The organism is Mesorhizobium sp. M0119 (assembly GCF_040322615.1).
Classification (GTDB): Bacteria; Pseudomonadota; Alphaproteobacteria; order Rhizobiales; family Rhizobiaceae; genus Mesorhizobium.
In genome coordinates this window covers 54,798-108,957 of the sequence record NZ_JAMYTU010000015.1, presented here as the reverse complement: position 1 = coordinate 108,957, position 54,160 = coordinate 54,798, and the positions used below count along the sequence as shown (strand labels likewise).

The following is a 54,160-nucleotide window of genomic DNA, read 5'->3' as shown; positions in this document are numbered from 1 at the left end:
GGCGCTGGAGGCCGATCTGGGCACGTCGCTATTCGACAGGTCACGGCGTGGCTTGAAGCTGACCGCGGCGGGACAACGCCTGCTGGACTACGCAAACGATCTCCTCGACCTCGCCGACGAAGCCCGTTCCGCTGTCGCCGACGCGAGCGGCACGGTTGCCGGTCGCCTGACGGTCGGCGGCCTGGAGACGCTTTGCTCGACACGCTTGCCAGCTTTGCTGGGGGAATTCCATCGGCGCTATCCCGATGTGGAACTGAACCTCAAGGCGGACGATAGCAGCGGGTTGCGTGCCGGCGTGACAAGCGGGACGCTGGACGTATCTTTCCATTTCGGAGCCGTCCCGGCGGCGGCGCCGGAGCTGCGAAGCGATCAAGTGGCAGAAGAAGAGCTCGTCATCATAATGCCGGCAAATCACCGGTTGGCCGGATATTCTGCCATAACGCCCGACGATCTGGCTGATGAGGCCTTCCTCGTCACTCAGCCCGGTTGCGTCTATCGGCGGATGTTTGACGAAACGTTTGCCGCAACGTTGCCTGACCGTCCAAAACTCGTCGGCGAGTTCGCCAGCATGGGTGCGATACGGGGCCTTGTCGCAGCCGGTCTTGGATGCGCGCTGGTTCCGCGTCTCGTGGCTTCCGCGGCTGACGCCAATATCGTCGTGTTGCCTTGGGTCGCAAGCAGCCCGGTGACGCCGGTCACCATGGTATGGCGCCACCGGCGCGTTCAAGCGCCGGTGCTGCGGCTGTTCCTCGCAATGGTTCGCGAAATTTGGCCATCGCTAGACCAGCCGCTGGCCACCATCGACATGAAGCACGGTTCCGGTGATGAAGCCGTTATGCATCAGGGACGTGATGGCTTGGGCAATGTCGGCTGCCTGGCCGATCCGGCCGACGAGCAGACGCTTTGCCATGGCGTCCAGCGCGACGGTCTTTCCGCTGCCGACGACGGCATCCCAAATCGGCGTGTCGACCCAGCCCGGTGAGACGACGTTGACGCGGATCGGCGCCAGTTCGACGGCAAGCGCGTAGGCGAGTGAGCCAAGTGCCCCATTAACGGCCGCCACCACCGAGCCTTTCGCCGCCGGACGATAGGCGGCGATGCCCGAGGTCAGCGTGATCGATCCCCTGGGCGTCAGACGAGGCGCGCCATGCTTGGCAAGAAGCAGCGGCCCGACGACTTTGGAATCCATCACTTTCCGCGCCACCGAGATGTCCATTTCGGGAAGCAACACATAGACGCCGGTAACGTCGGCGGCGGTCGAGACGATGTGGTCGAGCGTACCGACGTCCTGGAACAGGCGCTGGACCTCGTCCTCGCTAGTGACGTCGGCTGCGATCGTCCTCAGCCTTTCCGGGTGAGGCAAGCGCTGCCGTGCGGCCGACAACCGGTCCTCGGAGCGGCCGACGATCGTAACCTCGGCGCCGGCGGCAAGCCGCTGTTCGGCCAGCGACAGCCCCATGCCGGAACTGCCGCCAACGATCAGGATGCGTTCGTGTTTTGGTGTGGTTTCCTGGTTCATCTTATCTCCATCAGGTAGCTCGCCGGGCATGAGCACACGCGGCGAGAAACTGAGGCCTTGTCCCGCAAAGGCATGAGAGAAGGGAAACGGGAAGATACGAATGCTGCCATCGGAGGTTCCGATGATGGGAAGCCCTTGGGCGTTCGCCTCAGCCTGAGACGCCTCAGCCTGAGACGTTGACGATGCGCGATTTTCTGTGTAGCAGCGATCATCATGAAGATCGCAATGGTTCTTGCAGTGGTAGGAAAGCGCATGGGCAGGATGGTGTAACCATCCGGCGACAGCCACCCGTGCGCGACAAACAGGCTCCCGACGGGGCCTTTTTTTATGCCCGAAATTCTTCTTACGCCCGATTTCGGCGATGCCCCGTCAACCCATCCTCATCACGCTACGGGACAGAACCATGACAAGCGATAATTCCATTCAGGATACGAGCAACCGCATGACAGGAGCGGAGATCGTTCTCCGCGCACTCAAAGACAATGGTGTGGAGCATATTTTCGGCTATCCCGGCGCGGCCATATTGCCGATCTATGACGAGATATTCCAGCAGGACGACATCAAGCATATCCTCGTGCGCCACGAACAGGGCGCCGGCCATGCCGCCGAGGGTTATGCCCGGTCCACGGGCAAGGTCGGCGTGATGCTGGTCACGTCAGGCCCAGGCACGACAAATGCCGTGACGCCCCTGCAGGACGCGCTGATGGATTCAGTGCCGATTGTCTGTCTGTCCGGACAAGTGCCGACAACATTGATCGGCTCCGATGCCTTTCAGGAATGTGACACGATTGGCATCACGCGATCCTGCACCAAGCACAACTCTTTGGTCAAAGACGTCAATGACCTGGCGTCAGCGATCCATCGGGCATTCCATATCGCCCGGTCGGGGCGACCGGGGCCTGTTCTCGTCGACATGCCAAAGGACGTCCTGTTTGCGTCTGGGATGTACACGCCGCCTTCGGGTGTTGCTGCGCTGAAAAATTATCAACCGAAGCTGCAGGGCGATATCGGCAAGATCGGCCAGGCGCTAGAATTGATGGCCAATGCCAGCCGTCCCGTTATTCATGCCGGCGGCGGCATCGTCAATTCCGGCCCGGAAGCATCGACATTGCTCCGGGAACTGGTTCAACTGACCGACTTTCCGGTCACCTCGACGCTTATGGGCCTTGGAGCTTACCCCGCCTCCGGCAAGAACTGGCTCAAGATGGTCGGTCTGCATGGTTCCTATGAGGCGAACATGGCGATGCACGATTGCGACGTCATGATCTGTATTGGCGCGCGCTTCGATGACCGCGTGACCTCGCGTGTGGATGCTTTTTCGCCGAACTCCAGGAAGATCCATATCGATATAGATCCGTCCTCGATCAACAAGAACGTCCACGTCGATATCGGCATACAAGGCGATGTCGGCAATGTTCTGGGTGACATGGTTCGTCTATGGCGCGCATTGCCTCGCAAGCCGGATGAAGGCCGCCTCCAGGACTGGTGGAGAAGGATCGCCGGCTGGCGCGCGCGCAATTCATTCTCCTATGAGATGAACACAGACGTGATCATGCCGCAATATGCGGTGGAACGTCTCTACGCGCTGACGAAGGATCGCGACACCTTCATCACCACTGAAGTCGGCCAGCATCAGATGTGGGCGGCCCAATTCTACGGCTTCGAAAGGCCGAACCGCTGGATGAGTTCCGGCGGCCTCGGGACGATGGGCTACGGCCTGCCCGCGGCGCTGGGCGTGCAGATTGCGCATCCGGACAGCCTCGTTATCGATATCGCCGGCGATGCTTCGGTTCAGATGACCATGAAAGAGATGTCGACGGCAGTCCAGTACGACGCGCCGATCAAGATCTTCATCCTGAGCAACGGATATATGGGCATGGTTCGCCAGTGGCAGCAAATTCTTCACGGCAACCGCCTCGCGCATTCCTATTCCGAGGCCTTGCCCGATTTTGTCAAATTGGCCGAGGCGTTCGGGGCGGTCGGCCTGCGCTGCGACAAACCAGCCGACCTTGACGATGCGATACAGGAAATGATCGATGTGGACCGGCCCGTGCTCCTTGACTGTCGTGTTGCCAAGCTCGCCAATTGTTTTCCGATGATCCGGACGGGCAGGGGGCACAACGAGATGCTGTTGCCCGAAGAGGCCACAGGTGAAATATTCGCCGGTGCGATCGATGCGATCAGCCACGGGCTGGTATGAACGCCGTGGCATCTTGGGCCTATCAGGGCGCATGAAAAGCCCGCCGGCGAGCCTGCAGCTGCACATATCAAAAAGGGGAGAAATGGAGGTTTCTGTTGCCAGGTACCTCCGAACCCCGCCTAGAAGTGCGAACCACTAGGGCTTGAATTGAAGCTATCGCACCGCTTACGCGGCGAGACGTGCTTCCGCATAGTTGTCGTTGGCAACTATAAGTTTAGCCCGATAACGGTGGTACAATGCCGGGCAAAAGTACGATCTTTACACCTTCGTCGATCCTATTTCGCCCCCAGCAAAAGCCGCTCCCGAGCAGCGGTTTTTGGTGGAGGCGCCGGGTACCGCCCCCGGGTCCGAACGGCTTATTTCATCGCCTGTTTATCGCCATAGTCGGTCGAGCCGACGAAGCGAATATAGGGACTGGCGGTGGAAAATGAAAGGCCGGAATGCCACTTTCGCCCGTGTCAAAGTGGATCATCAAGGGTTGACTTGCGGCCGGTCTCAACCGAAGCTTTGTGGCGGTGAGGAGACGCAGCGCATAGTTGCGGCAGCGCGCCACAATCCTCATCGACCGGATCCCGTGGCGCCGACGAGGGGAAATTCGATGGCCGATTATCTCGCAGACGTAAAGAAATATGATGCGGCGGCGGATGCCGACGCGGTCGCCAAGATCGTCAAGCATCTGGGCATCGCGCTCAGGAACCGCGATTCCTCGCTGGTGTCCTGCACCGACCCGGAGGAACTGAAGCGCGTCAGGAACAGCTGGGTCGCTGGCAAGCTCGGCGTCACCGACGGCGCCAAGGCGGATGCGGCAATCAAAAAGACCTGCAAGGCGATGGCGGCGGACAACAGCAAGAGCAGGGTGACGTTTTACTACCTCGTCGCCAAGGATCTGGGCATGCTCGGCTCGCTCTGAACAACCTCGCCGCCGGTGTCGGTGGGCTCCGGTGGAATCGTCTCGCTTTGCTGTGTTCGGCGGACGGTCATTCGGCTATGATGGCTGACAACCCGAATCGGACCGGAGCCGATGCGCCAGTATCTCGACCTTCTGAAGCATGTGCTGGAAAACGGCGCCGATCGCGGCGACCGTACCGGCACCGGAACACGCTCGGTATTCGGCTACCAGATGCGCTTCGACCTCGCCCGCGGCTTTCCGGTCACCACCACCAAGAAGCTGCACCTGAAGTCGATCATCCACGAGCTTTTGTGGTTCCTGGCCGGCGACACCAACATCAAATATCTCAACGATCACGGCGTCTCGATCTGGGATGAGTGGGCCGACGAGAATGGCGATCTCGGCCCGGTCTATGGCAAACAGTGGCGGTCGTGGCCGGACGGCCATGGCGGCGCCATCGACCAGATTGCGAATCTTCTGAAGGAGATACGCAAAAATCCTAATTCGCGGCGGCTGATCGTTTCGGCGTGGAACCCGGCCGAGGTGGAGGCCATGGCGTTGCCGCCCTGCCACTGCCTGTTCCAGTTCTATGTTTCGGAAGGCAAGCTTTCCTGCCAGCTCTACCAGCGTTCGGGCGATATCTTTCTCGGTGTGCCGTTCAACATCGCGTCCTATGCGTTGCTGACGCTGATGGTGGCGCAGGTGACCGGACTGAAACCCGGCGATTTCATCCACACGCTCGGTGACGCACATCTTTACTCGAACCATTTCGAGCAGGCGCGCGAGCAATTGCGGCGCACGCCCAAGGCGTTGCCGACGCTATGGATAAATCCCGAGGTGAAGGATCTCTTTGCCTTCCGCTTCGAGGATTTCCGGCTCGAGAACTATTTCGCCGACGCGACGATCAAGGCGCCGATCGCGGTCTAGGACCTACCTGACTGTCCATATCGAAATTGCCTACTGCGGCTGCGCCCTCGTTTGCCCGTGCCGCGGGTACTGATTTCATGTGATATTTCCTTTGGCCTCGATACCGCTGTATCCAGCGGAGGTTATCGCACGCCGAGAAACCTGAGCTCAGAATGCCGTCGCCGGTAAAGAGCCTTTCCTTGTTATGTTCACATGGATATATCGATGGACGGCTTCGGGCGTTCCGAGACGAGGAGAGTTTCATGCTGGCGCGCAAAGGTTCGACGACGATTGCCATCGCGGGTCTCGCAGCCATCCTGATGGCCGCGGTGCCGGCGGCCCATGCCGATGACAAGGTGGTCGTGTTTGCTGCGGCGAGCCTGAAGGACGGGCTCGATGCCGTCAACAAGGCCTGCGAGGCCGATGTCGGCGAGGCGGCAACCATTTCCTACGCGGCGAGCTCGGCGCTGGCCAGGCAGATTGAAAGCGGCGCGCCGGCAGACGTGTTCATCTCGGCCGATCTCGACTGGATGAAATATCTTTCCGACAGGAAGCTGACCAAGCCCGAAACCGAAGTGAAACTGCTCGGTAACCAGATCGTGCTGATTGCGCCGCAGGATTCCAAGGTCGAGACCAGGATCGAAAAGGGGTTCGATCTAGCCGGGCTCGTCGGTGACGGCAAACTTGCCATGGGCGATGTCAAGGCGGTGCCGGCAGGCAAATACGGCAAGGCAGCCCTTGAATCGCTCGGTGTCTGGTCTTCGGTCGAAGGCAAGGTGGCGCAGGCCGAGAATGTGCGCGCCGCCCTAAAGCTGGTGTCGACCGGCGAGGCAGCACTCGGCATCGTCTATGCCACGGATGCGCATGCGGAGCCCGGCGTGAAGGTGATCGGCACTTTCCCCGACAATACACATCCGCCGATCATCTATCCGGTTGCCCAGCTTGCGGATTCGAAGGGCAAGGATACCCCGGCGTTCCTGAAATGCCTGCAATCCGCCAAGGCTGGCGAACTCTTCAAGGCGCAAGGTTTTACCATGCTTGCGCCGAGCAACTGACGAACGGCACCGCACATGAACTGGCTGCTGGATCTCGCTCCCGACGAATGGAATGCGGTCCGGCTGTCGATCAAGGTGGCGACCGTGGCGATGATTGCCAGCCTGCCGCCAGGCGTGGCGATCGCCCTTGTGCTCGCCCGCGGCCAGTTCTGGGGCAAGACACTGCTCAACGGGCTGGTGCATCTGCCGCTGATCATGCCGCCGGTGGTGACCGGCTATTTATTGCTTCTGACTTTCGGCAAGCGTGGTCCGGCCGGGGCCTTCCTGGCCGAGCATTTCGGCATCGTTTTTTCCTTTCGCTGGACGGGCGCCGCGCTCGCCTGCGGCGTGATGGGTTTTCCGTTGATGGTGCGGGCGATCCGGCTGTCGATCGAAGCGGTCGACCGCAAAATCGAGGCGGCCGCCGGCACGCTCGGCGCCAATCCGCTATGGGTGTTCGGCACGATCACGCTGCCGCTGATCCTGCCCGGCCTGATCGCCGGCGCGATCCTCTCCTTCGCCAAGGCGATGGGCGAATTCGGCGCGACGATCACCTTCGTCTCCAATATCCCGAACGAGACGCAGACGCTGCCGTCGGCGATCTACACTTTCACGCAGGTTCCCGGCGGCGACCCCGGCGCGCTCAGGCTGACGCTGATCTCGATCGTCATCTCGATGGCTGCACTCGTGGCCTCGGAAGTGCTGGCGCGGCGCGTCGGCCGGCGGATGGACATCGAATGACGGTTCAGGTCGACATCAGCCACCGGCTTGGCGATTTCGCCGTCAATGCCCGCTTCGAGAGCGCCGGGCGGCTGACCGCGCTGTTCGGGCCGTCCGGCTCCGGAAAGACGACGCTTATCAATTTGATTGCCGGGCTGATCCGCCCCGACAAAGGCCGCATCGCGGCCGAGGGCCGCGTGCTGGTCGATAGCGATGCCGGCCTGTTCGTGCCGAAGCACAAACGGCGGATCGGCATGGTGTTCCAGGATGCGCGGCTGTTTCCGCATATGAGCGTGGCGAGCAATCTGCGCTATGGCCGTTGGTTCACGCCGGCTGCCGAGCGCTACGCGGATATCAATGGCGTGGTCGAATTGCTCGGGATCGGCCATTTGCTCGACCGGCGGCCGGCAAAACTCTCCGGTGGCGAGAAGCAGCGCGTGGCAATCGGCAGGGCGCTGCTTGCCAGTCCGAAATTGCTGCTGATGGACGAGCCGCTGGCATCGCTCGACGAGGCGCGCAAGGCCGAGATCTTGCCTTATATCGAGCGGCTGCGCGACGAGACGAAAATACCGATCGTCTATGTCAGCCACTCGATCGCCGAAGTGGCGCGGCTGGCGAGCGACGTCGTGGTGCTTATGCAAGGCAAGGTCGCTGCTTCCGGTCCGACCGGAGCGATCATGCAGCGTCTGGATCTATTGCCGGCCGAAGAGCGCGGCGAGGGCGGTGCCGTGCTGGATGCCGCGGTTCTGCGCCACGACGAAGCCTTTGGCATGACGGTGCTAGGCTCATTGGCGGGCGAGATCCGGGTGCCGCTTCTGGCAACACCGGTCGGTGCGCCGGTGCGCGTCCGCATCCGTGCCCGCGACGTGATGATCGCCACCGAGCAGCCGGTTGGCCTCAGCGCGCTCAACATACTGCCGGGCACGATTGTGGCGATAGAGCCGGGCGAAGGGCCTACGGTCGAGATTGGCCTCGACTGCAATGGCGCAACCGTGCTTGCCCGCATCACCGAACAGTCGCGGCAGACGCTGCGGCTTCGGCCTGGTCGAAAGGTCTTCGCGGTGGTCAAGACAGTGAGCTTCGACCGGGCGAATACCGGCGCCGGCTTGCCGGCCGAGGCGGATGGGTGAACGGCCGATGATTCGCTATATCGTTTTGGAATAGCGGTATTGCTGGCGAACTTGTAGAATAGCGTGACCGCGGAGGAGAAAATGCCGTCGCTGAGTTTGCGGATAAATCTCGATCCAGATGGCCGCCTCGGGCCGGGCAAGATCGAGCTTCTGGAACAGATCGCCGCCTTCGGTTCGATTTCGGCCGCGGCGCGCGGTATGGAGATGTCTTACAAGCACGCCTGGGATCTGGTCGAGGACATGAACCGTGTGTTCGGCAAGCCGCTGGTTGCGGCACAGACGGGCGGCAAGAAAGGCGGTGGCGCCCAGTTGACGTCGGTCGGGCTTGCGGTGGTCAGCCGCTTCCGCGCCATCGAGCGGGCTGCTTCTTCAGCAGCGGCGGCACATATGGAGGCGCTGCAGGCCGAGATCGACGCTGCGTGAACTCGGCGGAATTCATGCCGCGCTCGATCTCTGCTACTCCTCAGGCTCGCCCGGCTTGCGCAGCAGATAGGTGTCCATGATCCAGCCTTTTTTCCGACGGGCCTCCTCACGGGTGCTCACGATCTCGTCGCCGACGTCGCCAATCCGGCCCGAGATGACGATCTCGTCGGGCGTCCCGAGATAGGCGCCCCAGTGGACGGTGACGTCCTTGTCGTCCAGCGTGTTGAAGGCGCATTTTCCGTCCAGCATGACGATGGTGCTGCCGACGTTTTCGGGCAGACCTTCCTCGGCGAGCCGGCGGCCGGTGGTAATCAAAATGGTGTCGCCGATGCGGTTCAATGCCATTTTGTGGCTGGCTGCGAGTGCCTGGATAGCGGTGATGCCGGGGATGACATCCAGCTCGAACGCGACATTGCCTCTGAGGCGCACGCGCTCCAGGATGCGCAGCGCGCTGTCGTAGAGCGAAGGATCGCCCCAGATCAGGAAGGCGCCGCAGCCATCTTCGGGGAGTTCATCGCGGATCAGGCCTTCGTAGATCGCGGCGATCGCCTCGTGCCAGTCGTCGACGGTCGAGCGGTAGGAAGGCGCCGGCTCGGCGCGCACCGGCACCTCGAATTCGACACGGCGCGAGTTCGGATTAATGACGAAGCGGTCGCAGATCTGGCGGCGCAATTCGGCGAGATCGTTCTTCTTGGCGCCCTTGTCGGGAATGAACAGCACGTCGGCCCGATTGAGGCCGTTAATGGCCTGGACCGTCATGTGCTCCGGATTGCCGGTGCCGATGCCGATGACGAGAAGCTTGCGCATGGGCGAACTCCTGCCCGATCGGGACCGACGTGTCTAGACCGACACGACATGCCGGCAGGCGCCGGGGCATTTGCCGAAAGGCTTTGAAACGCCACATTGAACAGCTAGTGTCATGTTGGCATTCTCGCCGGGGGAGTTTCCATGTTCCGTTACGTCCTGACCGCAGCCTTGGCGCTCTCGGCTACGCCTGCGCTCGCCAATGATTCGGTCGCCGAACTCGGCACTGGTGGGCTGATCCTTTCGCGCAGCGATGCGGTGGCGATGGAAAGCGAGGATCTCTACATCTCGCCGGAAAAAGTGACGGTCGATTACGTCTTCCGCAATAACACCGACAATGATGTCGATGCGATCGTCGCCTTTCCGATGCCCGACATCGAAGGCGACCCCGAAGAAATACCGGCAATTCCGGAGGCGCAGAGCGACAATTTCCTTGGCTTCGAAGTGACGATCGACGGGTTGCCGGCAAAGCCGCAGCTCGAGCAGAAGGTGTTCGCACTCGGCATCGATATCGGTGCTGACCTGAAGGCGCAGGGGGTGCCGTTCTATCCGTTCGGCGATGCGGCCAAGGCAGCACTGGCAAAGCTGCCGCAAGCGGTCGCCGACGACTGGGTCAACCGGGGCATCATCATCGAGGACACCGCCGACGACGGTTCGGGCATGAAGACCGCCTATACACCGTTCTGGCAATTGCGCTCGACCTATTGGTGGCGCTCGACCTTTCCGGCCAACAAGGCGGTCCACGTCTCGCATCGCTACAAGCCGAGCGTCGGTGGCACCTCCTCGGTCAGCTTCTTCTATGACGGCCAGTTCCAGGGTCAGTATGCCGCCTACAAGACCCGCTACTGCATGGATGGCACGTTCGAGAATGCGGTGCGTAAGGCAGCCAAGGACGATCCCGACGGCTACCCCAAATATTTCGAGAACCGCATCGCCTATATCCTGACCACAGGCGGCAACTGGGCGTCGGGAAACATCGGCACGTTCAAGCTGACCGTCGACAAGGGCGATCCGAAGAACCTGGTCTCGTTTTGCGGCGAAAACGTCAGGAAGGTCGGACCGACGACATTCGAGATGAAGGCGCAGAACTTCTACCCCGAGCACGACATCGACATATTGCTGCTGGAGCCATCCGATGGCGGGAACGGCGGCTGATGGACCTCGCGATTTATGTCGCCATCGCCGAGAACGGTGTGATCGGGCGCGAGGGTGGGTTGCCGTGGCGGCTTTCCACCGATCTCAAGCGGTTCAAGGCCGATACAATGGGCAAGCCCATCATCATGGGCCGCAAGACCTATGAAGGCATCGGCCGGCCATTGCCGGGCAGGCTCAACATCGTGGTGACGCGAGACAGGGCATGGCGCGCCGAGGGCGTCGAAGTCGCGCATTCGATCGAGGACGCGATCGCGCTGGCGAGGGTGCGCGGGCGCTGCATGGCCGGCGCTGACGAGATCTGCGTCATCGGCGGCGGCGAGATCTACGCTCAGGCGCTGCCGTTGGCCGATCGGCTGCACGTGACCCATGTGCTGGCCGCGGTCGACGGCGACGCCCATTTCCCGCCGATCGACCCGGCGCTATGGCGGATAGTCCGCTCACAGGAGGTGGAGGCCGGTGAGAAGGACAGCCATGCGACACGCTATTCGGTTTACGAGCGGCGCCGCGACGTGAATTGAAGACGACAAAGCGTCGCGACAGGTCTAAATGGACCCAAAGGCGGACTGTTACGGCAGCCGATCGCGTTGAAAGCGTGCCGTTGCATCCCTATAGAATAATAATATTGGATTTGCGCCGGCGAGCCGGCGCTTGAGGGAATTCCAAGCGAAAGGACATTCATGCCCTGGAACGACAAGAGCGGCGGCGGCGGCCCGTGGGGCGGCGGCAACAATCAGGGACCTTGGGGACAGGGGCCCAAGGGACCCAGTGGCCCGCAGGGCTCGCCTCCCGATCTCGAGGATATCATCCGGCGTGGGCAGGATAGGTTGCGGCGCGCGCTGCCGGGCGGCGGTGGCGCGAGCCCGGCCGTGTTCGGGCTGATTGCTGCGGCGCTGGTGGTGCTATGGGCGTTCAAGGCGGTCTACACCGTGCAGCCCGACGAAGTTGCGGTGGAGCTCAGGTTCGGCAAGCCGAAGGCGGAGCTTTCGCAGCCTGGCCTGCATTTCCATTGGTGGCCCATTGAAACGGTCGAGACCGCCAACATCGCCGAGCAGCTTGTCAGCATCGGTGGCGGCAGCACCAGCGGCAATGGCCTGATGCTTTCCGGTGACCAGAACATCGTCAACGTGCAATTCTCGGTTGCCTATCAGGTTTCCGACCCGAAGGCCTATCTGTTCGACGTGTCCGACCCGGGCGGCATGCTGCAGCAGGTCGCCGAAAGCGCGATGCGTGAAGCGGTCGGCCGGCGTCCGGCGCAGGACATTTTCCGCGACGACCGGCAAGGCATTGCGGCGTCGGTGCGTGAGATCATCCAGACGACGCTGGACGGCTACAAGGCCGGCCTCAACGTCAATGCCATTTCGATCGAGGACGCCGCGCCGCCGCGCGAGGTGGCAGACGCGTTCGACGAGGTGCAGCGGGCCGAACAGGACGAGGACAAGTTCGTCGAGCAGGCCAATCAGTATTCCAACCAGAAGCTCGGCCAGGCGCGCGGTGCGGCCGCGCAGATCCGCGAAGACGCCGCCGCCTACAAGAACCGGGTCGTGCAGGAGGCCGAAGGCGAGGCGCAGCGCTTCATCTCGGTCTATGACGAATATGCCAAGGCGCCGGAAGTGACGCGCAAGCGGCTTTACCTGGAAACGATGGAGAGGGTGCTGAAGGATTCGAGCAAGGTCATTGTCGAGCAAGGCAACGGGCAAGGGGTGGTTCCCTACCTGCCGCTGCCGGCATTGCAGCAGAAGGCGCCGGCACCGGCCACCGGAGGAAACCAGTGATGGCCAACCGTCTTCCCGTCATTGCGGTCATCGCCGCGGTCATCCTGTTCCTGCTCTATTCGTCGGTCTTCGTCGTCAATGCGCGCCAGCAGGCGCTGGTGCTCAGGTTCGGCGAAATCGTCGACGTCAAGAACCAGCCGGGCATCTATTTCAAGGCGCCATTCTCCTTTTTCGATGCCGACACCGTTCAGCTGATCGAAAACAGGGTCCTGCGCTTCGACCTCGACAACATCCGCGTCCAGGTTTCGGGCGGCAAGTTCTATGAGGTCGATGCCTTTATCGCCTATCGTATCTCGGATCCACGTGTGTTCCGCGCCGCGGTCTCCGGCCAGATCGAACTGGCCGAGGCCCGGCTTAGGACGCGTCTCGACGCCGCCTTGCGCCGCGTCTACGGCCTGCGCGACTTCGAGGCGGCACTGTCGGAAGAGCGCGCCGTGATGATGCGCGAGGTGCGCGATCAGCTGAGGCCCGATGCCACCTCGCTTGGCCTGCAGATCGAGGATGTCCGCATCCGCCGCACCGATCTCACGGCCGAAGTCTCGCAGCAGACCTTCGACCGCATGAAGGCCGAACGTCTCGCCGAAGCCGAGCGGCTGAGGGCGCGAGGCAATGAGGCAGCGCAGCGGATCAGGGCTCGCGCCGACCGCGAAGTGGTCGAAATCGTCGCGGAAGCGCAGAAAGAGTCTGAAATCCTGCGCGGTGAAGGTGAAGCCCAGCGCAGTGCCACGTTTGCCGGGGCCTATCAGCGCGATCCGGCCTTCTTCGATTTCTATCGCTCGATGAATGCCTATGGCACTGCGCTGAACAGCAGCGGAACGACGATGGTGCTGTCGCCGAATTCCGAGTTCTTCCGCTTTTTCCGCGACCCGGACAGCAAGGAAACGCCCGCGGCACCGCCGGCACCAGCGCCGGCCGCTCCCGTCGCGCCAGCGGCACAGCCAGGCACCGGCCAGTAGGGCCGGTGCAGGGGAAGCCGGCGTAACGGAGGATTTATCCTCTGGCGGTAGCCGTAGCCGCAAACGTGCCTTATTTCTTGCCAACATGACGCGACGCGGCGTTTTTGCCGAAGCGCTTTTTTAGAACACCCGGAGGCCTTTCGATGACATCCACCACCCTTCTGCGTGCAGCGAGGCGGACGTTCATTGCCGGGGCCGCTGCGCTTCTGGTCGGCGCCGTTGCCGTTCCGTCTTTCGTGACGCCGACAGTGGCAGCCGACGGGCCGCCCTCGGTTGCCGATCTCGCCGCCGGCCTGCTCGGCGCGGTGGTCAACATCTCGACGTCGCAGACGGTGAAGGGCACTGAGGGACCGGGCGCGGTGCCGATGCCGCAGCTTCCAGAAGGCTCACCCTTCCAGGACTTCTTCGACGATTTCTTCAAGAACCGTGGCGGCGACAAGGGCGGCGGCGGACAAAAGGTTCAGTCGCTGGGCTCCGGCTTTGTGGTCGACGCCGAGCAGGGCATCGTGGTGACCAACAACCACGTCATAGCCGATGCCGACGACATCGAGGTGAATTTCTCCGACGGGGTGACGCTCAAGGCGACGCTGGTCGGCACCGATACCAAGACCGACGTCGCGGTGCTGAAGGTCGATCCGAAAGGGCACAAGCTGACGGCCGTGAAGTTCGGCGATTCCAACACGATGCGTGTCGGCGACTGGGTGATGGCGATCGGCAATCCGTTCGGTCTCGGCGGCACGGTGACGGTCGGCATCGTCTCGGCGCGCAATCGCGACATCAATTCCGGCCCGTATGACGACTTCATCCAGACCGATGCCGCGATCAACCGCGGCAATTCCGGTGGACCGCTGTTCAACAGCAGCGGCGAGGTCATCGGCATCAACACGGCAATCATCTCGCCGTCGGGCGGCTCGATCGGCATCGGCTTCTCGATCCCGTCGCAGCTTGCATCGGGCGTCGTCGACCAGCTTCGCCAGTTCGGCGAGACGCGGCGCGGCTGGCTCGGCGTGCGCATCCAGCCGGTGACCGACGACATTGCTGAAAGCCTGGGCATGGCGACCGCCAAGGGCGCGCTGGTTGCCGGCGTCATCAAGGGCGGGCCGGTCGACAACGGCACAATCCAGGCCGGCGACGTGATCACCAAGTTCGACGGCAAGGACATCCACGAAATGCGCGACCTGCCACGCGTCGTGGCGGAGAGCCCGGTCGGCAAGGCGGTCGACGTGATCATCGTGCGCAAGGGCGTCGAGCAGACGGTCAAGGTGACGCTCGGCCGGCTCGAGGACGGCGAAAAGCTTGCCAGCGGCGGTGAAAACGGCAACACCGACCAGGACGATGCCGACAAGGCGCCTGCCGTTTCGACGGCTGCCGTGCTTGGCATGACGATCGGCGAGCTCAACGACGAGACGCGCACGAAATTCGGCATCGCCGCCGACATCTCCGGCGTCGTCGTGACCGACGTCTCAAAGGATTCGGCGGCGGCCGAACGCGGCATCCAGCCGGGCGAGGTGATCACCGAGATCGCGCAGGAATCGGTCGCGACGCCCAAGGACGTCATGGACCGGATCGGCGCGCTGAAGGAGCAAGGGCGCAAGAACGCGCTTTTGATGCTGGCGTCGAAGACCGGCGAGCTGAGGTTTGTGACAATCCGGATGGATTGAGTCCGGAAGAGCCTGCAACACTCTGATCTTGAAAAGAAAAGCGCGGCTAGCGGGCCGCCCTTTTTCTTGCATGCCAGTCCGTGCGTGACAGCCTGTAGAAGACATGTCGCCTGAGTGCGGTGTGGCTGTCCGGAACGCCGGGATGGTCGAAGTCGGAGGCAGGGTCGGCGGTCATGCCGATACGCTCCATAACGGCGATGGACCGGCGATTGCCCTCGACAGCGAAGGATACGATCTCCTTGAGGCCGAGCGCTTCGAAGCCATGGGCGAGCCAGGCCTCGGCCGCCTCGGTGACATAGGCTTTGCCCCAGAATTCGGGTGCCAACCGCCAGCCAATCTCGATCGTGCCGGGCGGCAGGAATGGCAAATGATCAGTTCCGGTTATGCCGACGAAGCCAATGCATTCACCGGTGGCGGCGATCTCGGCGGCTGCGAAGCCGAAGCCATTACCGTCTATGGCGTTCCGCAATTCATCCATCTTGGCGTCCGACTGGGCGCGGTCGCGGCGAAACGGAAAGAATTCCATGACGCGCTCGTCGGAATTGATGCGATGGAAGAGCTCGCGGTCACGATCTTCCCAGTTGCGCAGGATCAGGCGCTCGGTGCGGATCGGCGTCATTCGACAAATTCTTCCCAGCGATAACCCTGCAGATAGAGCAAGGCGGTGAGGTCGCCGTGGTCGATGCGGATCTTTGCCTCAGCCGCCACGGCCGGCTTGGCGTGCAAGGCGACGCCGATGCCGGCAAGACGGATCATGTCGAGATCGTTGGCGCCGTCACCGACGGCAATGGCATCGGCAGGCGTCAGGCCGAGGCGGGCGGAAATCTCGATAAGGGCTTCGGCCTTGGCGGCGCGGCCGAGGATCGGCTCGGCGACCAAGCCGGTGAAGCGGCGATCCTGCTCGATCAGCCGGTTGGCGCGATTTTCGTGAAAACCGAGCAATGCTGCGATGCGGGTAGTGAAGATGTCGAAACCACCGGAGATCAGCGCCGTCCAGGCGCCGTTGGCCGCCATTGTCCGGACGAGCGTGCGACCGCCGGAGGCAAGCGTCAGGCGATTGTCGATGATACGGTCGATGATTGCGGCATCGAGACCTTTGAGCAGCGCCACGCGCTCGCGCAAGGCCGGCTCGAATGCGATCTCACCGTTCATCGATCGCGCCGTGATGGCGGCGACGCGATCCTTGACGCCGATCTCGTCGGCAAGCTCGTCGATGCATTCCTGGTCGATCATCGTCGAATCCATGTCGGCGATCAGGACCTTCTTGCGCCTGTTCTCAGCCGGTTGGACGGCCACGTCGATGGGTTCGGAAGCAAGCGCGGCATGCAGGCGCGCCGCCATTTCGGAAGCTTCGGCGGTCTCCGGCAAATCGAGCTCGCAGGCGATGCCTTCGGCCAGCCAGCGAACAGCGCTTGCGCCGACCGAACGCGAGGCCATATTCGCTAGCGTCGGCGTCAATGCGCGGCCGGCGGGATGGGATAGCAGCGTGGCGATCAGCGGCATCGAAAATTCCAGCGGGCAGGCGGGCGAAGGTCGCGTGAAGAACGCGATCCTGATAGCCGGGCCGACCGCCAGCGGCAAGTCGGCGCTCGCACTCGACCTCGCCGAGCGCAATGGCGGTGTCATTGTCAACACCGATTCCATGCAAGGCTATTCGGTGCTCGACGTGCTGACGGCGCGGCCTGGTCCTGCCGAACTCGCCCGCGTCCCCCACTTTCTTTATGGACACGTCGATCCGTCCACCGCCTATTCCACCGGCGCCTGGTTCCGTGATGTCATGAAGCTGATCGACGACGGCACGCTTTCGGAGCGGCAAGTGATTTTCGTTGGCGGTACCGGGCTGTATTTCCGGGCGCTCACGGAAGGTATCTCGGAGATGCCCGACATTCCGAAGTCGATCCGTGATCGCTGGCGCTACGAGCTCCAGGAACAGGGCGCGGTGAGATTGCACCGCATCCTGTTGCGCGAGGATTCTGCGGCCGGCATGATGCTGAGGCCGACGGATGGCCAGCGCATCGTGCGGGCGCTGGAGGTGCTCGACGCGTCGGGCCGTTCCATCCTGGACTGGCAGGCCGCGCGTGGCCAGCCGTTGATCGACAGGAGCAGTGCGCGCTTTTTCGTCATCGAGCCGGAGCGAGCGGCGCTGGTAGAGCGGATCGATGCCCGCTTCGACCGCATGCTGGACAAGGGAGCACTGGACGAGGTGAAACAGCTTTCAGCGCTCGTCCTCGATCCCGACCTGCCGGCGATGAAAGCAATCGGTGTTCGCGAGCTTCAGGCCGCGCTGGCCGGCGCCATCAGTTTTCCCGAGGCTATCGAGCGCGCGAAGATCGCGACTCGGCAATATGCCAAACGGCAGGCTACCTGGTTCAGGCACCAATTGGGCCCGGAATGGCAGAGATTGCGCCCAGGTGACGGGATCGACTCGATGATCTCACCCCCTCCTTGGAGCGCAACCTGACAAGTCGACGTCGAAGCGACATTTCGCGTTGAAGTTGTCCAGGTTAACTGTCCGTAAGCTCCCGCATGCCATAAAATCGATAGGAACTTTCCAACGGGGAGCAGATGCGTTTCCACAAGGCGGAATCGGCCTTTTTCGTCTTTATTTTTGTGATCCTGGCCGCCGGCCTGGTGACGCTTTACGCCTATGGGCTCCTGCAAACCCTGGCGGCCGACATTAGCAATACGCCTTCGGAACTCGATGAAATCGTCTATCTCAACAAGCTGCTGTTTGCGACCGGCGTGCTGCTGGCGACTGCGCTGTTCTTCGGCATTTTCTTCATCTATCCGCTGATCCGAAAGCAGGCGACGGAAGAAGGCAAGCTGCGCGCCATGACCGTTTCGCTCAGCGCGCGTTCGGAGACGCTGGAGCATGCGGCGCTCACCGACAGCCTCACCGGCATGCAGAACCGGCGCTACTTCGACGATGCGCTGAAGGAATATCTCGAAGAGTTCCGTCGCATCGAGAAACCAGTAGGGCTGATGATCCTCGACCTCGACCATTTCAAGCAGGTCAACGACAGCCACGGCCACGATGTCGGCGACGAGGTGTTGCGGGCCGTCGCCAACTGTCTCAAGGACATGACACGCTATCACGACGTCGTGGCGCGCCTGGGCGGCGAGGAGTTCGCGGTGGTCACGCCCAATATGGACGCCGAGCTACTATCCAAATTCGCCGAGCGCATCCGCAAGGCGATCGCCAACATGTCGGTGCTGACAGGCAATGTCCGACTGAAAATCACCACCAGCGTCGGGCTTGCCGTCTGGGATCGCAAGGAAACCGCCGAGGAGTTCTATCGCCGCGCTGACCGCCAGCTCTATGAGGCAAAGAGGCAAGGGCGCAACCGCGTCTGCGCCTGAAATCCCGTCATTGAATTCGATGCTGGCCGTCTGGTATCGTTTTCTGCGTTTCCGGTGCACGCAGACCGATGTCACCCAGTCAAGCTGAGATGCTGCCTTTGCGGGGCTTGCCGGGAATAGAGGTGTTCCGTGACTATATCCGATCTCTCCGATCTTTACCGGGGCTATATTGCATGCCTGAACAAGCAGGATTGGCCAAATCTGGGGCGGTTTGTCCATGATGAAGTGACCCACAACGGTCGCAAGCTCGGATTGTCCGGCTATCTCGAAATGTTGGTGAGAGACTTCGACGAAATTCCGGACCTTTACTTCGACATTCAGCTATTGGTTGCCGATCCGCCTTATATAGCGAGCCGGCTAAGCTTCGACTGCGCTCCAAGGGGAACGTTCCTTGGGCTCGATGTAAGCGGGAAGAGAATTTCGTTTGCCGAGAACGTATTCTATGAGTTTCAGAGAGAGAAAATTCGCCAGGTGTGGTCAGTTATAGACAGGGCAGCCATCGAAGCTCAGCTTTGATACCTGCGGCCGCACCGATGAGGTCTGCCTAAAGTCGCCCGACTTATTCGTTTTGCGGGCGTAGCCCGAAGGTCGCCGGCTTGAGGCCGTAGCGTAAGTCGAAATCGTCGTTCCGCTGGGTGCGTGCGGCCGGCGGTTTGCGATAGTCCGAATCGCCGGCCTGCCGGCCCGGATCGACGACTTCCGCGAACGCCATTGCCTGTTGCGGTCTAGGCACATTGCGCAGCCGTTCGACGATCGCCACGAGGTCGACTTCGTTGCCGGTTTCGGACGGCAAGGCGTCCTCGCGCTTGGCCGTGCCGGGGATCAAATCCTCGGAGAGCTTTTCAAACTTCATCCGCATCGTCGTCGCCACGCCTTCCCCAAAGGCGATAGCCTCGCGCTGGCCCATGGAAGATAGGAACGCCAGCGTCGAAGCCGAGGAATCGGCGATCGCCGACCGGATGATCGCCTGGTCCTGCTCGTTGGCGAGCCGCATGGCAAAGAACGTCGAGCACTGCGACAGGATGGTCGGGTCGAGCTCGCCCGGGCGCTGGGTGACGACACCGAGATAACAGCCATATTTGCGGCCTTCCTTGGCGATGCGTGACAGCGCGTGCCGCGTCGGCGCGAAACCGAGGCGCGGATCGGCCGGCACATAGCGATGCGCTTCCTCGCACAGGAAGAGCAGCCGCAGGCGGCCTTCGCTCCACAACGCCAGGTCGAAGGCCAGCCGCGCCAGCACCGAGCATACGGAATTGACCACCTCGGATGGCATGCCGGCCATTTCGAAGCAGGTCACCGGGCGGCCGTGATGCGGCACGCGGAAGATGTTGCCGATCGTCTCGTGGATAGTGTCCTCGATCAGGCGTGAGTTGAACATGAACCGGTAGCGCGGATCGGATGCCGCCGATTCGATACGTGTCTTCAGTGACCTGAGGGTCGGGCGATCGTTCTTGCTTTCCAGCAATCCCATGCGCTCGTCGACCAGCTTGATGAGGTCGGCAATGCGATAGGGCACCGGCGCGTCGGCGGTCAGCGCGTCGGTGCTGCGCCGTAGGTAGTTGCCGGAGTTCGGATTGCGGTAGAGGTTCTTGGCCGCGGGAATGAGATCGCGTAAGGCGTCGACCTCTTCCGGGACCGTCTCGCGGCCGCGAAACAGCACCTCGGCAAATTCTTCGAGCTTGAACATCCAGAAGGGCAGGTCGAGGGTCGTCGAATCGACCCTGACGCAATATTCGGGCAACGACGCGGCGAACTCGTTGTGTGGATCGAGGATGAGCACGCGCAGGTCTGGCCGGGCGGCGATCGACTTGCGCAAGAGCAGCGACACGGCAGTCGATTTGCCGACCCCGGTGGTGCCGACAATGGCGAAATGCCGCGCCAGCGTATCGTCGATGGCGATATTGGCGTCGATGGCCTCGTCCTGCGACAGCGTGCCGATGGTGATCGAATCACGACCGGCGAGATCGTAGACGGCCTGCAGATCGCGGCTGCGGATACGATGGGCAATGGCGCCGATATGCGGATAGGTCGTGATGCCACGGTCGAAGACCGGCTTTGCGCCGGGTTCGGCACCATCGCGCACCTCGCCGATCAATTCGATGCTGACCTCGATCGGATTCTGGCCCTCGCTGCTCCAGGCACGATCCGACTTGCCGATTTCGTAGACCAGGCCGACGGTTCGTGATGTACCGAGATTGATCGAGATCATCTTGCCGACGCTCCACAGGCCGGTGACCGTGCCTTCGATATCGTCGGCATAAGCGCTGATGGTGGCGCGCGCGCCATCACATTGCACGACATTGCCCAGAATCCGCTTGTCGTTCTGCTCCGCCCTGCGGCGCTCCAGCAAAGACGGTTCTCCAATGGAGGCTTCGCGTTCAACGAGCATGGACAGGCCGGTCCCCTTTTCCCAAGCGATGAGCCTAGGCGAACGGGGTTAAGGTGGGATGAGGCCGGATGGTTTAACGGACATTAAGGAGTTTGCGAAAACTGGACGAAACGGCCGTTGCTCGAGCGCGGAATTTCGCTATATTGGATCAATGGATGATATAGCGAACGATATATCCTCGACTATCGGCAGAAGGATACACGCCGAAAGGGTGGCTCGCAGCTGGTCCCTGGCGGAATTGGCGGAGCGGTCCGATGTCTCGAAAGCCATGCTGAGCACGGTAGAGCGCGGCATGACGAGCCCGACGGCGGCACTTCTTGTGCGCATTGCGGCCGCTTTCGGCATGACGCTTTCCACTTTGATCGCAAGGGCGGAATTGCAGGGCGGCGGTCTGCTTCGCGAACGTGACCAGCCGGTCTGGCGCGATCCGGCTACGGGTTATGTGCGGCGGCACCTTTCGCCGGTTTCGGATATGCCGCTCGAACTGATCCGGGTCCAACTGCCGGCGGGCGCCAAGGTAAGTTTCCCGGCGGCGTCCTATGCCTTCATCAGGCAACAGATCTGGCTGATCTCCGGGCGGCTGGAATTCACCGAGGGCGACATCGTTCACAGGCTCGAACCCGGCGACTGCCTGGCGCTCGGCGCGCCATCCGATTGCGTCTTCCACGCTCCGGGGCCGGACGCCGCCGACTATCTGGTTGCGTTGGCCAGGAGCTGAGGTGAAGGCGCGCCGTCCGAAACGCTCTGACAATGGTGGTCCGCCGCTCGACGACTATGACGGTCCGCCCTGGGGCAAGGGCGACCCCTATATCTTTCTTGCATGGCGGACCGCCCATGCCCAGGCATGGAAAGTGCCGAGCCGCGAGATCATGCTGATGCGGCTGGACAAGGCCGAGCGGCTGGGCCTGACCTACGAGGAATACACGCTCGAACTGCTGGAACGCGGGCGACGTCTGCAAGAGGAAGACGCCGAGCGCATCGCGGAAATCCGCCGGGCCAGGAAGCGGAAGCGATCCAGTCATTTCGACTGACGGGCGGCGAAGGGGAAACCACATGAGTTCGATCGAAATCAGGCCACTCAGCAATACTGACGGAACGCAAAAAATGCTGGTCGATTTGCTGATCGGGACAGTCGCCGCCGGCGGCTCGGTCAGCTTTATGCATCCGCTGGCGCCGGAGATAGCCGCAGCCTTCTGGAGCAAGTCGCTTCAGGCGGCCGCCAGAGGCGAAAGGGTGGTGCTGCCTGCCTGGAACCGCGAGGCTCTGGTCGGCACCGTCACCTTGCTGCTCGACTGCCCTCCCAACCAGCCGCACCGGGCCGAGATCGCCAAGCTGATGACCCGCCTCGATTATCGCGGCAAGGGCATCGCAACCCGCCTGATGGAGGAGGCGGAAGCTGTTGCCGTGGAGAAAGGCCGCACGCTGTTGGTCCTGGATACTGCAAAAGAGGAGGGGGCTTCCGGCCTCTATGAAAAGCTCGGCTTCGCGCTGGCCGGCGAAATACCGGATTATGCGCTGAAGCCGCATGGCGGGCTGACAGGCACCCTCATCTACTGGAAACGCATCGGTTCAGCCTGATCCGGCCCGTGCACATTCGCCGTTGACAGCGGCGTCAAACCAATTCTATTGTCCGCCACCATGAAAAAGGCACTCATTCTCGTAGGAAAGCGCGTGGGCAAGGCGGTGTAACCGCCAGGCGATGACCTCCCATGCGCAAGACACAGGCTCCCTCGGGGGCCTTTTTTATTGCCCGAAACACGACTAAACGACCAGCAATCGCCCGATGGCGAACAGTACGGGACCAGACCGATGAGCAGTGGACAGAATGAGCGGCGCGAAATGACAGGCGCCGAAATGGTGGTGCAGGCGCTGAAGGACAACGGCGTCAAGCATGTTTTCGGCTATCCGGGCGGCGCGGTTCTGCCAATCTACGATGAAATCTTCCAGCAGGACGAGGTCGAGCACATCCTCGTCCGCCATGAGCAGGGCGCGGGCCATGCGGCGGAAGGCTATGCGCGCTCGACCGGCAAGGCCGGCGTCATGCTGGTGACCTCAGGGCCGGGCGCCACCAATGCGGTGACGCCATTGCAGGACGCGCTGATGGATTCGATCCCGCTGGTCTGCCTGACCGGCCAGGTGCCGACTTCGCTGATCGGCTCGGATGCGTTCCAGGAGTGCGACACGGTCGGCATCACGCGGCCCTGCACCAAGCACAACTGGCTGGTGAAGGACGTCAACGAGCTCGCGGCAACGATCCACGAGGCCTTCCATGTGGCAACCACAGGCCGCCCCGGTCCGGTCGTCGTCGACATCCCGAAGGACGTGCAGTTCGCCAAGGGCATCTATGTCCCGCCGCAGACGGCGCCGCGCACCAGCTACCAACCGAAGGTCCAGGGCGATCTGGAAAAGATCAAGGCGGCGGTCGAGCTGATGGCCGGCGCCAGGAAGCCGATCATCTATTCGGGCGGCGGCGTCATCAATTCCGGCCCGGAGGCGAGCCATCTGCTGCGCGAGCTGGTCGACCTGACCGGCTTTCCGATCACCTCGACGCTGATGGGTCTTGGCGCCTATCCGGCCTCGGGCAAGAACTGGATGGGCATGCTCGGCATGCACGGCACCTATGAAGCGAACATGGCGATGCACGATTGCGACGTCATGCTCTGCATCGGCGCGCGCTTCGACGACCGCATCACCGGGCGGCTGACGGCGTTTTCGCCGAATTCGAAGAAGATCCACATCGACATCGACCCGTCGTCGATCAACAAGAACGTCCACACCGACGTGCCGATCATCGGCGATGTCGGTCGCGTCCTGGAAGATCTGGTGCGGCTGTGGCGGGCAACCGCCAAGGCCGACAAGAAAACGCTTCAGCCGTGGTGGGAGCAGATTGCCAAATGGCGCGCCCGCGATTCGCTCGCCTACAAGATGAACCACGAGGTGATCATGCCGCAATACGCCGTCCAGCGGCTCTATGCGCTGACCAAGAACCTCGACACCTACATCACCACCGAGGTCGGCCAGCATCAGATGTGGGCGGCGCAGCACTACCACTTCGAGAAGCCGAACCGCTGGATGACCTCCGGTGGGCTGGGCACGATGGGCTACGGCCTGCCGGCGGCACTCGGCGTGCAAATCGCGCACCCGGATGCGCTGGTCATCGATATCGCCGGCGACGCCTCGGTGCAGATGACGATGCAGGAGATGAGCGCGGCGGTGCAGCACGAGGCGCCGATCAAGATCTTCATCCTCAACAACCAGTATATGGGCATGGTGCGGCAATGGCAGCAGCTGCTGCACGGCAACCGGTTGTCGCATTCCTACACCGAGGCGATGCCGGATTTCGTCAAGCTCGCCGAAGCCTATGGCGGCCACGGCATTCGCTGCGACAAGCCGGACGAGCTCGATGATGCCATCAAGGAGATGATCGGGGTCAAGAAGCCCGTCCTGTTCGACTGCCGCGTGGCGACGCTCGCCAACTGCTTCCCGATGATCCCGTCCGGCAAGGCGCATAACGAGATGCTGTTGCCGGACGAGGCGACGGACGAAGCTGTGGCCAACGCTATCGACGCCAAGGGCAGGGAACTGGTGTAGCCTGGTTCAAGGAAGCTGTGCGAAAACAGCAGATTAGCGCAAAAGTTTGAAATCGAGATTCATGTCATGAACGCACAGTTGCAACCGACCGGCTCCGCCTATTTCATCGCCAAGGAGACGGAAAAACCAGAGAACCACACGCTTTCGGTCCTGGTCGACAACGAGCCGGGCGTGCTTGCCCGGGTCATCGGCCTGTTTTCCGGACGCGGCTACAACATCGAGAGCCTGACGGTCTCGGAAACCGAGCACGAAAAGCACCTGTCGCGCATCACCATCGTGACACGCGGCACCCCGCATGTGCTGGAGCAGATCAAGCACCAGCTCGAGCGCATCGTGCCGGTGCACCGCGTCGTCGATCTCACCGTGCGGTCGCAGGAATTCGGACAGGAGCGGCCATTGGAGCGGGAACTCGCGCTGGTCAAGGTCGCCGGCACCGGTGAAGCCCGCGTCGAGGCGCTCCGGCTCGCCGATGCATTCCGCGCCAGCGTCATCGATGCCAACACCGAGCATTTCATCTTCGAGATCACCGGCAAGGGCTCCAAGCTCGATCAGTTCATCGCCATCATGAAACCGCTCGGGCTAGTTGAAATCTGCCGTACCGGAGTGGCGGCGATGAACCGCGGCCCGCAAGGGATGTGATCGTCCGACGCTTTGCTCTATCTCGTCGCATGCAACCGATCGCATTGCCAGCCGCGCCCGGGACGGCGTTTGTCGATCCGCCGTAAGGGGCAATGGTGGTGACTTGATTGGGGGAACACCATGACATTCGACGCATTCTTCGCCTTGCTGGTCTATGCCTTCGTGACCTCGATCACGCCGGGTCCGAACAATTTCATGCTTCTGGCCTCGGGTGTGAATTTCGGCTTGGTCAAGACCGTGCCACACATGCTGGGCATCGGCTTCGGCTTCCTCGTGCTGTTGCTTGCCGTAGGCTTCGGGCTTGGCGCCGTGTTGACGGCCTTTCCGGTGCTGCATACCGGGTTGAAGATCGCCGGCGGCCTCTACCTGCTTTATCTCGCCTGGAAGATCGCCATGTCGCGCTCGCTCGGCGGCGAAGGCGAGGCGAAGGGCCAGCCGATGCGCTTCATCGAGGCCGCGGCTTTCCAGTGGGTCAATCCCAAGGCCTGGGTGATGGCGATTACAGCCATGGCCGTCAATACCAATCCGGAACGCCCGTTTGTGTCGGTGGTGCTGATCGCGGCTGCGTTCGCCGTCGTCATGCTGCCGAGCATTTCGACCTGGGCCGGTTTCGGCATGGCGCTGCGCGGTTTCCTGGCGGATGCGGTGCGGCTCAAATGGTTCAACATCGCCACGGGCGTGATGCTGGCGGCGACACTGTGGCCGATGCTGCGTTAGCTGCCGTTTTATTGTGCACTGCACATTAAATCTTCGTAATGACGGGTTTTGGCCCTTTTTCGCCTTCGGCATCCTCTATTATCTGGCAAAAGCGCGGCAATCGGCTGCGAGTTGAGCTAGACTACGGCCACCGGATAGCGGCGTGTCGGATCGAGAGGCCTTTTGTCGATGCGCGGAAAGATCGTGTTTGCGGTGATCGCTGCAGCCTGCGTTGCCGCGGCGTGGCTCTATCTTTCGCCCAGCGCAAGGAGCGGTCTTCAGCAGATGCTGTCGGCGAAGCAGACGACGGCGGCCGCGGACAAACCCGCCGCAGCGGCAAATGCCGCGCGTTCCACTTCGGTGGTTGCCGCCACCGCTTCGACGGCCGATTTCCCGGTCCGGCGCTATGCCATCGGCTTCGTGTCCTCTCCTGCCGTGGTCAGCATCAACGCACGGGTCTCGAGCCAGATCGTTGCAATCGCGGTCAAGGACGGACAGATGGTGAAGGCCGGAGACCTTCTGTTCTCGCTGGACGATCGCTCGTTGAAGGCGCAACTGGCACGCGATCAGGCGACGCTCGCGAAAGACCAGGCGCTGCTTGCCAGCGCAACGGCCGATCTTCAGCGCGCCAAAAATCTCGTCGCCAGGCAGGCCGGGACACAGCAGACCTACGATCAGGCCGTCGCGGCGCAAAAATCCGCCGCGGCCACCGTCGACGCCGACAAGGCGACGATCGATGCGGACGAGGTCCAGCTTGGCTTTGCGACGATCAAAGCGCCGATCTCCGGCAGGCTTGGTGCGGTCAGCGTCGCGGTCGGCGACCTCGTCACCACCAGCAACGGCAGCAGCACGTCGACCCCGCTGGTGACGATCACGCAGATCGACCCGCTGCAGGTGAACTTCAATCTTCCGGAAAGCGATCTTGCCTTGCTGCACAAAGCGCTGGCAGCGCCGCAGCAAGGTGCGGTGACGCTGACCAAGGACGGCGACCCGAAGCCGATCGGCAAGGGAACGCTGGATTTCGTCGATTCCAGCGTGGACACGGCCTCTGGCACGATCGCAACGCGGGCCAGCGTGCCCAACGCCGATCTTTCACTGTGGCCGGGCCAATATGTCAATGTCGTGCTCGATGCCGGCATCATGCCACAAATGACGTCCGTTCCGACGGTCGCCGTCCAGCCCAGCCAGAAGGGCCCCTTCGTCTATGTGATCAAGCCGGATAGCACGGTGGAGATGCGGCCCGTGCAGGTTGCGCTGACAGAAGGCGCCAACACCGCGATTAGTCAGGGTTTGAAAAGCGGCGAGCGTGTCGTCGTCGAGGGCCAGACCAAGCTGAAAAACGGCGCGGCGGTGCGCGAAGGCAAGGCTTCGACCGGCACCGGCGATCAGGCGGCTCCGAAGGTTGCCGAGGCTGACCGGACGGGCGGAACACAGCCATGATTTCCGAATTCTGCATCCGCAGGCCCGTCGCCACGCTGCTCATGTCGTTCGCCCTGGTTCTGGGCGGGCTATTTGCTTACAAATTCCTGCCGGTCGCGGCGCTGCCAAGCGCGGAATTTCCGGTTGTCAACGTCTCGGCCTCGCTGCCTGGAGCCTCGCCGGAAACCATGGCGACCTCGGTAGCAACGCCTCTGATCAAGCAGTTTTCCACTATCGCAGGCATCGATTCGATCTCGACGACCAACTCGCTCGGCTCGACCTCGATCGCCATTCAGTTCGTGCTCAACCGCGACATCGATGCAGCCGCCGCCGACGTGCAGGCGGCGATCGCACGCACGCAGCGACAATTGCCGCCGGAGATGACCAGCCCGCCGAGCTACCGCAAGGTCAATCCAGCCGACGCGCCGATCCTGCTGATGTCGCTTGTCAGCGACACCATTCCGCTGACCGATCTCAATGCGTTTGCCGAGAATGTGATTTCGCCATCGCTGTCGACGATCGACGGCGTTGCGCAGGTTTCGATCTACGGCCAGCAGAAATATGCCGTGCGCGTCCAGATCGATCCGACGGCGCTCGCCGCACGCGGCATTTCGATCGACCAGCTGCAAACGGCCATTGCCTCGGCCAACAGCAACACGCCGCTCGGTGTGCTCAAGAACAACAAACAGCAGCTGACCATTACCGCGAACACGCAGCTCACCAATGCGGCGGGGTTCTCCAACATCATCATCGCCACCAAGAACGGCCATCCGGTGCGGCTCGGCGAGGTGACCCGCGTCATCGATTCGGTCGAGACCACGACGACGGCAAGCTGGTATGACGGCACCCGCGCCATCATCATGGCCGTGCAGCGCCAGCCGGATGCCAACACCGTCGACGTCGTCGACCGCGTCAAGGCGATGCTGCCTTCCTTCGAGGGTCAGATGCCGGCAGCGGCGAGCATCCAGTTGCTCAACGACCGCTCGACGTCGATCCGCGAGGCGGTCGACGACGTGCAGTTCACGCTGCTGCTCACCATCGCGCTCGTGGTGATGGTGATCTTCCTGTTCCTGCGCCGGGTGACGGCGACGGTCATCCCGGCAGTGGCAGTACCGATTTCGCTCATCGCCACGCTGGGCGTGATGTACCTGTTCGGGTTTTCCATCGACAACGTCTCATTGATGGGGCTGACGCTGGCGGTCGGCCTTGTCGTCGACGATGCCATCGTCATGCTGGAAAATATTTTCCGCCATATGGAGGAGGACGGGCTCTCGGCCCTCGAAGCGTCGCTCAAGGGCGCCCGCGAAATCGGCTTCACCATCATCTCGATCTCGATCTCGCTGGTCGCCGTGTTCATTCCGGTGCTTTTGATGGGCGGCGTGATCGGGCGCATCTTCAACGAATTCGCAGTGGTGGTGACGGTCGCCATCCTGGCATCGATGTTCGTCTCGCTGACGTTGACGCCGATGCTGTGCTCGCGGCTGTTGTCACTATCGAAAGCCGAGCAGAAGGCAGCGCATGGCGAGGACCATAGGCAAAACGTCTTCATGCGGGGCTATGACCGGCTGCTGACATTCTGCCTGCGCCACAATTTCCTTGTCTTCCTTGTCTTCCTCGTGACCGCCGGGCTGTCGGTGTGGCTGATCCAGATCTCGCCGAAGGGTTTTTTCCCGCAGGAGGATATCGGCCAGGTCTCGGTGACGACCATTGCGCGCCAGGACATTTCGTTTGACGCGATGGTGAAGCTTCAGGGGCAAGTGGCGGATGTCTTCACCCATTCGCCCTACGTCGCCCATGTCGGCTGGTCGGCGGGCAGTGGAAACAATGCGCTCAACCAGGGCCAGCTGTTTGTGCAGCTGAAAGACAAGGACCAGCGACCGAACATCGACAAGGTACTTTCGGATCTGCGGCGCCAGCTTGCCAATGTGTCCGGCATCGAAACCTACATGCAACCGGTGCAGAATCTGCGGCTCGGCGCCCGCTCTTCGGCGAGTGCCTACCAGCTTGCCGTGCAGGGCCTCGATACCGGCCTGACGAACGTCTGGGCGCAGAAGCTGACGGACGCAATGGCTGCCGATCATGCCGCCTTCACCGACGTCACCAATGATCTGCAGAACAACGCCTTGCAGGCGACGCTGGTGATCGACCGCGACAAGGCAGCGACGCTCGGCGTCGATACCGACACGTTGCGCTCCAGCCTCTATGGCGGTTTCGGCACCCAGCAGGTGTCGACCATCTTCGGTTCGGCCGACAGCTATAAAGTGGTCATGGAGCTCGACCCGAAGATCGAGTGGTCGCCCGAACGGATGCTGGCGATTAAAGTAAGGACGGTCAGCGGCAGTCTGGTACCGCTTGGCGCCTTCGCCCGCGTCGATCGGACCGCCGGTGCTTTGACCGTCAACCAGCTCGGCCAGCTCCCGGCAGTGACCATCTCCTACAATCTGCCGCGGGGCGTGGCCCTCGGTGACAGCGTGAGCCACATCAATGCGCTGAAGGAAAAGATCGGCATACCGCCGACGATCTCGACCACTTTCTCGGGCACGGCGAAGACCTTCCAGGATTCGCTTTCCAACCAGGGGCTGCTGATCGGTGGCGCGATCCTGACCATCTATATCGTTCTCGGCATGCTCTATGAGAGCTTCATCCATCCGCTTACCATCCTGACCGGGCTTCCGTCGGCGGTACTTGGGGCGCTGGTGGCACTGCGGCTGGCGGGGATGGATTTGTCGGTGATAGCGGTGATCGGCATCCTGATGCTGATCGGCATCGTTAAGAAGAACGGCATCATGATGATCGACGTGGCGCTCGAGCTCAGGCGCGAGGGGATGTCGCCTGTCGAATCCATCCACAAGGCCTGCCTGATGCGCTTCCGGCCGATCATGATGACCACGCTTGCCGCGCTGATGGGCACCATCCCGATCGCGCTCGGCACCGGCGCCAGCGCGGAATTGCGCCAGCCTCTCGGCGTGGCGGTGGTCGGCGGTCTTGTCGCCTCGCAGGCACTGACGCTGTTCGTCACGCCCGTCATCTACGTCTACATGGAGCATTTTTCCGGCTGGCTCGTCAGCGTATGGGCGGGGCGCCGGGGCGAGCCGAGCCCGGTCGAGGCGTTCGACCAGCCGTCACTGTTCGACGACGAGGAAGAACCGGTGCCGCAGAAGGCGGCAGCCGAATAGCGCTGGCCCAAGCCGTGGTGCTTGCGGCCGGAGGTCCGCGATCGTAATTTGACGCCATGCCGCACAATCACGACCACGATAACGAGCTTGATCCTTTTGCGGCGCGCGTGCGCGCACTGGAGACGATTCTCACCCGCAAAGGTCTGATCGATCCGGCGGCGATCGACGTCATCGTCGACACCTACGAGACCAAGATCGGGCCGCGCAACGGCGCAAAGGTGGTGGCGAAAGCCTGGGTTGATCCCGGGTTTGCCGCATGGCTGAAGCGTGATGCGACGGCGGCCATCGAATCGCTCGGATATACCGGCCGGCAAGGCGAGCACATGCAGGCGGTGTTCAATACGGCCGACACGCACAACCTCGTCGTCTGCACGCTATGCTCCTGCTATCCGTGGTCTGTTCTCGGCCTGCCGCCGGTCTGGTACAAGGCGCCGCCTTACCGTTCGCGCGCAGTGATCGATCCGCGTGGCGTGCTTGAGGAATTCGACCTGACCTTGCCGGCGACGACGACAATCCGGGTGTGGGATTCGACCGCCGAGCTGCGCTATCTCGTGGTGCCGATGCGTCCCAGGGGTACGGAGGGCTGGGATGAGGCACGGCTCGCCGATCTGGTGAAGCGCGATGCCATGATCGGCACGGCGTTGGCGCGGGAGCCGGCATGAACGGGCCGCAGGATCTCGGCGGCCAGATGGGTTTCGGGCCAGTGGCGCCCGAACTGGACGAACCCTATTTCCATGCCGATTGGGAAAGGCGGGCGCTGGGCGTAACGTTGTGCGCCGGCGCCATGGGCGCCTGGACCATCGACGAGAGTCGGCACGCGCGGGAATCGCTGCATCCAGCGGATTATTATGCCTCCAGCTACTACCAGATATGGATCATGGCTCTGGAGGTGCTGCTCAAACGCCATGGTTTCGTCAGCGACCGCGATCTGGCTACGAGCGACGCAGTCGACCCGGCAGTGACACCCAAACGGGTGCTGAAGGCTAAAGATGTTCCGGCGGTGCTGGCAAAGGGCGGGCGCTGCGACCGGCCTGTCGCCGCGCCGCCGCGGTTCAAGGCAGGCGACCTGGTGCGAACCAAGAACTTTCATCCGACCGGCCACACCAGGCTGCCACGCTATGCTCGCGGCAAACAAGGCGTCGTCGAGGCTGTGCGCGACGGCTTTGTCTTTCCCGACACCAATGCGCACGGCCAGGGCGAAAACCCGCAATGGGTCTATACGGTGGCCTTCAGCGGCGGCGAAATCTGGGGCGAGGGCGCCGACCCGACACTTGTCGTGTCGATCGATGCCTGGGAGAGCTATCTTGAGCCGGCGTGAAACGGGCTCAGTCGCCGCCATGTTGCCCGCCGGTGTCGAGGCGCCGGTCTTCGCCGAGCCGTGGCAAGCAGAGGCCTTCGCCATGACGGTGGCGCTACACGACGGCGGGCTGTTTTCGTGGAGCGAATGGGCGGACGCCCTGTCGGCCGAGGTGAGGCGGCCAGGCGCCGCTCGCGACGGCCACGATTACTACGAGCACTGGCTGGCGGCACTGGAAAAGCTGCTTGCTTCGAAGGGTCTTGCCGCGAAGACCGATATCGATGCGCTCGCCGCTGCCTGGGAACGCGCCGCGCATGCTACGCCGCATGGCAAGCCGATCCTGCTGGAGAACGATCCACAGCGGGCTGGGTGAGCTGTCGTCGCCCGGCGTTGTTCTCTTTACGTTCCTGTTCGTCACTGATAGCCTGACCCTGTTGCAGCGGCGTAATTGCCAGCGATGAAAATTGATGGTGACGGCAGTCACCTTGTCTTTCCCTCGCGAATCCGGTCTGTCGCGCTGATGGAATTCTCTCCTCAACAGGACGAGGCGCTGAAGGCGGTGGCCGGCTGGCTGAAAGCCGGCAAGCCGCAGCTGTTCAGGCTGTTCGGCTATGCCGGCACCGGCAAGACGACGCTGGCGCGCTATTTCGCCGAGCACGTCGACGGCCAGGTGCAGTTCGCCGCCTTTACGGGCAAGGCGGCGCAGGTGCTGCGTTCCAAGGGCGCGGTCAATGCCCGCACCATCCATTCGCTGATCTACCGGCCGAAAGGCGAGGAATCGGTAGCGGACGAGGTGACCGGCAAGACATCGATGTCGCCGACATTTTCGCTCAATCGGCAGAGCCCGATCTCGCGGGCCAAGCTCGTCGTCATCGACGAATGCTCGATGGTCGACGAGCAACTTGGCCGTGACCTGATGAGCTTCGGCACGCCGATCCTGGTGCTCGGCGATCCCGGCCAGTTGCCGCCAATCTCCGGCGGCGGCTTCTTCACCGACCATGAGCCGGACATTCTGCTCACCGAAATCCATCGCCAGGCACGTGACAACCCGATCATCCGGCTGGCGCTTGACGTGCGCGAGGGCCGCGAGTTCATGCGCGGCGACTATGGCGCGGCGCAAGTGATCGGCAAGGAAGACGTCACCCAGGAACTGGTGCTGAAGGCGGACCAGGTGCTGGTCGGTACCAACCGTACGCGCCGCCGTTATAACCAGCGGCTGCGCGAGCTGAAGGGGTTCAACGCCGATTATCCGCAAGCCGGCGACAAGCTGGTCTGCCTGCGCAACGATCCGGCCAAGGGACTGCTCAACGGCTCGCTGTGGAAGGTGATGACCTCGTCGCGCGAGACGGTCAAGCCCGGCATCAATCTGCTGGTTTCGCCGGAGGAAGACGACCCGGATCGCGGCGTCGCCAAGATCAAGCTGCTCAAGGCGGCGTTCGAAGACCCGGACGCCGACATTCCCTGGCAGCAGAAGAAGCGCTTCGATGATTTCGACTATGGCTATGCGCTGACCGTGCACAAGGCGCAGGGATCGCAGTGGAACGAGATCGTGCTTTTCGACGAAAGCTGGGCGTTCAAGGAAACCCGGCAGCGTTGGCTCTACACCGCCATCACGCGCGCGGCCGAACGGCTGACGATCGTCCGATAGGGCGGTCGTATCAGCGCTGGGCGATCGGGTTGGCGCCAAGCCATTCCCAGGCAGCGGCTTCGTCCTTGGCCCCGAAATGCCGGAGTTCGATAGGCAAAGAGGCGGGCAAAAAGGCTCTTGCCTCCGCTATCCAGTTCGGCTCACCGACCGCCGCGCAGCGGCCGATATGCTCCACCGCATGAGCAATACCCTGTTCGATCGTCTCGTCCGATACATCGGTCCAGTCGACACCCTCATGATCGATCAGGCGCACCAGCACGTCGATTTTCGGGTGCAGCGCGTAGGCTGCCTCCAGCAATCCGAACAGGTTTTCGGCGTCGGCCGCTGCGACATGGCCGACGACATCGATGGCGAAGAGGTCTTCGCGATCGGTATCGATGCGGCGGATCGCCGGGACGGCATCGAGAAAATTCAACAGGGAACTCCTTGCGCTCGATTTTCTTCGTTCCCTTGGAACACCTGAAACCCTCTGTCTGTTCCCCTTAAAGACGGTATAGATGCGCGCCGAGATCAGCCTGGAACCGTGCAAATGCCTGCAAAGCTTTCCGTCAACCTCAACGCCATCGCCATGCTGCGCAACCGGCGGGACCTGCCGTGGCCAAGCGTGACAGGCCTCGGGCGCATCGCCCTTGCCGCCGGCGCGCATGGGCTGACGGTGCACCCGCGACCCGACGAGCGGCACACCAGGCATTCCGATCTGCCTGAGATCAGAGCGCTGATCGACGACGAGTTCCCGAATGCGGAATTCAACATCGAGGGCTATCCGACCGAGGATTTCCTGGCGCTTGTGGAAAAGCATCAGCCCGAGCAGGTGACGCTGGTGCCCGACGACCCGGCGCAGGCGACCTCCGACCATGGCTGGAACTTCGCCGCCGAGGCTGCGTTCCTGACACCGGTCGTCAAGCGCCTGAAGAAGGGAGGCTTTCGCGTATCGCTGTTTTCCGATCCGGATCCCGCTGGCGTGAAAGCCGCTCGCGACACCGGCGCCGACCGGATCGAACTCTATACAGGTCCATATGGCAGCTATCATTCCGATTCGGCAAAAGCGGCGAGGGAATTGGAGAAATTGGGAAAGACTGCGGATGCCGCACTTGCTGCAGGGCTCCAGGTCAATGCCGGGCACGATCTTGTGGTGAGCAATTTGCCGGCACTGGCCAGGCGCATCCCGGCATTGGCCGAAGTGTCGATCGGACATGGGTTGACAGCCGATGCGTTGGAGTATGGCATGGCCGCAACGGTCAGGCGGTTTCTGAAGGCTTGTGGCTGGTAGAGAGAGGCGAGCCGATAAGCCATGCGTTCCCGGCATGGCAGCGCATCCTTTCCATCCCGCAGTATAGAGCACCGCACGTCTATGGGAGTGTCGTCCATGGCCCTTGCCCACGCTGGTAGCGAGGCAGAACCCATCGAACAATCCAGCCACTCCAAGGCCGAGCAGCACAGCACCAGAGTTTTGATGCTGGGCGCGTTGGGCGTGGTTTACGGCGATATCGGCACGAGCCCAATCTACGCGTTTCGGGAAGCGCTGCACGCATCGTCGGGACCGGTAGCGCGCAATGACGTCCTTGGCGTGCTGTCGCTTATCGTCTGGGCGCTGACGATCATCGTCACGATAAAGTACGTCGCTTTCGTGCTCAGAGCCGACAACAAGGGTGAGGGCGGCACGCTGTCGCTGATGGCGCTTGCGCGCAACGCTTATCCAAAGGGAGCCCGGTTCATTCTGGGGATCGGACTTTGCGGCGCGGCGCTTTTTTTCGGCGACGCCATCATAACGCCGGCCATCTCCGTGCTTTCGGCGGTTGAAGGGCTGGAAGTGGTGACCCCGACGCTGGAGACCTTTGTGGTTCCGATCACGCTGATCATCCTTGCAATGCTTTTTGCCGTGCAACGCTTTGGCACCAGCAGGGTGGCGGCCGTGTTCGGGCCGGTGACGGCAACGTGGTTCCTGGCCATCGGCGCCGCCGGGGTCTATCATCTGCTGGACGACCCGTCGGTCCTGCTGGCGATCAATCCCTATTACGCCGTCGCTTATCTGGCCAATACGCCCACCGGCGCCTTCGTCACGGTCGGGGCGGTGTTCCTGGCGGTCACCGGGGCCGAGGCCCTCTATGTCGATCTCGGTCATTTCGGGCGCAGGCCGATCGTGCTGGCATGGTTCTCCGTCGTGTTCCCTTGTTTGCTCCTCAACTATTTCGGACAAGGCGCGTTCGTTCTGGCCAACGGCGGCAAACCCACCAATCCATTCTTTCAGATGCTGCCCGATTGGGCCCTGATGCCCATGGTTGGCCTTGCGACGGCAGCGACGGTGATCGCCAGCCAGGCGGTGATCTCCGGAGCTTTCTCGCTGACCCGTCAGGCGGTGCAGCTCAATCTGCTGCCGCGCATCGAGGTGCAGCATACTTCCGAGATGCAATCCGGCCAGATCTACATGCCGCGGGTCAATCTGGTGGTCGCGCTGGGCGTGATGTTGCTGGTGGTCGGCTTTGGCAGTTCGAGTTCGCTGGCTTCCGCCTATGGCATTTCGGTGACTGGCGAAATGCTTATGACAACCATCCTGCTGTTTGTGGTGATGCGGTTCCGGTGGAAATGGCAGCTTGCACTGGCAGCCGCGCTCACACTGCTGTTTGGCACGATCGATACCGGATTTTTCCTCGCAAACGTCGTCAAGATCCTCGAAGGCGGGTGGGTGTCGATCACGGTCGCTTGCGGCATGGGGTTGATCATGTCCACATGGATCCGCGGCACCCGCTATTTGTTCGACAAGACGCGCCGGAACGAGATCCCGCTGGATTTCCTTGCCGGCAATCTGCTGAAGAAGAAGCCGTATCTGGTGTCGGGCACCGCGGTGTTCCTGACCAGCGATCCGCTGAGCGCGCCGACCGCGCTGATGCACAGCCTGAAGCACTACAAGGTGCTGCACGAGCAGAACGTCATCCTTTCGGTGGTGACGGCACCGCAGCCGGTTGTGCCCGACAGCGAGCGCGTCAAGATGGAGACGGTCAACGAGCTGTTCATGCGGGTGACGCTGACCTTCGGCTACATGGAACAGCCCAATATCCCGCGTGCGCTGGCGATCTGCCGCAAGCAGGGTTGGAAGTTCGACATCATGACGACATCCTTCTTCCTGTCGCGCCGTTCGCTCAAGGCCTCGCCCAATTCCGGCATGCCGGTCTGGCAGGACAAGCTGTTCATCGGGTTGGCGCGCACGGCGGCCGACGCAACGGAGTATTTTCAGATCCCGACCGGACGTGTGGTTGAGATCGGGACGCAGGTGGCTATTTAAAAACGTGTCCGTTGCGACATTCCAGGTAGTCTGCCGATGGGACTGAGTCTGCCAAGTCTGGAGGACTCGCAATATCGGGACGGAGCCATTACGTGACGGCACTTGATATTGCAGTGCAGCAAGCGTAGAGCACCGCCCGCTTACCGGAGTGTCGTCCATGGCCCTTACCAATGCTGGTAACGAGGCAGAACCTCTCGAACAATCGAGCCATTCTGAGGTCGAGCAGCACAGCACCAAGGTGCTGATGCTGGGCGCGCTCGGCGTGGTTTACGGCGATATCGGGACCAGCCCGATCTATGCATTTCGCGAGGCGTTGCATGCATCGGCCGGTGGCAACGTCGCCAACCGTGGCGACATCCTCGGCGTACTCTCGCTGATCATCTGGTCGCTGACGATCACCGTCACCATCAAATACATCATGTTCGTGCTTCGTGCCGACAATCGAGGCGAGGGCGGGGTGCTGTCGCTGATGGCGCTGGCGCGCAACAGTTTCCCCACGCGCTCGGCGGTGATCCTCGGCATCGGCATCGTCGGCGCGGCGCTTTTTTTCGGCGACGCAGTCATTACGCCGGCGATCTCGGTGCTATCCGCGGTCGAAGGTATGAATGTCGTCACGCCGACCTTCCAGCCCTATGTGGTGCCGCTGACACTAGCCATCCTGGCGATCCTGTTTGCGGTACAGCGATTCGGCACCGGCGGCGTAGGTTTGGTGTTCGGGCCAGTCACGGCGCTGTGGTTCCTGGCCATCGGCCTTTCCGGCATTAACCACATCATCGCCGATCCGGAAATCCTGCTGGCGATCAGCCCGCATTACATCGTGTCGTTCCTGGTCAACTCGCCCGATGTCGCCTTCGTCACAGTTGGTGCGGTCTTCCTCGCCGTCACCGGCGCCGAGGCGCTCTATGCCGATCTCGGCCATTTCGGCCGCAAGCCGATCGTGCTCGCCTGGCTGGCAATCGTGTTCCCTTGTCTGTTGCTCAATTATGTCGGGCAAGGCGCCTTCGTGCTGGCAAATGGCGGCGTTGTCGGTCATCCCTTCTTCGAGATGAACCAGGGCTGGACGCTTATTCCGATGGTCGTGCTGGCGACGGCGGCGACCGTCATCGCCAGTCAGGCGGTGATCTCCGGCGCTTTCTCGCTGACCAGGCAGGCGGTGCAGCTCAATATGCTGCCGCGTTTCGTCATCCAGCACACGTCGGAAAAACAGTCGGGCCAGATCTATCTGCCGCGCATCAACCTGATGCTGGCGCTGGTGGTGATGCTGCTGGTGGTCGGCTTCGGCGAATCCAGCCGCCTGGCCTCGGCCTACGGTATTTCGGTGACCGGCAACATGCTGGTGACGAACATACTGCTTTTTGTTGTGATGACGCGCATCTGGAAATGGCCGCTCGGCGTCGCGGTCGCCTTGATGGCGGTGTTCGCCTTCGTCGATACCGGCTTCTTTGCAGCCAATATAGTCAAGGTGTTTGAAGGGGGCTGGTCCTCGCTTGCCATTGCCGCAGTTATTGTGCTGACCATGTGGACCTGGATCCGCGGCACCCGCTATTTGTTCGAAAAGACCCGGCGGAACGAGATCCCGCTCGATTTCCTTGCCGGCAATCTGCTGAAGAAGAAGCCGCATCTGGTGTCAGGCACCGCAGTGTTCCTGACCAGCGATCCGCTGAGCGCGCCGACCGCGCTGATGCACAGCCTGAAGCACTACAAGGTGCTGCACGAGCAAAACGTCATCCTGTCGGTGGTGACGGCACCGCAGCCGGTCGTGCCCGACAGCGAACGCGTCAAGATGGAAACGGTCAACGAGCTGTTCATGCGGGTGACGCTGACCTTCGGCTACATGGAGCAGCCCAACATCCCGCGCGCGCTGGCGATCTGCCGCAAGCAGGGCTGGAAGTTCGACATCATGACGACCTCCTTCTTCCTGTCGCGGCGCTCACTCAAGGCCTCGCCCAATTCCGGCATGCCGGTCTGGCAGGACAAGCTGTTCATCGGGTTGGCGCGCACGGCGGCCGATGCGACGGAATATTTCCAGATCCCGACCGGACGCGTGGTCGAGATCGGGACGCAGGTGGCTATCTAGACAAATGGCCGCGCCCTTCGAAGGGCACGGCCATTGTGAGGCTCAGCTCACCAGAGCCGCCTTGTTTGCTTCAAGAAATTGCTTCAGCGGCTGCGGCTTCCTGCCGGACAGCGTCTCGACCGCGTCGGTCACCATGCTGATGCGGCCGGAGCGGGTGTTGGTGTCGAAGGAAACGATGACGGGAGCGAAAGCCTCGGGAACGCCGGCTGCCTTCAATCCCTCGGTCAGCGCTTCATCCGAAAGCTGGACAACTTCGATCGGCTTACCGGTGACCTCGGTCACGAGGGCTGCAATCTCGGCCATCGTGTGGGCCTTGGGGCCGGTCAGCGTGTATGTCGTGCTTTCGGTTGCGCTCGAAGCGAGGCCGGCGGCGATCGCGGCAGCCATATCGTCGCGCGCGCCATGGGCAATGCGGCCGTCTCCAGCGGACGTGTACCACTGCCCCGAGGCGATGGCGTGCGGCAGCGCCATAAACAGGTTCTCCTGATACCAGCCGTTGCGGAAGATGGTGTAGGGGATACCGCTCGCTTTGATCGCCTGCTCGGTGCCGTGGTGATCGGGCGCAAACAGCACCGGCGATCCTGGCTCCGGATTGGGCATCGACGTGTAGAGCAGATGCGAAACGCCGGCGCTTTTTGCGGCGGCGACCGCGGTCTCATGTTGCTTCAGGCGCTTGCCCGGAAGGGCGAGCTCGTTTGTCGAAATGATCAGAACCCTGTCGGCGCCGGTAAATGCACTGGCCAACGATGCGGTGTCGTCGAAGTCGGCCGCCCTGATGGTGACGCCTCGGGCTGCCAGATCGGCCAGATTTTCCGGATTGCGGGTAGCGGCGATGATGCGCTGAGGGGAGACCTTGAGCGTTTCAAGCAGATGATTGATGACGCCGCGGCCAAGCTGGCCGGAGGCGCCGGTGACAAGAAGGGTGTCGGTCATGAAAGGTCCTGACGTTGCGCCGGAGCGGCGGGTTCATATGTTAGTCTCAAAAAGAGACCAGCACTAAAATAGGAATTGACCCATCCTCGTAAAGAAGGCAGTTTTGCGGGAGGTAGGCACACCCAGGGAACCAGCCATGGACGGCAAGATCGTCAATCTGAGATCGAAGCTCGAGATCTATAAAGCAGGCAGCGGTGGCGGAAACCTTGCGGATTGCCCGGTTCGCGACGTGATCCAGGGCATAAGCAATAAATGGAGTTCGCTGCTGATGGAGGCCTTGGCCGAGAAGCCGTACCGCTTTGGCGAGTTGCGGCGCCTCGTGCCCGATATTTCACAGCGCATGCTCACCCAGACGCTGCACGATCTGCAGCGCGACGGCTATGTGCATCGCCAGGTGTTTCCGACCAAACCGCCGAGCGTCGAATACAGCCTCACCGATCTCGGGCGCTCGATGTTTGGACCATTGCATCAGCTGATCCAATGGGCCGAGCTCAATCACGGCGCTGTACGCGAGGCGCGGAAGGTTTTCGATGCTGCCGAAGGCTGAGCCTCCAGGCCGAGACGGCGGCTTGATTTAGCGACAGCGCTGAAGGATTGTCTGGCCTGGGTTTGGTCGGGCAAATGGGCAATTCTCTGGATATCGCAATTGCCGGCGCGGCGATCAGTTACGCGCTCATAGGAACGGACCGTATCGATACTGCGCTGGAGACCTGCGTTCGCGACAGGCTGGTGGCGACAGTGGCAAGAATTCCGCCGGAAACGAATATCCTTGCCTCGATGATGGCTGGAAGGGTGGTCGATCTGTTCAGGCGGATCGGGCTTGCGGAAGCGCTGTGGTTGAATCGTTTTGGCGGATGATTTCCGAAAGGTGCGAACCCTTGGCCTGCAAGAATGCATGGAGGCGTTGCGCATAATCGGGAGCGACCGCGTCCTTTACGGATGAGCGTTCGCGCAGTGCCTTGCGCCAGGCCTGGATATGCGGCTTTCCGTCCAGGATGTCGAAATCGCCGATCCGGTCGAAGACGTCGAAATAGCGGAAAATCGGCCCGTAGACCGCGTCGACCAGTGAAAAGCGCTCGCCGGCGAACCATAGCCCAGCCGCGCCGTTCGCCAGTTCCACTTCCAGGCGATCGAACATTGCCGATAGCGCCTCGCTTTCAGCGAACATCGCGGCTTCCGTAGGCGCTGAATAGAAGCGGCCGATGGCATTGAGGATTGCCGAGCCGAATTCGATCCAGGCGCGATGCCGGGCACGGGCATAGGGATCGGTGGGATGCAGCGGATTGGGTTGGGTTTCCTCGAGGAATTCGAGGATGACGAGCGATTCGAAGATCACTGTTTCCTGGCCGTCATGCTCAACGCGGAGCAGCGGCACCTTGCCGAGCGGCGATATCGCCTTGAACCAGGCAGGCTTGTTGGCGAGATCGACGGCGATGCGCTCGAACGGCACGTCCTTTTCGCGAAGTGAAATCGCCGCGCGCTGCACATAGGGACAAAGATGGTGGCTGACGAGGATGAGCTTGTCGGTCATCTCACTCTCCCCAGATATAGTTCAATGCGCCGTCCTCGACGCGGGTGGAGAGGAACATCAGGCGGGAGCCCTTCGGCGCCGGGCCTTCGAGGCGATCACCGTTCGCCATGTCGAACGAGGCGCCGTGCCACTGGCAGACGAGCTTGCCGTCCTTGCAGTCGAGCGGGCCACCGAAATGCAGGCAGACGTTGGCGGCGGCGCGGATACGCTCGCCGCTGCGGTAGACATGGACCTCGCGGCCGAAGAACGGAGCGATCAGGCTACCTGTTTCCGGAATGTCGGCGATCCTGCAGATTTCATGCTTCATTGGAATTGCCTCTGATGATTGATGCGATTGCATCTATATAGATGCATTTGCATCGATCGTCAAGCTTGATGCAATTGCATCTATCGCCTAAGATGCAATCATGACCGGGATTCCTTCACCTCCAGCCATCAAGGCCTGGGCCCGCCTGATGCGGGTTTCGCGCCAGTTGTTGGAACGAGCCGAGGACGCGCTGAAGGACAGTGGCCTGCCGCCGCTTGCCTGGTACGATGTCCTGCATGAGCTTGCCGAGGCGGGCGAGGGCGGATTGCGGCCGTTCCAGCTCACCGAGCGCACCCTGTTTGCGCAGTACAACATCTCCCGGCTGCTGGCGCGGCTCGAAGCTGACGGGCAGGTCGAGAAGCTTCCAGTTGCCGATGACGGCCGCGGGCAAACAGTCCGCGTCACAGACAAGGGACGCGAGACGCGCCGCCGCATGTGGGCTGTCTACGGGCGGTCGATCGCGGAGTTGGTCGGCTCCCGGCTTTCCAATGATGAGCTCGACGCGCTGTCAGCTCTGCTTGGGCGCCTGCGAGATCCGCCCGCCCTGGAGTGACACGCCTTCATGACGAAGATGGCGCCGGTTGGCGAGGTCAGGCACTGCCCAAGAGGAATGCCAATGTCGCCAGAACGCCAAGCCCGATGCGGACCATATGCAGATTGCCCCATTTGACGATCAATCTCCGAGCTTCAGGATTGATGGTGTTAGCGTCCATCGCCTCCAGCAACCTATTTGCCGGCATCATCACCAGCAGCGTCCATGGCCAAGGCAGGATGATCAGCAAGGCGCCGACCAGATAAGCGAGATTGCCGGTCAGCCACCACGCGACGAGGCCCAGAATACAGGCGATGAGGGCGATCGAGGCCTGCATGGCGGCGCCGCGTTTGTAGGAAGGCTGCCATTCCTGCAGCAATGCCTTGTCATCGAGGCGAAGCCGCGCCGGCTGCTCGGCGACGCTGACGTAGATAGCCGCACCCGCGAACACTGCGGCAACGGTCAAGGCAAGCAATCCGGCGAGCATGGTCCGTGTCTCCCGTGATGCCCCCGCATGGAGCACGCTACAGAAATAAGGGCTTGCGCCGGGTCGGGCAATACGCCATAAAGCCGAACCGTAACGTACGGTACGCCATCGCGTTCGTGTCTGAACTGCGGGTGAGTTTGCCTCCTGAGGAAAGACTGTGTTGCACGCTGTGACCGACATCGACACCAGCGAGGCGCTGACGGAGCGACAGAAGGCCGTCCTCGACGCCGCCCTTCGCCTGCTGGTCGAAGAGGGCGATCAGTTGACCATGACCGCCGTGGCGCGGCGGGCGAGCTGCTCTAAGGAGACGCTCTACAAATGGTTCGGCGATCGCGACGGGCTGTTGACGGCAACGGTACAATGGCAGGCGTCCAAGGTGCGGGTAGTGCCGGTCGACCGCAAGGGGCTCGACCTTGCTTCGCTGACGGCGAGCCTCGAACGCTTCGCTTCGGACTGGCTCACGGTAATTTCGAGCGACACCTCGATCGCGCTGAACCGGGTGGCGGTCGGCCATGCTAGTTCGGGGAAGGACGATCTCGGCGCCATCGTGCTGGAAAATGGCCGCTTCGCGCTGGCCAGGCGCCTGACGCCAGTGCTGGCGGCAGGCAAGGAAGCTGGTTTCCTCGAGTTTTCCGACGCTGAGACGGCGTTCCGCACCTTTTTCGGGCTGGTCGCCCGTGACGTGCAGATCCGCTTGCTGCTTGGCGACCGGCTGGAATTGACTGATGCAGCGATCGGCGGCGATGCTGTCCGGGCGACGCAGCAGTTTCTCGCTCTTTACGGGGCAAAAACCGGGCCGCAGGGCCCATAGAGCCGGATGATTTCAGGTCGAATCGACCTGAAATCTGAATCCGGCTCTACACCTAGAGATGGAGCATGATGTCGTCCGAAAACCGCTTCACACTTTTCGGCATCATGCTCTGGTTCAAAACGGGAAGGAAGAAAAATGCGTGTCTATTACGATCGCGATGCCGATCTCAACCTGATCAAGGGCAAGAAGGTCGCCATCATCGGCTATGGCAGCCAGGGCAGGGCGCATGCGCTCAACCTCAAGGATTCCGGCGTCAAGGACATCGCCATCGGCCTCAAGGCCGGCTCGGCGACGGCCAAGAAGGTCGAGGCCGACGGGCTCAAGGTGATGAGCGTAGCCGATGCCGCCAAGTGGGCCGACCTGATGATGATGGCCACGCCCGATGAGCTGCAGGCCGACATCTACAAATCCGAGATCGCGCCGAACATCCGCGATGGCGCGGCGATCGCCTTCGCCCACGGCCTCAACGTGCATTTTGGCCTGATCGAGCCTAAAGCTTCGGTCGACGTCGTGATGATCGCGCCGAAGGGGCCCGGCCATACGGTGCGCGGCGAATACCAGAAGGGCGGCGGCGTGCCGTGCCTGGTCGCGGTCAACCAGGACGCTTCGGGCAATGCGCTCGATTTGGCGCTCTCCTATGCCTGCGGTGTCGGCGGCGGCCGTTCCGGCATTATCGAGACCAATTTCCGCGAGGAATGCGAGACCGACCTGTTCGGCGAGCAGGTGGTGCTGTGCGGCGGTCTGGTCGAGTTGATCCGCGCCGGCTTCGAGACGCTGGTGGAAGCCGGCTACGCGCCGGAAATGGCCTATTTCGAGTGCCTGCACGAGGTCAAATTGATCGTCGACCTGATCTACGAAGGCGGCATCGCCAACATGAACTATTCGATCTCGAACACCGCCGAATGGGGCGAATACGTCTCGGGCCCGCGCATCATCACCGCCGACACCAAGGCCGAGATGAAGCGCGTGCTGAAGGATATCCAGACCGGCAAGTTCACCTCGGAATGGATGCAGGAATATCGCGCCGGCATGTCGCGCTTCAAGGGCATCCGCCGCAACAACGACAGTCACCAGATCGAGGAAGTCGGCGCCAAGCTGCGTGCGATGATGCCGTGGATCTCCAAGAACAAGCTGGTCGACAAGGCCAAGAACTGAAGGAAATCCACGTTCGTTTCGTTACGCGTCCTCGGGCTTCGCCCTCCGGGCGCGTGGGAATTTCCAAGAACAAGGCTGGTCGACAAGGCCAAGAACTGATCGCAATTTCATTGCCGATCAAGAAAGGCCGGTGGAGCGATCCGCCGGCCTTTGCATCAAGATTGTGTGGTTTCCAGGCTTCTGGACAGGCGCACTCTCCGCATCACCGTGATATGCCTGTGCGGGGCATGGCACCAAAGTGACAAGGGGGGTGAGCGTTGGAACTCAAATTTCTGTTGATCGGGTTTGCCTGCGCGGTTGCCGGCATGCTCTCCCTCGTCACCTTGCTGAAGTGGTGGGAGGTGAGGGCGGTCAGCCGCTGGTCTCCGACGCCGGGAAAGATCATCTCGTCGCGGGTCGAGGCTCGCGAGGTGACCAGTTCGGGGTCCGGTTCGGACAGCAGAGGGTCGACCGAAATCCGCAACTTCCCGGCAATCACCTTCGAATATAAGGTGAACGGCAAGACATTTCGCAGTTCGCACTACAGCGTGCAGGAGAACCTTGGAAACTTTGCGGTGGCGGAAACCCTTGCGAAATTTCCAAACGGGGCCGGCATAACCGTCTTCTACAATCCGGCCGATCCAGCCAAGGCCGTGATCGAACGCACCATGCCCGACGGCTCCTTCAAGTTCATGGTCCAGCTTTCGGCCGGGCTGGTGGTCGGCGCGCTTGTATTGGTCTTCTCCGTCGGCGGCCTCCTCGAAGCGATCCGGCCGTTTTTGCCCAAGCCGCAGAACCTCGGCGCCGCTGCCCTGCTGCTTTTCATGGGATTGTTTGTCCTGCGCATGGGCTTGCCCAGAAGTCACTTGCGGAACAGGCGGCCAAATGGCCCATCACGGCAGGACGCATCGACGCCTCGGGCCTGCAGAAATTCGAGACCCGCGACAGGTCCGGAGGCGGCTATCGGCCCTGGCGCGCAGTCTTTAAATCCCGCATCGTCTACAGCTATAGCGTCGCCGGCCAGCGCTACGCCGCCGATCGCATCGCTTTCGGCGCAAACGTGACGGCTTCGCTGCCGAGCCTCGTCAGCGGTCAATCACAACGCTATCTCCAGGGAGATAAGGTCGAGGTCCACTACGATCCCGACAACCCGGTTGCAGCGGTTCTCGAATGCAGGGTGAGCGGGCTTTGGCTCCTGTGGGTCTGCGCCGTTGGCTTCCTTGGTGGAGCCGCGCTGCTTGTCGGGGTGATCTAGTGCTGAAGCTGCCGTCCGAGACGCTGTAGATCCAGAGGAAGGGCACCTGTCTTCAGCATCTGACAAGAACTCCGCTGTCGAAGCCAGGCCAAGTCAATCTCACCGTCGCACCGTCGACAACAATATGGATGACACGGGAGAACGGCTCTTCGGCCGACGGGTTGGATCCGTAGCATTGGCTGGCCCGCGCCACCCAGCCCGTTGGCGTCTTGAGGAACGTTGCGTGTTCGCAGCCGAGAGCAGGGACCGACAGCGCGTCGCGGTACAATGTGTAGACAGTCTGGCGTTGAACATCCGCAACGGCGGTACAGTTCGATCTGTTCCCGGACCACGTGCCCACATACTGTTCCGCGGCGAAGGCGTGGCCGCACGAAAATGCTAGGATCGAAATGAGCATCAGGGGATTTCGCATCATCGATTCTTTCTTTTCGGCGTGGCCCTGGGCCATGCTAAAGCATCGATGCTCAAACTTCACAATGATGCTGCTCCAAGGGACTTAAATGATCATCCGCAAAGCAGCAGCTATTTTTCTGAGCATGCTGAGCCTGTTGCATGCAGCGAACGCAACAGAATGTTCGCTCAGCCATGCGACCTATCGCGAGCCGCGTTCGGGAGCGACGATACAGTTCCGGCCAACCAACAACGAGCCGGCTGCGCTGACGACAGAGGTCTTTTCGCTGATCGTGCCCAACACCGACATTCATCTGCCGTCGGACATCACCTGGACCAATGGCAAGTACTCGTTTCCTGTGGGCACGATCCGGCACACCTGCACCGACGACGATCGCGAGGCGGGTCTCGAGGACGGCACCGGGCTGTGCAGAGTGTGGGATGGGCAGGTCTATGCGTTCAACGCAGGCGGTGCCGAGCAGTTGAGCTCCCGCGAAGCCTCGCCGGCACCGGCAGGGTTGCTGTTGCCTGACTTCGGCGCGATTTTTACCGAATGGCCCGATTTCGCCAAAGCCAATCCCGATGGTTCAGCCTGGGACGCCTTTAGCTTGACGGGTTGTAGCGATGAATAGCAAGAGACTGCCGGCCTGCATCTTCGCCCTGCCGGTCCTTATGGCCATGGCCACCGGCGCTCGTGCCGACCAAAGCAAGCCGTCGCGTCCGCCTGTCGACAAGTGCGCTTGGGAACGGCTGGCGGACAAGGATGTCGGGCTGGCTGCCTGGGTGCAGCGCTGCGATTTCGGTTTTCGCCGGATTCATTTCGAGCTTGGCGGCAATGCGCTTGCCATCAAATACAGCGACGGCGGGCCGGCCGATCCCGTCGTCGAAGTCTTCGATATGCTGCCGGGCGAAGCGGCCGTCGCTGCGTTGCAGCGCATTTTTACCCAGAAGACCGAGAAAGCCATCAGCACACGTTGCGTGCTCATGCCTTTCACCGAAGGGGTCACGCCCGCGGGCACCCTGCGGTATGTCTTCAGTCCCGATGCCGTTTATCTCAGCGAATTGAAGGCCGCCGCCAACCCTGACGAGGTCGGCGAACCGCCTTGCGGCGAATGGGGCGAAGCCCCGGACGGCATTCAGTATTTCGAGGTGCAATCACCCGAACTGCGAAAGCTTCTATTCGTTCGCGTTGGCCAGGATGAGCCTTTGTTTGACGAGCAGACACTCCAAGTCCTGCCGCCCGGATAGCGCCGGGAGATATCAGCCGTAATGCCAACTTGGCTTTGGCTGAGTGCCGGTGAACATCACGCCGATGCGATCCTCGCGGCGCCAGCGGACCACGGCCTCGTAGGCAATGCCGTCGGTCGGAACATAGAGCAGGAACTCATCGGGCACGCGCGCGTCGATCGAGACCTTCAATTCGGCGCCGCCGGCATGCATGTTGCGCAGCGTGCATGTGACCTCGGAATTGGTCATGCCGGTCAGGATCGTCGCGCCCTTCAAGACGCGCTGCCGGCGTTTGTCCCTCTGTTCGTCCTCGGCCATTGCACGCAATCCAGCCATCTTCGCGTCTCGGGCGTTCTGATCGGGAGGATTATTAGACCTGCCTGATAAAAATAGCGTTATCACCAGTGAGACTGGGCGATTTTCGCGATTCCTGGCTGGAAGAAAAAGGCGCCGCGAAGCACGGCGCCGAATGATGCTTGTTGTCGGCCTGCTTACCTATAGGGCGAGTAGCATTGCTGGCGCGGCCCGTAATAGGGCTGGAAGGTGTTGTCCCAGGCGCGGTACGACCGGTAGCGATTGTAACACCATTGGACATGTGCACTGGAAAGCCGCCCTGCGCGATAATAGCGGCGCGGTGGCGGCGCGTCGTAGTAGTTATAGCTGTTGTACAGGCTGCCAAGGCCGAACCCCAGGCCCAAGCCAAGAATCGCGGCGCCCGCACTATCATCATAGTAGCCGCCGCGGTAATGGCGGCGATGGTGGCGCCAGCGCCAGCTGTCGTCCCAGCCGCCATTGTCCCAGTGTCTCGAAAAATGATGGCCGCGGAAATTGTGGGACCGCCATCTCCAATCATTGTCGCCGTGCCATTGCCGAAAGCCACGATTGCGCCAACGCCAGATCTGCCTGTCGTTGCCGCCTGCCCAATCTTCACGAATTTGCACGATGTCGGCGGCATTGCCCGCCACCGGCAGCAGGGGTTTGGGCATCGGCCCGGCAAGCGAGGGGGCCGAGAGGCCGGCTATCAGACCGAGGGACATCAGCCCGGATCTGACGGAAGATAAAAAGAGCGGTTTCATCGCACTCTCCGAAGGTTCAGGCCCCACGCCCAGAATACCCCGGGGAAGGGCCTATTGATGGAACTTTCCATCTGAACGGAAGATGAACAAAAAGGTTCCGTCAACCATGGCGAGCGCGCGATCAATCAGAGCCGCTTGGTTTCTGCGCCCTTGTTTTCGGGCGCGCTTGCGGGCAAAGGTCAAAGCCATGTCGCTGCGCCTTGCCACCTTCAACGTCGAAAACCTGATGAACAGGTTTGATTATTCCGGATACCGCAATCAGCTCAACGAAGATCGCACGCTGGCGCTTTTCGACATCCAGAGCGAGGCCGAATACAAGATGCTCGAGCAGGCGCGGGCCATCGCGCAGTCTGACGACACGCGCCAGTTGACGGCGCTGGCGATCGCGGCCACCCGCGCCGACATTATCTGCATGCAGGAGGTCGACAACATCGAGGCGCTGAGGGCCTTCGAATATGGCTATCTATTCAAGATGGTGGGGCAAGGCTACCGGCAGAAATACACCACCGCCGGCAATGATTCGCGCGGTATCGACGTCGCCCTGATGATGCGCAACGAGACCGCGCAGGGCCAGCCGATCGAATTCGTGCGTATGACCAGCTACGCCTATGTCACGTTCGAGCAATTCGGGCTGCACACGGCGGAATTGGCAGCGCTTGGTCACCAGGCCAATGAACGCATCTTCCGGCGCGACTGCCTGGAAGTCGATCTGACCGTCGCAGGCGCGCCGTTGACGCTCTATCTCGTGCATTTCAAGTCGATGGGCTCGCCCCGTAACGGCCTCGACGGCCGCGAGGCGACAATGCCGCTGCGCATCGCCGAGGCGCAAGCGGTGCGCCGGATCATCGAGGAGCGTTTCGGCAAGGACCATGCCGCCGACAAGCGCTGGGCAATCTGCGGCGACATGAACGACTACCGGCAGCGCGTGAAGATTACCGGCGATGTCGTCGACGGCTATCGCTTCGAGGTCATCGACGAAACCCGGTCCTGCATCGACGTGCTCACTGCCGGCGGCTTTTGCGAAAACGCGGTCGAGCGGCGGCCGGAAATGGATCGCTGGACTTTCTATCACACGCGCGGACCGGAAGAGCGGCATCTCTGCCAGCTCGACTACATCCTTCTGTCGAGGGCGCTAGCCAGGCAGAACGCCACCGCCGTTCCCGATATAATCCGCAACGGCCAGCCCTGGCGGACTATTTTTCCGGCAGGTCAGGAGGTCGAGCGCTTTCCACGCGCCGGATGGGACCGGCCCAAGGCATCCGACCATTGCCCCGTAGCAATTGCCCTCGACATGGCGTGAGACAGGCGTGAGTTTCGACCTGCCGCGCAACGTCATCCTGCCGGTCGATGCCATCGACGTCAGGCTTGATCCCGGCCCGCATCCGTTCGAGCGCGATAATGCCGAGGCGATCGCCGCAAACTGGCGGCGTGAGACCGCAGCCAAGCCGGCGCTTTTCGACGGCACCGTGGTGCTGCTTTCCGCTCTCAGCTATCGCGACAATCGCCTCGTCGGCCGCTGCCATGCGGTGCGTTATTCGACCTTCATGCTTTGGCGCGGCAATCGACAGGTGGCCGGGGCCGAGCACGCCTATGCCCATGCCATGCTGGTCGCCGACGACAATGCGCTGGTGGCGATCCGCATGGCGCCGCATACGGTCAATGCCGGGCGCATCTACTTCGCCGCCGGTTCCTTCGAGCCAACCGATTTCCGCGACGGCCTTGTCGACGTCGACTTCAACATGATCCGCGAGGTGCGGGAGGAGACCGGCCTCGACCTATCAGGCGCGACACGCGGCAAGCGCCATTACGCCCTGTCGACGGCAAGCGGCACGGTGATCTTTCGCCGCTACCGCGAGACGGCCTCCGCCGACGACCTGGCACAGCGGATCAGCTCTTTCGTCGCGGCCGAGTCAGAGCCTGAAATCGAAGGCCCCGTCATCATCCGCAATGCAGCCGACCTGCCGGACGGGATGATGCCGCATATGAGACCGCTGATCGAATGGCACTTTGCGGGCAAGGATTCCGACTCTAACGTCGCAACCTGCCTTCAATAGCCTTGCGGTCGCTACGGGCAGCGACGAAATACAACAGCACGCCGAGACCCAGGAGCGCCCCCATCGCCGTTCCCATCATCTGCCCAATTACCTGCTGGAAGTCAGCGGTGACGCGATCGGGATTATCCATTCCATAACGGATCAAATTCCACCAAAGCCCTGCCAAGGTGGATTCGACGATCACCATCGCCAGAGCCAGTCGCCCTTTCTTGCTCATCCATTGTTCCCCCCTTAGTCCCCAACAGCATTGTTATCATTGCAGATTGTGCTGCGACAAGGGCAGATTGCATAAAAAATTGGCAGCGTCTGGAGCGATACTTGCTGCAACACCTACTCATGTCTCAGCGCGTCGATGGGGTTGAGCCGCGCGCCGCGCAGCGCCGGGAAGAAGCCGAATACCATGCCGATCAGCGCAGAAAAGCCGACCGCAAGCAGGATGACCGCCGGGCTTGGCGCAAACGGGATCGTCAGCGTTAGCGAGGCGAGGCCGGCCAGTGCAAGGCCGATCAGGATGCCGATGATGCCGCCAAGCAGCGACAGCACTGTCGCCTCGACCAGGAACTGGATGAGGATGTGCTTTTCGTGGGCGCCGATGGCGAGCCTGATGCCGATCTCGCGCGTGCGCTCGGTTACCGACACCAGCATGATGTTCATGATGCCGATGCCGCCGACGAGCAGGCTGACTCCGGCGACGGCGCCGAGCATGCCGGTCATGGTCGTGGTCGCGCTGGCCATGGCATCGGCGATCTGGGTCATGTCGCGGATCGAGAAATCATCGTCACGGTCGGGCGTGATGCGGCGTGTGTCGCGCAAAATGTCCTCAACGCGCTGCTGCAGCACCGTGGTTGGCGTACGGTCGTCGGCGGCGACATAGATCGACTCGATGTCGCGGTTGCCGGCAATGCGACGCTGATAGGCTGCGAGCGGCATCAGCACGACATTGTCCTGGTCCTGGCCAAAGCCGGTGTAGCCCTTCGGTTCGAGCAAGCCGATGACGTTGCAGGAGGTGCGGTTGACGCGGATGATCTCGCCTTCGGGGTCGCCGGCGCCGAAGAACTGCTGGCGCACCGTCTCGCCGATGAGGCAGACGCCAGTGCCCGAGCGGGTTTCCGAATCGCTGAACGGGCGGCCCGAAACCAGCTTCCAGTCGCGGGCATCGAGATAGGCGCTGTCGGTGCCGGTCACGCCCGAGGTCAGGCTTTCGGTGCCGAAAATGACGCGTACCTGCTTTTGCGAGGCCGGCGAGATGGCGCGCGCGCCATCCAGATGCGCGACAAGCGCTGCGAGGTCCTTGTCGCCCAGCGGTCGGATGACCTGATCGAGCCCTCCAGGTCCGCCAGGCCCGGCAGGGCGGCCGGAACGGATGACAAGCAGGTTGCTGCCGAGCTTGGAAATATCGGACTTGACCTTCTCGGTGGTGCCCGAGCCGATGGTCAGCATGGCGATGACGGCGGCGACGCCGATGACGATGCCGAGCAGCGTCAGGAACGAGCGCAGCACGTTGCGGCGGATGGAGCGGAGCGAGAGGCGAACGGTTTCCCAGATCATGGCTAGGCCATCTCGAGACTGGCTGTGTCCGAGGCGACATGGCCATCGAGGAAACGGATCGTGCGCTGCGCATAGCCGGCGACATCGGCTTCGTGCGTGACCATGGCGATGGTCAGGCCGAGCTCGCCGTTCAGCTGCGTCAGGAGCTCCATGATCTCGTGCGTGCGGGCGGTGTCGAGATTGCCGGTCGGCTCGTCGGCAACGAGCAGCGTCGGCCTGGTGACGATGGCGCGGGCGATCGCCACGCGCTGCTGCTGGCCGCCGGACAGCTCGGCCGGCGTATGATGCTCGCGGCCGACAAGGCCGACCTCGGCAAGTGCCTGCATGGCAAGGCCGCGGCGCTCGCGGGCACCAACGCCGCGATAGATCAGCGGCAGTTCGACATTCTCGGCCGCCGTGGTGCGCGGCAAGAGATTATAGCCCTGGAACACGAAGCCGACATAGAGGTTGCGCAGCTGAGCGCGGCGGTTGCGGTCGAGACGGCCGGCGTCGATGCCTTCGAAGCTGTAGGTCCCGGCCGTCGGCGTGTCGAGGCAGCCAATGATGTTCATGGCCGTCGATTTGCCCGAACCGGACGGGCCCATGATGGCGACGAATTCGCCGCGTCTGATGGCAAGGTCGACGCCGGCCAGCGCATGCACCCGGGCTTCGCCCTGGCCATAGCTTTTCCAGACCTTGTCGAAGCCGATGAGGGTCGCGCCCGATGCCACGATCAGCTCCGCTGCTGCGAGGCGGCAATGACTTGCGCACCTTCCTCCAGGCCGGAGACGATCTCGGTCAGTTCGCCATCTGTCGAGCCGACCCTGACGTTGACCGGATGCGGCCGCCCATTCTCCAGCACGTAGAGCGTGCGCGAGCCGTCGGTGGGCTTCGCCGCCGCCTGGCGCTGGCGGTTGCCACCGGGGCGTCCCATGCGGCCGGTGAACAGGTCGGTGAGGCTCCAGCCGCGCTCCGCCGTCTGCGCCGGCCGGTAGCGGAAGGCGATGGACGGCACGGTGAGCACGTTTTTGGCCTGCTTGGTGACGACCGAGACGGTGGCGGTCATACCGGGCCGCAACAGAAGCTCGCTGTTGTCGACATCCAGCCTTGCATCGTAAGTGACGACGCCGTCGGTGGTGACCGAAGCGTAGGAAATATCGCGGATTTCGGCGTCGAACGGCCGTTCCGGGAAGGCATCGACGGTGAAGCGCGCATGCTGGCCGGGCCTGACGGCGCCGATGTCGGCCTCGTCGACCGCAGCTTTCAGCTCCATGTTCTTCAGATCGGCGGCGATGACGAACAGCACCGGCGCCTGCAGCGAGGAGGCGACCGTCTGGCCGGGATCGACCGAGCGCGTCAATATGATGCCGTCGATCGGAGCGTAGATGGTGCTCTTGGCAAGATCCGTCTGCTGCGCCTTGAGATCGGCATTGGCCATAGCGAGGTTGGCTTTCGCGATATCGAGCGCTGCCTTCGAGCGGTCGCGCGTGGCGGTTGTCGCTTCAAGCGACTGGTCCGTCGCCATGCCGCGCTTGGTCAGTTGTGCCGCGCGCACCAGCACCTTTTCGTTTTCGGCCAGGGTCACGGTGGCGTCCTCGACACTCGCCGCCGCTGCCTTGGCGGAGGCCTGGGCACGCTCGATCTGCACCTCCAGCTTGGCGGTGTCGAGCGCGGCCAGCACATCGCCCTTCTTCACCAGCTGGTTCTCGTTGACCGCGACCGAGCGGACGACGCCGGAGAGTTCGCTGGAAATATCGACCTGGGTGAGGGGTTGCAGCGTGCCGGTGGCCGACACCGCGACGGTAAGATCGGCCATGGCGGCCAGTGTCGTGGTATACTCGATCTTGGCGGGCGAGCCCGCATACCACTGGTAGCCGACGACACTCGCGGCGACGGCAAGCAGTGCGAACACTGCGTAAAGCCAACCGCGACGGCGTTTTGTCTTCAGGCCCTGGTGGTCAAGCCCGAGCGCCGTCTCGATGGCGGAAGCGGATTCCGTCTTTGGCAGATTGACAATCTGGTCCACGCCGGACCCCTATGTTCAGTGATATCCCATCAGTGCACAAATCAGGCCTAATGGTTCAAAATTCAAATTAAATTTCGCTCATGTTGGGAATGAGGCAGAGGACTTACTGAGATGCAGCCGCGGAATTAC

Annotated in this window: 59 protein-coding genes, 1 other RNA gene and 1 pseudogene (2 of these 61 only partly in view); 42 read left to right on the top strand and 19 right to left on the bottom strand. The window is 62.1% G+C overall.

Features of this window, described 5'->3' with window-relative positions; all coding sequences use genetic code 11:
• Positions 1 to 754: pseudogene (locus NKJ40_RS16625) on the top strand (LysR family transcriptional regulator) (its annotated part extends 110 nt beyond the left edge of the window); the annotation flags it as partial.
• A gap of 24 nt (positions 755 to 778) precedes the next feature.
• Here the strand turns inward: NKJ40_RS16625 and NKJ40_RS16620 are convergent.
• Positions 779 to 1,519 (bottom strand): SDR family oxidoreductase, encoded by a 741-nt coding sequence (locus tag NKJ40_RS16620; protein WP_352466935.1) that lies wholly within the window; start codon positions 1,517 to 1,519, stop codon positions 779 to 781.
• 403 nt (positions 1,520 to 1,922) lie between these two features.
• Here NKJ40_RS16620 and NKJ40_RS16615 point away from each other — a divergent pair, with 403 nt between their 5' ends.
• Positions 1,923 to 3,719 carry an acetolactate synthase 3 large subunit gene (locus NKJ40_RS16615; protein ID WP_352466934.1) on the top strand — a complete coding sequence of 599 codons (1,797 nt, stop codon included), beginning with the start codon at positions 1,923 to 1,925 and terminating at the stop codon, positions 3,717 to 3,719.
• Positions 3,720 to 3,800: 81 nt separating this feature from the next.
• Here the strand turns inward: NKJ40_RS16615 and ssrA are convergent.
• Positions 3,801 to 4,156, bottom strand: a transfer-messenger RNA (tmRNA) gene (gene ssrA, locus NKJ40_RS16610).
• Positions 4,157 to 4,317: 161 nt separating this feature from the next.
• Between ssrA and NKJ40_RS16605 the strand changes: the two genes are divergently transcribed.
• From NKJ40_RS16605 to NKJ40_RS16580, 6 genes are all read left to right on the top strand, one after another.
• Positions 4,318 to 4,629 carry a DUF2853 family protein gene (locus NKJ40_RS16605; protein WP_352466933.1) on the top strand — a complete coding sequence of 104 codons (312 nt, stop codon included), beginning with the start codon at positions 4,318 to 4,320 and terminating at the stop codon, positions 4,627 to 4,629.
• 111 nt (positions 4,630 to 4,740) lie between these two features.
• Complete coding sequence (locus NKJ40_RS16600) at positions 4,741 to 5,535, top strand: thymidylate synthase (RefSeq protein ID WP_023676701.1); 795 nt, start codon at positions 4,741 to 4,743, stop codon at positions 5,533 to 5,535.
• A gap of 242 nt (positions 5,536 to 5,777) precedes the next feature.
• Positions 5,778 to 6,569 (top strand): molybdate ABC transporter substrate-binding protein, encoded by a 792-nt coding sequence (gene modA / locus NKJ40_RS16595; protein WP_352466932.1) that lies wholly within the window; start codon positions 5,778 to 5,780, stop codon positions 6,567 to 6,569.
• A 15-nt stretch (positions 6,570 to 6,584) separates the two neighbouring features.
• On the top strand, positions 6,585 to 7,289 hold the full coding sequence (gene modB, locus NKJ40_RS16590; protein ID WP_352466931.1) for a molybdate ABC transporter permease subunit: 705 nt from the start codon (positions 6,585 to 6,587) through the stop codon (positions 7,287 to 7,289).
• Complete coding sequence (modC, locus tag NKJ40_RS16585) at positions 7,286 to 8,398, top strand: molybdenum ABC transporter ATP-binding protein (protein WP_352466930.1); 1,113 nt, start codon at positions 7,286 to 7,288, stop codon at positions 8,396 to 8,398. Before modB ends, modC begins: the two co-directional genes overlap by 4 nt.
• Positions 8,399 to 8,479: 81 nt before the next feature.
• On the top strand, positions 8,480 to 8,821 hold the full coding sequence (locus NKJ40_RS16580; protein WP_352466929.1) for a winged helix-turn-helix domain-containing protein: 342 nt from the start codon (positions 8,480 to 8,482) through the stop codon (positions 8,819 to 8,821).
• A 33-nt stretch (positions 8,822 to 8,854) separates the two neighbouring features.
• On the opposite strand, the gene cobF is transcribed toward NKJ40_RS16580, so the two are convergent.
• Positions 8,855 to 9,628 (bottom strand): precorrin-6A synthase (deacetylating), encoded by a 774-nt coding sequence (gene cobF, locus NKJ40_RS16575; protein ID WP_352466928.1) that lies wholly within the window; start codon positions 9,626 to 9,628, stop codon positions 8,855 to 8,857.
• A 141-nt stretch (positions 9,629 to 9,769) separates the two neighbouring features.
• Between cobF and NKJ40_RS16570 the strand changes: the two genes are divergently transcribed.
• From NKJ40_RS16570 to NKJ40_RS16550, 5 genes are all read left to right on the top strand, one after another.
• A complete protein-coding gene (locus NKJ40_RS16570) occupies positions 9,770 to 10,780 on the top strand; it encodes a DUF4424 domain-containing protein (RefSeq protein WP_352466927.1) in 1,011 nt (336 codons plus the stop codon).
• Positions 10,780 to 11,298: a dihydrofolate reductase gene (locus NKJ40_RS16565; protein ID WP_352466926.1), complete on the top strand. Its 519-nt coding sequence runs from the start codon at positions 10,780 to 10,782 to the stop codon at positions 11,296 to 11,298. Before NKJ40_RS16570 ends, NKJ40_RS16565 begins: the two co-directional genes overlap by 1 nt.
• Before the next feature lie 159 nt (positions 11,299 to 11,457).
• Positions 11,458 to 12,552, top strand: a complete 1,095-nt coding sequence (gene hflK / locus NKJ40_RS16560) for an FtsH protease activity modulator HflK (RefSeq protein ID WP_292664363.1) — start codon at positions 11,458 to 11,460, stop codon at positions 12,550 to 12,552.
• Positions 12,552 to 13,508 carry a protease modulator HflC gene (gene hflC / locus NKJ40_RS16555; protein ID WP_292664365.1) on the top strand — a complete coding sequence of 319 codons (957 nt, stop codon included), beginning with the start codon at positions 12,552 to 12,554 and terminating at the stop codon, positions 13,506 to 13,508. The genes hflK and hflC overlap by 1 nt, the downstream gene beginning before the upstream one ends.
• Positions 13,509 to 13,651: 143 nt before the next feature.
• Positions 13,652 to 15,169, top strand: a complete 1,518-nt coding sequence (locus tag NKJ40_RS16550; protein ID WP_352466925.1) for a DegQ family serine endoprotease — start codon at positions 13,652 to 13,654, stop codon at positions 15,167 to 15,169.
• Positions 15,170 to 15,215: 46 nt separating this feature from the next.
• On the opposite strand, the gene NKJ40_RS16545 is transcribed toward NKJ40_RS16550, so the two are convergent.
• Together NKJ40_RS16545 and serB are read right to left on the bottom strand one after the other, a co-directional pair.
• Positions 15,216 to 15,788, bottom strand: a complete 573-nt coding sequence (locus NKJ40_RS16545) for a GNAT family N-acetyltransferase (RefSeq protein ID WP_352466924.1) — start codon at positions 15,786 to 15,788, stop codon at positions 15,216 to 15,218.
• Positions 15,785 to 16,672, bottom strand: coding sequence for a phosphoserine phosphatase SerB (serB, locus tag NKJ40_RS16540; RefSeq protein WP_352466923.1), 888 nt, complete (start codon positions 16,670 to 16,672; stop codon positions 15,785 to 15,787). Before serB ends, NKJ40_RS16545 begins: the two co-directional genes overlap by 4 nt.
• Here serB and miaA point away from each other — a divergent pair.
• The 3 genes from miaA (at position 16,662) to NKJ40_RS16525 (ending at position 19,045) form a co-directional block, all read left to right on the top strand.
• Positions 16,662 to 17,630 (top strand): tRNA (adenosine(37)-N6)-dimethylallyltransferase MiaA, encoded by a 969-nt coding sequence (gene miaA / locus NKJ40_RS16535; RefSeq protein ID WP_352466952.1) that lies wholly within the window; start codon positions 16,662 to 16,664, stop codon positions 17,628 to 17,630. The genes serB and miaA overlap by 11 nt on opposite strands.
• A 104-nt stretch (positions 17,631 to 17,734) precedes the next feature.
• The gene (locus NKJ40_RS16530) at positions 17,735 to 18,529 is read left to right on the top strand and encodes a GGDEF domain-containing protein (RefSeq protein ID WP_023676688.1); all 795 of its coding nucleotides are present in this window, start codon (positions 17,735 to 17,737) and stop codon (positions 18,527 to 18,529) included.
• Positions 18,530 to 18,658: 129 nt separating this feature from the next.
• Positions 18,659 to 19,045, top strand: a complete 387-nt coding sequence (locus NKJ40_RS16525) for an ester cyclase (RefSeq protein ID WP_352466922.1) — start codon at positions 18,659 to 18,661, stop codon at positions 19,043 to 19,045.
• A gap of 43 nt (positions 19,046 to 19,088) precedes the next feature.
• Here NKJ40_RS16525 and NKJ40_RS16520 read toward each other — a convergent pair whose 3' ends face one another.
• Entirely contained in the window at positions 19,089 to 20,918 is a 1,830-nt protein-coding gene (locus tag NKJ40_RS16520; RefSeq protein ID WP_352466921.1) for an ATP-binding protein, read from the bottom strand.
• A 151-nt stretch (positions 20,919 to 21,069) separates the two neighbouring features.
• On the opposite strand from NKJ40_RS16520, the gene NKJ40_RS16515 reads away from it, so the two are divergent.
• The 12 genes from NKJ40_RS16515 to NKJ40_RS16460 all read left to right on the top strand — a co-directional run bounded on the left by NKJ40_RS16515 (position 21,070) and on the right by NKJ40_RS16460 (position 33,384).
• Complete coding sequence (locus NKJ40_RS16515; RefSeq protein ID WP_352466920.1) at positions 21,070 to 21,636, top strand: helix-turn-helix domain-containing protein; 567 nt, start codon at positions 21,070 to 21,072, stop codon at positions 21,634 to 21,636.
• A gap of 1 nt (position 21,637) precedes the next feature.
• Positions 21,638 to 21,949 carry a hypothetical protein gene (locus NKJ40_RS16510; protein WP_352466919.1) on the top strand — a complete coding sequence of 104 codons (312 nt, stop codon included), beginning with the start codon at positions 21,638 to 21,640 and terminating at the stop codon, positions 21,947 to 21,949.
• A 22-nt stretch (positions 21,950 to 21,971) separates the two neighbouring features.
• Complete coding sequence (locus tag NKJ40_RS16505) at positions 21,972 to 22,496, top strand: GNAT family N-acetyltransferase (protein ID WP_352466918.1); 525 nt, start codon at positions 21,972 to 21,974, stop codon at positions 22,494 to 22,496.
• Positions 22,497 to 22,727: 231 nt separating this feature from the next.
• On the top strand, positions 22,728 to 24,509 hold the full coding sequence (locus tag NKJ40_RS16500) for an acetolactate synthase 3 large subunit (protein WP_352466917.1): 1,782 nt from the start codon (positions 22,728 to 22,730) through the stop codon (positions 24,507 to 24,509).
• Between the two features lie 66 nt (positions 24,510 to 24,575).
• Positions 24,576 to 25,148, top strand: a complete 573-nt coding sequence (gene ilvN, locus NKJ40_RS16495) for an acetolactate synthase small subunit (protein WP_023676680.1) — start codon at positions 24,576 to 24,578, stop codon at positions 25,146 to 25,148.
• 120 nt (positions 25,149 to 25,268) lie between these two features.
• On the top strand, positions 25,269 to 25,865 hold the full coding sequence (locus NKJ40_RS16490) for a LysE family translocator (RefSeq protein WP_352466916.1): 597 nt from the start codon (positions 25,269 to 25,271) through the stop codon (positions 25,863 to 25,865).
• A 168-nt stretch (positions 25,866 to 26,033) separates the two neighbouring features.
• On the top strand, positions 26,034 to 27,284 hold the full coding sequence (locus NKJ40_RS16485; RefSeq protein ID WP_352466915.1) for an efflux RND transporter periplasmic adaptor subunit: 1,251 nt from the start codon (positions 26,034 to 26,036) through the stop codon (positions 27,282 to 27,284).
• Positions 27,281 to 30,439 (top strand): efflux RND transporter permease subunit, encoded by a 3,159-nt coding sequence (locus tag NKJ40_RS16480; RefSeq protein WP_352466914.1) that lies wholly within the window; start codon positions 27,281 to 27,283, stop codon positions 30,437 to 30,439. The genes NKJ40_RS16485 and NKJ40_RS16480 overlap by 4 nt, the downstream gene beginning before the upstream one ends.
• 56 nt (positions 30,440 to 30,495) lie before the next feature.
• Positions 30,496 to 31,101, top strand: coding sequence for a nitrile hydratase subunit alpha (gene nthA / locus NKJ40_RS16475; RefSeq protein ID WP_352466913.1), 606 nt, complete (start codon positions 30,496 to 30,498; stop codon positions 31,099 to 31,101).
• Positions 31,098 to 31,757 (top strand): nitrile hydratase subunit beta, encoded by a 660-nt coding sequence (gene nthB / locus NKJ40_RS16470; protein ID WP_352466912.1) that lies wholly within the window; start codon positions 31,098 to 31,100, stop codon positions 31,755 to 31,757. Before nthA ends, nthB begins: the two co-directional genes overlap by 4 nt.
• 19 nt (positions 31,758 to 31,776) lie before the next feature.
• Positions 31,777 to 32,109 carry a nitrile hydratase accessory protein gene (locus NKJ40_RS16465; RefSeq protein WP_352466951.1) on the top strand — a complete coding sequence of 111 codons (333 nt, stop codon included), beginning with the start codon at positions 31,777 to 31,779 and terminating at the stop codon, positions 32,107 to 32,109.
• 147 nt (positions 32,110 to 32,256) lie between these two features.
• Positions 32,257 to 33,384 carry an ATP-dependent DNA helicase gene (locus tag NKJ40_RS16460; RefSeq protein ID WP_023720791.1) on the top strand — a complete coding sequence of 376 codons (1,128 nt, stop codon included), beginning with the start codon at positions 32,257 to 32,259 and terminating at the stop codon, positions 33,382 to 33,384.
• A 10-nt stretch (positions 33,385 to 33,394) separates the two neighbouring features.
• Here the strand turns inward: NKJ40_RS16460 and NKJ40_RS16455 are convergent, their stop codons facing one another.
• On the bottom strand, positions 33,395 to 33,799 hold the full coding sequence (locus tag NKJ40_RS16455) for a SpoIIAA family protein (RefSeq protein WP_352466911.1): 405 nt from the start codon (positions 33,797 to 33,799) through the stop codon (positions 33,395 to 33,397).
• Positions 33,800 to 33,913: 114 nt separating this feature from the next.
• Between NKJ40_RS16455 and NKJ40_RS16450 the strand changes: the two genes are divergently transcribed.
• The 3 genes from NKJ40_RS16450 (at position 33,914) to NKJ40_RS16440 (ending at position 38,741) form a co-directional block, all read left to right on the top strand.
• Positions 33,914 to 34,654 carry a pyridoxine 5'-phosphate synthase gene (locus NKJ40_RS16450; protein WP_352466910.1) on the top strand — a complete coding sequence of 247 codons (741 nt, stop codon included), beginning with the start codon at positions 33,914 to 33,916 and terminating at the stop codon, positions 34,652 to 34,654.
• A gap of 96 nt (positions 34,655 to 34,750) precedes the next feature.
• Positions 34,751 to 36,664, top strand: coding sequence for a potassium transporter Kup (locus tag NKJ40_RS16445; protein WP_352466909.1), 1,914 nt, complete (start codon positions 34,751 to 34,753; stop codon positions 36,662 to 36,664).
• Between the two features lie 157 nt (positions 36,665 to 36,821).
• Positions 36,822 to 38,741, top strand: coding sequence for a potassium transporter Kup (locus tag NKJ40_RS16440; RefSeq protein WP_352466908.1), 1,920 nt, complete (start codon positions 36,822 to 36,824; stop codon positions 38,739 to 38,741).
• A gap of 42 nt (positions 38,742 to 38,783) precedes the next feature.
• Here NKJ40_RS16440 and NKJ40_RS16435 read toward each other — a convergent pair whose 3' ends face one another.
• A complete protein-coding gene (locus NKJ40_RS16435; RefSeq protein WP_352466907.1) occupies positions 38,784 to 39,674 on the bottom strand; it encodes an SDR family oxidoreductase in 891 nt (296 codons plus the stop codon).
• A gap of 136 nt (positions 39,675 to 39,810) precedes the next feature.
• On the opposite strand from NKJ40_RS16435, the gene NKJ40_RS16430 reads away from it, so the two are divergent.
• Entirely contained in the window at positions 39,811 to 40,221 is a 411-nt protein-coding gene (locus NKJ40_RS16430; protein ID WP_352466906.1) for a winged helix-turn-helix transcriptional regulator, read from the top strand.
• Between the two features lie 258 nt (positions 40,222 to 40,479).
• Here the strand turns inward: NKJ40_RS16430 and NKJ40_RS16425 are convergent, their stop codons facing one another.
• On the bottom strand, positions 40,480 to 41,205 hold the full coding sequence (locus tag NKJ40_RS16425) for a glutathione S-transferase family protein (protein ID WP_352466905.1): 726 nt from the start codon (positions 41,203 to 41,205) through the stop codon (positions 40,480 to 40,482).
• A gap of 1 nt (position 41,206) precedes the next feature.
• Positions 41,207 to 41,512 (bottom strand): Rieske (2Fe-2S) protein, encoded by a 306-nt coding sequence (locus NKJ40_RS16420; RefSeq protein WP_352466904.1) that lies wholly within the window; start codon positions 41,510 to 41,512, stop codon positions 41,207 to 41,209.
• A 100-nt stretch (positions 41,513 to 41,612) separates the two neighbouring features.
• Here NKJ40_RS16420 and NKJ40_RS16415 point away from each other — a divergent pair, with 100 nt between their 5' ends.
• Positions 41,613 to 42,065, top strand: coding sequence for a MarR family winged helix-turn-helix transcriptional regulator (locus NKJ40_RS16415; protein ID WP_023676665.1), 453 nt, complete (start codon positions 41,613 to 41,615; stop codon positions 42,063 to 42,065).
• A gap of 37 nt (positions 42,066 to 42,102) precedes the next feature.
• Here the strand turns inward: NKJ40_RS16415 and NKJ40_RS16410 are convergent, their stop codons facing one another.
• Positions 42,103 to 42,531, bottom strand: coding sequence for an anthrone oxygenase family protein (locus NKJ40_RS16410; RefSeq protein WP_352466902.1), 429 nt, complete (start codon positions 42,529 to 42,531; stop codon positions 42,103 to 42,105).
• Positions 42,532 to 42,688: 157 nt separating this feature from the next.
• Here NKJ40_RS16410 and NKJ40_RS16405 point away from each other — a divergent pair, with 157 nt between their 5' ends.
• The 4 genes from NKJ40_RS16405 (at position 42,689) to NKJ40_RS31935 (ending at position 45,731) form a co-directional block, all read left to right on the top strand.
• Complete coding sequence (locus NKJ40_RS16405) at positions 42,689 to 43,342, top strand: TetR/AcrR family transcriptional regulator (protein WP_352466901.1); 654 nt, start codon at positions 42,689 to 42,691, stop codon at positions 43,340 to 43,342.
• A 135-nt stretch (positions 43,343 to 43,477) separates the two neighbouring features.
• Entirely contained in the window at positions 43,478 to 44,497 is a 1,020-nt protein-coding gene (gene ilvC / locus NKJ40_RS16400) for a ketol-acid reductoisomerase (RefSeq protein WP_352466900.1), read from the top strand.
• Between the two features lie 257 nt (positions 44,498 to 44,754).
• Positions 44,755 to 45,540 carry a DUF3592 domain-containing protein gene (locus NKJ40_RS31940; protein WP_502903721.1) on the top strand — a complete coding sequence of 262 codons (786 nt, stop codon included), beginning with the start codon at positions 44,755 to 44,757 and terminating at the stop codon, positions 45,538 to 45,540.
• Positions 45,471 to 45,731, top strand: a complete 261-nt coding sequence (locus NKJ40_RS31935; protein WP_502903723.1) for a DUF3592 domain-containing protein — start codon at positions 45,471 to 45,473, stop codon at positions 45,729 to 45,731. Before NKJ40_RS31940 ends, NKJ40_RS31935 begins: the two co-directional genes overlap by 70 nt.
• A 52-nt stretch (positions 45,732 to 45,783) precedes the next feature.
• Here the strand turns inward: NKJ40_RS31935 and NKJ40_RS16385 are convergent, their stop codons facing one another.
• Positions 45,784 to 46,179, bottom strand: a complete 396-nt coding sequence (locus tag NKJ40_RS16385; RefSeq protein ID WP_352466899.1) for a hypothetical protein — start codon at positions 46,177 to 46,179, stop codon at positions 45,784 to 45,786.
• A 52-nt stretch (positions 46,180 to 46,231) separates the two neighbouring features.
• On the opposite strand from NKJ40_RS16385, the gene NKJ40_RS16380 reads away from it, so the two are divergent.
• Both NKJ40_RS16380 and NKJ40_RS16375 read left to right on the top strand, forming a co-directional pair.
• Positions 46,232 to 46,753 (top strand): hypothetical protein, encoded by a 522-nt coding sequence (locus tag NKJ40_RS16380; RefSeq protein ID WP_352466898.1) that lies wholly within the window; start codon positions 46,232 to 46,234, stop codon positions 46,751 to 46,753.
• A complete protein-coding gene (locus NKJ40_RS16375; protein WP_352466897.1) occupies positions 46,746 to 47,369 on the top strand; it encodes a hypothetical protein in 624 nt (207 codons plus the stop codon). Before NKJ40_RS16380 ends, NKJ40_RS16375 begins: the two co-directional genes overlap by 8 nt.
• Before the next feature lie 12 nt (positions 47,370 to 47,381).
• Here NKJ40_RS16375 and NKJ40_RS16370 read toward each other — a convergent pair whose 3' ends face one another.
• From NKJ40_RS16370 to NKJ40_RS16360, 3 genes are all read right to left on the bottom strand, one after another.
• A complete protein-coding gene (locus tag NKJ40_RS16370) occupies positions 47,382 to 47,666 on the bottom strand; it encodes a PilZ domain-containing protein (RefSeq protein WP_292659122.1) in 285 nt (94 codons plus the stop codon).
• Positions 47,667 to 47,839: 173 nt separating this feature from the next.
• On the bottom strand, positions 47,840 to 48,424 hold the full coding sequence (locus tag NKJ40_RS16365) for a BA14K family protein (protein ID WP_352466896.1): 585 nt from the start codon (positions 48,422 to 48,424) through the stop codon (positions 47,840 to 47,842).
• 51 nt (positions 48,425 to 48,475) lie between these two features.
• Positions 48,476 to 48,613: a hypothetical protein gene (locus tag NKJ40_RS16360; protein ID WP_156937338.1), complete on the bottom strand. Its 138-nt coding sequence runs from the start codon at positions 48,611 to 48,613 to the stop codon at positions 48,476 to 48,478.
• Here NKJ40_RS16360 and NKJ40_RS16355 point away from each other — a divergent pair.
• Both NKJ40_RS16355 and NKJ40_RS16350 read left to right on the top strand, forming a co-directional pair.
• A complete protein-coding gene (locus tag NKJ40_RS16355; protein ID WP_352466895.1) occupies positions 48,612 to 49,724 on the top strand; it encodes an endonuclease/exonuclease/phosphatase family protein in 1,113 nt (370 codons plus the stop codon). The genes NKJ40_RS16360 and NKJ40_RS16355 overlap by 2 nt on opposite strands.
• Before the next feature lie 7 nt (positions 49,725 to 49,731).
• On the top strand, positions 49,732 to 50,478 hold the full coding sequence (locus NKJ40_RS16350) for a hypothetical protein (RefSeq protein ID WP_352466894.1): 747 nt from the start codon (positions 49,732 to 49,734) through the stop codon (positions 50,476 to 50,478).
• Here the strand turns inward: NKJ40_RS16350 and NKJ40_RS16345 are convergent.
• From NKJ40_RS16345 to NKJ40_RS16330, 4 genes are all read right to left on the bottom strand, one after another.
• Entirely contained in the window at positions 50,453 to 50,695 is a 243-nt protein-coding gene (locus NKJ40_RS16345; RefSeq protein ID WP_352466893.1) for a hypothetical protein, read from the bottom strand. The genes NKJ40_RS16350 and NKJ40_RS16345 overlap by 26 nt on opposite strands.
• 113 nt (positions 50,696 to 50,808) lie before the next feature.
• Entirely contained in the window at positions 50,809 to 52,026 is a 1,218-nt protein-coding gene (locus NKJ40_RS16340; RefSeq protein ID WP_352466892.1) for an ABC transporter permease, read from the bottom strand.
• A gap of 2 nt (positions 52,027 to 52,028) precedes the next feature.
• The gene (locus NKJ40_RS16335) at positions 52,029 to 52,736 is read right to left on the bottom strand and encodes an ABC transporter ATP-binding protein (RefSeq protein WP_352466891.1); all 708 of its coding nucleotides are present in this window, start codon (positions 52,734 to 52,736) and stop codon (positions 52,029 to 52,031) included.
• 2 nt (positions 52,737 to 52,738) lie between these two features.
• Positions 52,739 to 54,031 carry an efflux RND transporter periplasmic adaptor subunit gene (locus NKJ40_RS16330; protein WP_352466890.1) on the bottom strand — a complete coding sequence of 431 codons (1,293 nt, stop codon included), beginning with the start codon at positions 54,029 to 54,031 and terminating at the stop codon, positions 52,739 to 52,741.
• 111 nt (positions 54,032 to 54,142) lie between these two features.
• On the opposite strand from NKJ40_RS16330, the gene NKJ40_RS16325 reads away from it, so the two are divergent.
• Positions 54,143 to 54,160: the 5' end (the start) of a PhzF family phenazine biosynthesis protein gene (locus tag NKJ40_RS16325; protein ID WP_352466889.1), read on the top strand. It continues 888 nt past the right edge of the window; 18 of the gene's 906 nt are visible here — the first part of the coding sequence; the start codon lies at positions 54,143 to 54,145; its stop codon lies beyond the right edge, outside the window.

What these genes read in the sequence shown, in the direction of transcription:
- NKJ40_RS16505 (WP_352466918.1), top strand. Translation starts at nt 21,972, where the DNA reads ATGAGTTCGATCGAAATCAGGCCACTCAGCAATACTGACGGAACGCAA.
- NKJ40_RS16620 (WP_352466935.1), bottom strand. Translation starts at nt 1,519, where the DNA reads ATGAACCAGGAAACCACACCAAAACACGAACGCATCCTGATCGTTGGC.
- serB (WP_352466923.1), bottom strand. Translation starts at nt 16,672, where the DNA reads ATGCCGCTGATCGCCACGCTGCTATCCCATCCCGCCGGCCGCGCATTG.
- NKJ40_RS16580 (WP_352466929.1), top strand. Translation starts at nt 8,480, where the DNA reads ATGCCGTCGCTGAGTTTGCGGATAAATCTCGATCCAGATGGCCGCCTC.
- NKJ40_RS16425 (WP_352466905.1), bottom strand. Translation starts at nt 41,205, where the DNA reads ATGACCGACAAGCTCATCCTCGTCAGCCACCATCTTTGTCCCTATGTG.
- nthA (WP_352466913.1), top strand. Translation starts at nt 30,496, where the DNA reads ATGCCGCACAATCACGACCACGATAACGAGCTTGATCCTTTTGCGGCG.
- NKJ40_RS16490 (WP_352466916.1), top strand. Translation starts at nt 25,269, where the DNA reads ATGACATTCGACGCATTCTTCGCCTTGCTGGTCTATGCCTTCGTGACC.
- NKJ40_RS16615 (WP_352466934.1), top strand. Translation starts at nt 1,923, where the DNA reads ATGACAAGCGATAATTCCATTCAGGATACGAGCAACCGCATGACAGGA.
- NKJ40_RS16370 (WP_292659122.1), bottom strand. Translation starts at nt 47,666, where the DNA reads ATGGCCGAGGACGAACAGAGGGACAAACGCCGGCAGCGCGTCTTGAAG.
- NKJ40_RS16445 (WP_352466909.1), top strand. Translation starts at nt 34,751, where the DNA reads ATGGCCCTTGCCCACGCTGGTAGCGAGGCAGAACCCATCGAACAATCC.
- NKJ40_RS16375 (WP_352466897.1), top strand. Translation starts at nt 46,746, where the DNA reads ATGAATAGCAAGAGACTGCCGGCCTGCATCTTCGCCCTGCCGGTCCTT.
- NKJ40_RS16520 (WP_352466921.1), bottom strand. Translation starts at nt 20,918, where the DNA reads ATGCTCGTTGAACGCGAAGCCTCCATTGGAGAACCGTCTTTGCTGGAG.
- hflC (WP_292664365.1), top strand. Translation starts at nt 12,552, where the DNA reads ATGGCCAACCGTCTTCCCGTCATTGCGGTCATCGCCGCGGTCATCCTG.
- NKJ40_RS16500 (WP_352466917.1), top strand. Translation starts at nt 22,728, where the DNA reads ATGAGCAGTGGACAGAATGAGCGGCGCGAAATGACAGGCGCCGAAATG.
- NKJ40_RS16565 (WP_352466926.1), top strand. Translation starts at nt 10,780, where the DNA reads ATGGACCTCGCGATTTATGTCGCCATCGCCGAGAACGGTGTGATCGGG.
- cobF (WP_352466928.1), bottom strand. Translation starts at nt 9,628, where the DNA reads ATGCGCAAGCTTCTCGTCATCGGCATCGGCACCGGCAATCCGGAGCAC.
- modC (WP_352466930.1), top strand. Translation starts at nt 7,286, where the DNA reads ATGACGGTTCAGGTCGACATCAGCCACCGGCTTGGCGATTTCGCCGTC.
- modB (WP_352466931.1), top strand. Translation starts at nt 6,585, where the DNA reads ATGAACTGGCTGCTGGATCTCGCTCCCGACGAATGGAATGCGGTCCGG.
- NKJ40_RS16545 (WP_352466924.1), bottom strand. Translation starts at nt 15,788, where the DNA reads ATGACGCCGATCCGCACCGAGCGCCTGATCCTGCGCAACTGGGAAGAT.
- ilvN (WP_023676680.1), top strand. Translation starts at nt 24,576, where the DNA reads ATGAACGCACAGTTGCAACCGACCGGCTCCGCCTATTTCATCGCCAAG.
- NKJ40_RS16380 (WP_352466898.1), top strand. Translation starts at nt 46,232, where the DNA reads ATGATCATCCGCAAAGCAGCAGCTATTTTTCTGAGCATGCTGAGCCTG.
- hflK (WP_292664363.1), top strand. Translation starts at nt 11,458, where the DNA reads ATGCCCTGGAACGACAAGAGCGGCGGCGGCGGCCCGTGGGGCGGCGGC.
- NKJ40_RS16410 (WP_352466902.1), bottom strand. Translation starts at nt 42,531, where the DNA reads ATGCTCGCCGGATTGCTTGCCTTGACCGTTGCCGCAGTGTTCGCGGGT.
- NKJ40_RS16365 (WP_352466896.1), bottom strand. Translation starts at nt 48,424, where the DNA reads ATGAAACCGCTCTTTTTATCTTCCGTCAGATCCGGGCTGATGTCCCTC.
- NKJ40_RS16420 (WP_352466904.1), bottom strand. Translation starts at nt 41,512, where the DNA reads ATGAAGCATGAAATCTGCAGGATCGCCGACATTCCGGAAACAGGTAGC.
- NKJ40_RS16435 (WP_352466907.1), bottom strand. Translation starts at nt 39,674, where the DNA reads ATGACCGACACCCTTCTTGTCACCGGCGCCTCCGGCCAGCTTGGCCGC.
- NKJ40_RS16345 (WP_352466893.1), bottom strand. Translation starts at nt 50,695, where the DNA reads ATGAGCAAGAAAGGGCGACTGGCTCTGGCGATGGTGATCGTCGAATCC.
- NKJ40_RS16485 (WP_352466915.1), top strand. Translation starts at nt 26,034, where the DNA reads ATGCGCGGAAAGATCGTGTTTGCGGTGATCGCTGCAGCCTGCGTTGCC.
- NKJ40_RS16605 (WP_352466933.1), top strand. Translation starts at nt 4,318, where the DNA reads ATGGCCGATTATCTCGCAGACGTAAAGAAATATGATGCGGCGGCGGAT.
- NKJ40_RS16440 (WP_352466908.1), top strand. Translation starts at nt 36,822, where the DNA reads ATGGCCCTTACCAATGCTGGTAACGAGGCAGAACCTCTCGAACAATCG.
- NKJ40_RS16340 (WP_352466892.1), bottom strand. Translation starts at nt 52,026, where the DNA reads ATGATCTGGGAAACCGTTCGCCTCTCGCTCCGCTCCATCCGCCGCAAC.
- NKJ40_RS16515 (WP_352466920.1), top strand. Translation starts at nt 21,070, where the DNA reads ATGGATGATATAGCGAACGATATATCCTCGACTATCGGCAGAAGGATA.
- ilvC (WP_352466900.1), top strand. Translation starts at nt 43,478, where the DNA reads ATGCGTGTCTATTACGATCGCGATGCCGATCTCAACCTGATCAAGGGC.
- NKJ40_RS16480 (WP_352466914.1), top strand. Translation starts at nt 27,281, where the DNA reads ATGATTTCCGAATTCTGCATCCGCAGGCCCGTCGCCACGCTGCTCATG.
- NKJ40_RS16570 (WP_352466927.1), top strand. Translation starts at nt 9,770, where the DNA reads ATGTTCCGTTACGTCCTGACCGCAGCCTTGGCGCTCTCGGCTACGCCT.
- NKJ40_RS16360 (WP_156937338.1), bottom strand. Translation starts at nt 48,613, where the DNA reads ATGGCTTTGACCTTTGCCCGCAAGCGCGCCCGAAAACAAGGGCGCAGA.
- NKJ40_RS16530 (WP_023676688.1), top strand. Translation starts at nt 17,735, where the DNA reads ATGCGTTTCCACAAGGCGGAATCGGCCTTTTTCGTCTTTATTTTTGTG.
- NKJ40_RS16430 (WP_352466906.1), top strand. Translation starts at nt 39,811, where the DNA reads ATGGACGGCAAGATCGTCAATCTGAGATCGAAGCTCGAGATCTATAAA.
- NKJ40_RS16450 (WP_352466910.1), top strand. Translation starts at nt 33,914, where the DNA reads ATGCCTGCAAAGCTTTCCGTCAACCTCAACGCCATCGCCATGCTGCGC.
- NKJ40_RS16460 (WP_023720791.1), top strand. Translation starts at nt 32,257, where the DNA reads ATGGAATTCTCTCCTCAACAGGACGAGGCGCTGAAGGCGGTGGCCGGC.
- NKJ40_RS16385 (WP_352466899.1), bottom strand. Translation starts at nt 46,179, where the DNA reads ATGGCCCAGGGCCACGCCGAAAAGAAAGAATCGATGATGCGAAATCCC.
- NKJ40_RS16355 (WP_352466895.1), top strand. Translation starts at nt 48,612, where the DNA reads ATGTCGCTGCGCCTTGCCACCTTCAACGTCGAAAACCTGATGAACAGG.
- NKJ40_RS16465 (WP_352466951.1), top strand. Translation starts at nt 31,777, where the DNA reads ATGTTGCCCGCCGGTGTCGAGGCGCCGGTCTTCGCCGAGCCGTGGCAA.
- nthB (WP_352466912.1), top strand. Translation starts at nt 31,098, where the DNA reads ATGAACGGGCCGCAGGATCTCGGCGGCCAGATGGGTTTCGGGCCAGTG.
- NKJ40_RS16600 (WP_023676701.1), top strand. Translation starts at nt 4,741, where the DNA reads ATGCGCCAGTATCTCGACCTTCTGAAGCATGTGCTGGAAAACGGCGCC.
- NKJ40_RS16550 (WP_352466925.1), top strand. Translation starts at nt 13,652, where the DNA reads ATGACATCCACCACCCTTCTGCGTGCAGCGAGGCGGACGTTCATTGCC.
- modA (WP_352466932.1), top strand. Translation starts at nt 5,778, where the DNA reads ATGCTGGCGCGCAAAGGTTCGACGACGATTGCCATCGCGGGTCTCGCA.
- NKJ40_RS16415 (WP_023676665.1), top strand. Translation starts at nt 41,613, where the DNA reads ATGACCGGGATTCCTTCACCTCCAGCCATCAAGGCCTGGGCCCGCCTG.